The sequence below is a fragment of the Paraburkholderia sp. FW306-2-2C-D06C genome (assembly GCF_058781505.1).
Map to the genome: position 1 here is coordinate 1 of NZ_JBYSWU010000033.1, position 55764 is coordinate 55764.

The window sequence follows — 55764 nt, forward strand, 5'->3', positions numbered from 1 at the left end:
CCCCATCACATCTGATGGGAATCAGATTGCCCCAGTCCCGCCATTACGAACAGACGGTACAGATCGAGTGCTTACGTGCATCCGGCGATGGTCTATTTTTTCATTGCAGCGAGTGGCGCGAGCCTTGTCTTTTTCCTATGGCTGCTGAGACATCTGCGTGGCACAACGGAGATGACGATAAAGGAAAGCAAGTCAATCCCGAACGACCTGATCAACTATGCATTCCCGTATATTGTGTCATTCATGGGGGTCGAGCTCGGCAGCACAGGCAAGGTGGTTGGCTTTGGCCTATTTATGGTTTGGTTGTTTGTCATCACATACCGGTCGGGTCAGATCCTCATGAATCCGTTATTGCTGGCGGCCGGATGGCAGCTTTACGAGATCAATGCAAACATCGAGGGCAATCCTAGAACGCTGCGAGCGCTTTCGCGGGACAACGTCGTGCCCGACCAGAAACTAAAGTCCTGTCTCGTCCAGGGAATCTATGTTCTGAAGGCAAATAAAAATGACTAAAGAGCAAGCCCTCACCGGGTGCAAAGAATATGACGTAGCAGGCGCGAACTTATCGCTGTGGACTTTCAAGAAGCGCCAAGCGGGAGGCTTCAGCGCGAAATCTATTGAGGTAACCGATGCGCTCGCTGAGGAGCTGAAGCGCATCGTCAGCGCATCCCTTCTGGTCCATACGGAAGTAGAGGACTATACACTTACGGCTCAGCGCAACGAAGTGAGCTGCTTGCACGTTGGAACAGACGAAACATGTTTTGCAGATCTCGCGGCCCTCGTGGACGCGCCGGCCGAGGAACACCGAATTGCTGGCGAGAGAGATTTCCAGAATGTCACGGGATATCTGATACGCCTTCGAACTGGCTCTCAGGTTCTTTACTGTGTGAAACGCGTTACAGATGCTTGGAAAACGAAAAAAGCTCGGAGCGTTATCAACGTTGTAATGCGTGCACATCAACTGGATCTTGTCGAAGATCGTAGCTTCACAATTGCAAAATCTCTTGATTTTGTCGTTTTTGGCGACGACCTATTCATCATGGACAAGCGAGCGTTCGAGACGATACTGAGCTACAAAATTGGATATGCGAATTCATTCGGCGAATTGCAGCAAGACGCTGCTTTCACGGCACGGTTTGCCGAGATGGGGCCGTTGGTTGAACACGTAGGGACCAACACTATGCATCTGCGACGAATGGCGGTCATTCAGCAGAAGGGGCACTACGCAGACGACGCCTATATGGCCCGCCTAAGGCAAGTCAACTTGCAACAGGGCTGGAACATCCAATTCGACGGTGCTGGTCGCATCATCCCGACAGACGATTCGATGCGGGCAATCATGCAAGTATTGCTGAATCACCGTTTGTATTCGCAATTGTCGCTCGACACCTTTGATGTTCCTTCGAGTTCAGCAGTCCAGTGATGTAGTCCGTGGGCGGAGGCCATTTTGACCATAGGGCGAAAGCTGCTTATTCTGCCGGAGTGATCGAACTTTTCGAGATCAGACGTTCGCGGTAGCCCTCGAACGCGCTTTCGTGGACGACCGCTTCGGCCTAAAACGTGCCGGCGGTTTCATGACCACGGACGACCGTTGGACCTCGGAAGCCGCCGTTCGCCTTTCCAAACGACTATTGCGAGTTCAACTTCGCTCTGCGGGCACCATATCCCAGTGTAGTGAAGCTCCCAATTGAGAGATTGCCGGGAAAGATCGCGAGAAATACTCGTTTGACGCAACGAAGCGGTAACGCTGTTCAGGACGCTAAATTCCGGTTGGCCGAAGCCGATAACAGTATTAGATGAGACCCGGGGACTGTTGGGGTGTTGTAAATAAATGGGTGCCAGAATGAAAATGATAGCCTTTGGTTTGATTCTTGGACTTGCGTCTCTCTCTGCATACAGTCAGACCGCGCCCGCCCAAGATGAATGCACTCGACGCGCAGATGCGGATGAAAGATTGGCTCTCCTTCGAGACAAGCTTCCAAAGGTAATCACCTCTCCAACCATGCAGCAGTTGGCCGACCACACCAAGCCAACGAAGCTCCAAAAGAAGGCCCTTATTGCCTACGATGAAGATCGAACGTTCTGCGAGGGGCAATTTGGAGCGCATTTCACGGGTGAGGCCGCTAATGCGTTCTCCATATTTGTCTCCAACTCGAAAAAGCTGAGAGCGAGCCTATACGACAGCCAGATCGACTTCGCGACCTATGTTTCGACTGACGAAGACAACATGCAGGTGTTTCTCAACTACATGAATTCGTTGAAAGCCCGGGAAACGGCACAGGCTGCGGCCGACCAACGCGCCAAGGAGCAACGTGAGACACCAGAGCGGCTAGCCAATGAACAATTGGAGCAACAACAAGAACAGTTTGAGGCCGACCAAAAGCGGCAAAAGATGCAGGCTTTGTCAGAGGCACTTCAGAGATTTTCTGATAGCTTGAGACGTCCCGCTCCAGTCGTGACCAACTGCAGCTCGTCCTTCAACAACACTACTTGCACCACTTACTAGCTTGGCAGACATCGGCAAACCGGACGCGAACGCCCGCTCTGCTCGACGGTGACTATGTCAGGTGACTTGGCGACCGCCCACGATCGGATGAATGACCGCACCCTGACATCTGCCCATGAAGTGACGTGTGTTTCAGCGTCAGCAACGGGTCGAACTGGGACACCCAAAGTCGCTTTGCCGGCGCGAAGGTCAGGTTGGGTTCAGCCGGCCTAAACGGCTTTGCAGGCCGTCATTTTTTTAGGTAATTCAATGGCTTGAATGATTTGACCACGCCATCTAACCACTCGACAAACTCCGACCGGGCAATGTTCGCCAACATCCAGGGTCCTCTCACGATCCGCAAGGCACCCTCTCTTTATCGCCCCAGAGTCACGTTTCGACCGACATTGAACTCTGTGAAGCGACCAGCTTCGGCGGCGGGTTGCACTGGCAGATGCACAGATCATCGCTCAATGCGACCCGTCGGCCGTCCGGGCCGGTCATCGGCACGCGGGGGCCATCGCACTGGATCTTGCCGGTCGAATGGCAGGCGGGACACGACACGTCGTCGCCTTCATGCGCGATCTGCCGGTCGTTCAGCCCGAGCGTGGTCGACCGGGCAAGCACCGTACCGTTTGCCGTGGTCTTGTCGTTGGTCTGGATCATGTAGCGTTTCATGGCGGTGACTGGTTCCGTTCGGTTCGGCAAATCAGGCCTGATCGATGTATCCGACCAGTTCCCACTCCACCTTCGCCGTGTGCTCGCGCCGTCCCATTACCTGATCCAGCAAAGCAACTTTGCGCGACGCATGGACGACGAGCGAGGGTAGCACGTCGCCCTTCAAGAAGCGCCGCTGCGCGTCGCCAGTCTGGCCTTTGCTGAGCTTTGCGCACCAGACGCCATCTTCAGGACATTGTTCGCCTGTGGTGGCAACCGTCCCAATTGGCAGACGCGTCGCAACGGTCGCGGGTTGATCCTCTGCCGATGTCTTGCTAGACGTACCAGCCAGGGGCAGGCCGGTTGACGGGTCGAGGTTCTTCGCTTTCGCAAGCTCATCGATGAGTGCGTCGGACGGTTTCTGTGGCGGTACTGCCGCATCCCGCTCCTTCTGCCACTGGAAGGTGCCGTCCCAGGGCGGCAGCTTTGCGGGCGGCAACGGCACGATCTTGTCGATGTCCGGAACCTTGGGGTTGCGGCCGTCATTGCCATTGATGAACTGCCGAATGAGTCGATAGCGACGCGATCGTTCAAGGTCGGGTTGCACACGAAGGGAATCTGAAGGATCGGTTTCTGAATCCGGCTTAAACCCCACCTCCAGCGAAAAGGCAGCACCAGGGCTTCCTGCCGCAACGCCCTTCTGAAAGGCGCTCAACGCGTCGGTATATCGCTTATCGTCCTGGAAGTCGAGGCCCAGTGTATTCGCTGCCTGCGCATGTCCCTGATCGGCGGCACATAGTCGCATCTGGCGTGCGATGTCCGGTGCCATATCGGCTGGCGCTAACAGATCACCGATGTAATTTTGGGCGTCGGCATTCCCGAGATCTGCAGCCTTCCGAATGTAGCGCCTCGCCGCGTCCTCGTCCTTCTTGAGCCCATAACCGGTCAGGAGATAGTGCCCGATATCGTAGTAGCCGCTCGGCACACCGGTCTTAACCAGTTGTTCTGCCAGGTCAATACTTTCCTTTTCAGGATCGGGCGATGACGCCAATCCCCCCGAAACCAGTAGCTGCAGGTTGTGGTTAGCCTTGTAGTGTCCATACGCTGCTGCAATCCGGTAGTACCTTGCTACTTCGTTGAAGTCTTTCGGACCGTCCTTCGTTTCAAGATACCGGGCGTACTGGAAGAACTTGTCCGCTTCCGGATCAAGCGGTGGTAGATGATCCGCTTCGCGTGTACATGTGAAGGCGAGATTAGCGCGTACTTTGCTAAGGTCAGGCAACGAATTCATGGGATTCTCAGTCTTTGAACAGGCAGACACCAGGCACACAAGGGTTAAGGCAATGAAGAATCTGCGCATGGTCAGTCCACTGTAGTCCGCTTCGTTGTGTCAGTTCGGAATGCGACCAGCGACGCAAGAGGTGGCTTTTTTTTCGAACCCATCCGTATCTTGTTCTTGTCGATCAATTGTCCCCATGCGTCGAACGCGTCACTTATGTTATCGCCTGACGCCGCTGCACTTGCGCCCGCAGTGCCGCTATCCCCTGCCAGTCGTTCCGACGGGCTGGGTTTTGTGTGGATAGTCCACAGCTTTTTCCTGAGCGAATGCGAAGCCTCTCCGTGTTCATGGCAAATATTGAGTTCGCTGTCCACGTCCATACTCCGGAAATTGATGTTTGCCGACCCTAACGTCGTGAACGCGTCGTCGACGATCATGAGTTTCGCATGCACATAGACGTAGTCCCACCCCCCTGGAGGCGAGTCCGGGGCAACCAGTGTACAGACATGCACCTTCAATCCAGGAATGGTGACTGCTTGAGGGGAAGAATTTTTGTTTTCTTGAATCTTCCGCTGGACGGCCTCGAGCTCGGCCTGAGCATCTTGATGATATTGCGCGTAGCTGTAGGCTTCCTGAATACTCATCGAACCTTGCACGGGCGCTGCATTCTTCTGCGCCGTTGCCAGTTCTGAATTCAACGCATCGGCTCGCTCCGCTCGCGCCACCTCCGGAATGCTGCCAGCACTGCCCAGCGAATCGAGCATCTTGTAGGTATTGACTGTTCCCGGGCCGATACCTTCGTCGCTGGAATTGGTCACCACGAACAGATAAAGCGAGCCGTGTTCGGCGGGACTGCGACCACCGGCATACTGCTTCGCTGCGGTATCCTTGATCCGGGCGGCTAGCTCCGGATAGCGGAAATATTGATTTTCGATGTAGATGAATTGCGTCGAATTGTTCACCGCCTGCATGTACAAAGTCTTGATGTCCCGCTTGTCGTGCTGCGACTGGGTACGCAGCACCTGGGCCATCACTGGCGTATCGGAGCCGCAGTGCAGCGCCAGCTTGCCACCCGCTGCCGCCCGAGCCTGGGTAAGACTCTGTCCGGTCGCCTCGTCCCAAGCCTGGCAAAAGTTATCGTTAAGATCCTTGAGAATCGGCCCGCTTACGCGACTCGAAATGTCCTGCCGGGGATGGAGCCCGTTGCGTCCCATCTGGGGGTGCATGCGTAAATAACTATGATCGCTGGTATCCCAGTAGGTATCGAGCATGTTATGTCCCATCACGAAGCCAACGGCCACGTCTGGGTATTCATAGTCGATCAGCACCATTTTCTGGTGATGTGTTGGAAAAATTTTCATCGACGAGACGCTCACGCTGCCGCTATCCGCCCCACCTTTGGCGGTGGCGTTGTGGAGTTTCACCCGATAGGCAATTTCGTCACGGTTGTCGATACTGAAATCCCGCGTAGCGAATTCGATGCCTTTGAACGGTTGAGGTGGGCTAACTCTGTCTTTGATGTAGCTGGCCGCATCGTAAGCTTGAAGTATTAGCGGCTTTGCGGCCTCTTTGGATATCTCGACCTTCTTGTTGCGCTTGGTAACGTTGTTCAGATTCGCTCTGGCATACCACGCGAGGTCCTTCTCGCGCTCGAATCCTGCCTGATAATCTTTGGCAATGTAGTCGCGTGCGACGGGTAGCGAATAGACCCAATCCCAGATGTGAGGCTTGATCACAGTAGCGGCGTTGTTGCCAGGCGCGTTGTTCTCGCCCCATTCAGCAAAATGAAGGTCATCCTGCCAGACCAGCAGGCGAACCCGTTTCCCATCTGCACCCTTCGCCGCCAGAAGCTCACCTATCGTCGCGCCCGCGACGTTGCTTCCGCGCTTGAAATACATTGATGGTTGAAAACCCCAACAGATGATGTCGACTGTGTGTTGTGCATTGAGGATTGCGTCATATATCGCGCCGAAAGCTTCCTCGCCATTGACCAGAGGAGCGAAAGTCGCTTTGCGCGGATCGTATTCAGTCTGCTGTACGTGCCACGGCATGGGTAGCGTCGCCTGGCATGTCTGGTTCTGCGCGAGGGGCGTGGTAATCGTCGTGGTCGGTGTCGCCATGATTTACGCGTCGGAAGAAGGATTGAGCAGATCGTTATAAACCTGCCGGTGCACGGCCCGGTCGGGTGCTGCGGCATCGCCGCCGGACAGGCCTTCATGAAACTGGAACCCCTGATTTGCGAGCGCCCCGTTAGCTGCATCCCGGTACTCGCCGGGCACCGGAATTTCATGTTTGATACCGTTCGCCATCTCAAGCGTGTACTTCTGTGTGGTCACCTGATGATCGATCGGCAACTGTCCGGTCTTGTCGAACACGCCCTGCTTCACGAGTGCACCATCCGCATAGAGCTTATAGGGCATGCCCACCGGCACAACACTCGTTGCCGATGGCGATGCGGCAGTGTTCAGCATCAACCGGCGCGTCGGCATATCCTTGAACGCCGGGTTCGTGACGTCCATCCTTGTCGGCCCGCTAAACGCGTGGTCCGCGCCCTTGAAGTCGATCTTCCCCGGTGCGTGGATCTCGATGTTGCCGTCCTTGATCCGGATATAAGCGCCACCGGAGGTCAGCAGGATCTCTTGCTGTGCCGCCGCCTGGATCTTCTCGGTGACAGATGCCAGCAGCAGCGACTTCTGCGCCGTCAATTCGACGTTGTCGGCATGCGCCTGCACCTGAATCTTGCCCTGCGCCGCGAACAGCTTCATGCCTGCGTTCTGCACGAACAGGCTCAGCCGGTTCGTGACGCTCGCGACGAGCGACTTGCCGGTTGCGATGTGCGTGCTCTGGCCGCTCACCAGGTTGATGTGCTGGTCCGTCGCGACGTGTGCCGACTTCTGCGTCGACAGCGCAATGCCCGACGGTGCGGCAAACAGCATCACCGGCTGCGAAAACGCATCGGCGTTGCCCGTGCCACCGCCGGCCGTTACACCGCCCCCGCCCGTCGTCCCCGAGGTACTATGCTGTGTCGCATCGGTGAAGCTCTTCAGCGCATCGTGCCCGTCCTTCAGGCTTTCGGCCTGCGAGGTTTCGCTCGCCTGCGATGCCGCATCGAGCACGCCCTCCGAAGTGACGAGCTGATTGCTGGCGTCGCGCGCATCGAGCGGCTGGCTGGCAACAGGATGCGTCGACACATACAGTCCGCGGCCTGCGCGCAAGGCGCCATACGCGTCCGAACTCAGGTCGAACCCGCTGCCGAGGTAGTTGCCGCGCGTGTTGCCCGTGTGATTGATTAGATACCCGAGGTGTAACTGCGCATTCGTACTGGAGCTGTACAGGTGTACCCGATTCTGGGACGTCGAGTCGTCCATAACCATCTGATTAAAGCCATCGCCCGAGAACTCTTTCGACCGGTAGCCCGAGAGCAACCCGTTCGAATGCCACTGCGGTTTCGCCGCGCCGTTGTAGACGCGGTGCAGGGCGATTGGTCTGTCGATGTCATTTCCGACGTAGCCAATCAGCAGTTCTTCCCCCGCACGCGGCATGTGCACCGAGCCGTACCCATCACCGGTATCCGACTGCGTCAAGCGCACCCAGCATGACGCGCGCTCATCGCCTGGGTTGATCCGGTCCCATATGAACATGACCTTGATGCGATTCAGTTCGTCGGTATAGGCCTCGGCCCCCTTCGGTCCGACCACGATCGCCGTTTCCAGCTTCGCGTCCGGCTTGTGGTGTTCGAACGGGCTGCGGTACGGCACCGTCGTACGCTGCGCCTCGATCCCGACCCGGTAGAAACCTGTGGAGCCGTCCGCGTGGGGTACGTTGAAGGCGCCATGAGCGTCATCGGCACGTGCCTGTCTCAGCTGGTTCTGCAGGCTGTGCGGGAAGTTGACTTCATGCCCGGACAGCGGCAGGTTGTTCCCGATGGTCCACACGACCTCGATTGCCGCGAATTCCCGCTGGCCTGCCGGATCGTGATCGTGCTCCGGATGGCCGGCAATGGTGAAGCGCAGCCCTGCATCGATCGAGCGAAGGCCCCCTTCACCGTGAAAGCGTTTGGCCTGCGATTCCCATTCTTCCATGCGGATTTTTGAAAGATGGTCGCCGCGTGTCTGCTCCGGATAGGTATAGCCTCCCGTGTATTCGTACACCTCCATCTGGGACGGCAATGAACCCTGGTTCGCCATGGTCGGAACGCTCGTCGCCTTCGGATTAAATGGCGTCGACGGATTTTTATAGTCAAATGTACGGGTCGACAGTAATGCCGATTGCAGCGTGCGCGTGCCTGACCACTGCACGAGCGCATCCGTTTCGCTCTCTGTTCCCGCGCGATAGAAATTCACCTGCTCTGGCGACGGCGGCACAAGTGTTTCAAGTCGGTCGGTAATCACCAGTGTGTGCGACTTCCCGTCGTCGGCCTGCTGCCAGAATCCGTACAGGCCTTCGGACTCCATCAGCCGGTGCACGAAGTTCCAGTCGGTCTCATCCTGACGACAATACGAGCGGGACGACAGCGGCTGCGAGAGCACGAAGCGGAACATCCCCTGCGCCTGCGGGTGCTGGTTGAAGACGTCCGAGATGATCTCGTCGGCCGCCTTGTCCTGCCAGTACTTCTGGTCGCGGCGGAACCGCAGGAAATGCATCCACGAAGAGTAGCCGAGCTGGTAAGAGGTCAGTCCGCCGTCCGCACCGAGACGCCGGGCAGTATGCACATAACCGTGATGCGGGCGGTAGGAGCGGTCTGATTGCTGGATCCAGAGGGTCACCGGCTGGGCGATCAGCGTCTTCAGCGCGACATCGCCGGAAGTGGACACGACATCGATCGTCCACGTGAAGTCGCGCCCGATCCGTGACCGCCCGATAGCGCGCTGCGGAAGCAGGACATTATTCCCTGCCGGGGTGTCCAGTTTTAGAAGGCGGTCCTGCTGTGAAAGACCACCCCTTATCGCCCCGATTATGTTCTGGGTATCCATACCGCCTCTGACTTTATTCTCAGTCTGTATTCCTCAATTCTACAGACCAATTGTCGGCGGGCAAATCAATCAACTCCAAAGAAATGTCAAACGGATGAAATTCCGGATATCTATATGCGCGACGAATCAGATACCTGCACTGAAATCAGCCGCCGGGACATAGGGCGAACGTCCGCGTGCCCCATTCAAGCGATGCGCCGTAAAGTCACTTTGCCGGAGATCGGGTGCGGACGCTTTCGCCTTATGCTGCCGACCGGATAATCTGAATAATCCCACGGGTTGTGCGGCTTCGTCCCAACTAAAAATAATCACTTCCTTTCGTGCTGCCTCCCGGCCACCACCGCCGACGGTGTATTTGATGGGCGTTGTTGCATAAATCTAGGTGTCGCGCGGCGGGCTGACGTTTACACGCAACGGTCAGGCCATCGCCCCTGTTAACTCTTGGTGGAACTGCGTAGATTCTCGATTTTTGGCCGGGAAGATGCGCAAGGACGAACGCAAGGCACGCGAACCCAAGGGGGTCTATCGCGTCAGGGACTGGTCGGAATACAACGCGGGCTTGATCGCCCGAGGCAATGTAGCTATGTGGATCGACGAAAGCGTACTGACTGACCCGTCTGAACCCGGAACGCGCAAACGTGGCCGACCGCGCATCTACGCGGACGCGGTGATCCAGATGCTGCTCGGTCTCAAGCAGGTGTTCCGTCTGCCGTTGCGGGCGCTTCAAGGCTTCGCGCAAGGTCTGTATGAACTCGGGAGCATGCGCGAACATTTTCCCGGTCGCCCTGTCTTTTCCCGCGCCGCGAAGCACGGTCAAAGTAACTTTATGCTGTACACATCGGGCGGCTGATTGCCCGTGATACGCGCGTGTGGCATGCTGGGTCCCCGTTTCGTACGAGGAAAAATTGGTCATGGCACAGCCATCTACGCACCATCACCCTGCGACGCGGCACAAGCCGAAGCCTCACGTGGCGCCGGCGTACGTCCAGCAATTCATCGACACCCATCTGGCCGCAGCGCAGGAAGTCCAGCGCAAGTACCAGGTGCCAGCGGGTGTTGTCATTGCCCAATCGGCACTTGAAAGCAACTGGGGAAGGTCGGTCGTCGGCAACGCCTATTTCGGCGTCAAGGGCCGCGCCCTGAGCGGCGACAGCACCACGTTCACCACTCACGAAGTGATCAACGGCAAGGCCATCAAAATCGACGACGCTTTCCGCGCCTACGGCAGCTATGAAGATGCCGCCGACGACTATGCGCAGATGCTCTGGAACAACCCACGCTTCCGGTCGTGCTTTCTCTACACCCGCAGTTCACAGTTCGCCAATGCGCTCGCCCACAACGGCTATGCGACGGATCCGTCTTACGCAGTCAAGCTCAACGCAATCATCCGTGCGCACAAGCTCGACCAATATGATTCGCGCAGAACCGAGCCATGATGCGCCGCGCGATCATCACAGCAGCCCTCGTCGTCTGCACGCAGGCGTGCGCCGCCCAGCAACCGGTGACGAATGACGATAACGCAGCCACCCGAGCAGCCGACATCACGCGCACTTACGGTCTCTCGAAAGACAAGACCGAGTGCCTCCTCTTCGATACCGCCGACAAGGGCAAATACTTTCTGGTGCGGGTGCGGGAAAACCACACGGAAGCGTGTGGCGGTGCCGCCGGCGTCTCGCCTACTCTGTTCTTTCTGAAGATCCGCAAACGCGACGGCTACACCGTCACCACCGCGTACGACAGCGAGCACTACCTGCCGCTCAAAACACCTGCAAAGAACTGAGCGCAGGTCCGCCGGAGCAAGGTCAAAGTAACCTGGTACCGCCCACGATGGACGGCGCCAGGCGGATGGTGCAATCATCCGGTCAGGTTCACCGCCGACCGTCCTCTCGACGAGGAGCACGCCATGTGTGGTCGTTTCGCCCGCGCCCGCTACGGTATTGACTATGTCACGCCACTCGCCAACGACCGCGACACGCGCTGGCCACTGTTGAGCAGCAACGGCCCTCCAGAAGACACGCCAAGCTGGAATGCATCGCCTGGCACCCTGCAGCCTGTCATCTATCCGGATGGCGTCGTCAGGCGCGTTCATTGGGGTTACCGCCCTGCCTGGGCGCAAGCCAAGGGCCTACCGCAGATCATCAATGCCCGCGTTGAAAAGCTCCTGACATCGGCGTGGAAACCCATGCTCAAAAACGGCCGCATTCTCGTGCCGGCCGACCAGTGGTATGAGTGGATCAAGGCCGACGACGGCGGCAAGCAGCCCTATGCCATCGGTACGAAAAGCCACGCACCGCTGTGGATGGCCGCGTTGACCAACGTCGCCCCGGATGCGGAACAACAGGCCGGCGATGGTTTCGTGCTGGTTACTGCCGCGGTCGACGCGGGGCTCGTCGACGTGCACGACCGGCGGCCGGTGGTGTTCGGTGCGGACACGGCCCGCCAGTGGCTCGACCCGGCCACACCGCCCGAAGTCGCAGCCGAGCTCGCACGCACTGCCGCACTGCCCGCCGAGGCATTCGATTTCTTCAAGGTCGGCCGCGCCGTCAACAGACCCGGCACAGACGGGCCGAATCTGGTGAATCCGCTCTAGTTGCGGTTCCGCACGGGCGGCTCTGCTTCAGATGCGCGATGCCGGTAATCGGCTTCCCTGTCTGCCGGTCCATGCCGACCAGCGCCGTACTCGCGCCCATCGTCAGGATCCGTCCGCTACGCGTTCGAAATCGGGATGGCGGGCAAGCGCGGCGATCTGTTCTTCGTCGGAAGCCACTATGGTGCTCTTTTCAACGACCAGTGTGCTGCCGTTGGCAAACACCAGCGTGCGCGACTCGAATACCTCGTCGTGAAAAGCGATCCGCGCTGCGCCTGCTGTAAGCGTCGACGCAGGAAGCTGTGCCGGCGTCGAGATTTCGTTGTCTTTCGCCATGTCCAACGCCAATAAGAAAGGCCTCGCGCACAGGCGAGGCCAGGTAAACTTGTTAAACGTTTTGAACGTAGCCCTCCGTGGCAGGGCTACGTCCTAAAGCCATACCACGAAGCTATTCCCGACCAACTCAGCATCTCCGACCGCGAGCACACGTAAGATAAATTTCGCCGTCTCCTGGGTAATCAGAATGGCTAACTTGTCTTCAGTGACCTTCTGTTTATCGTCCTCGGCATGACCACTATGCACTGCGCACACGAGTGGCTGATCGCCATCCCACATGAAGATTGGCGAACCACTGGAGCCCGGGGCTGTGACAAGATTAATGGATGACAGCGCATTGACCTCCGGATTGACGCCGCTCCATTCACCTTCCGATGTTGCAAGACGATCGCCACCAGGAAAACCGGCAATGCAGATCTGATGAGGCGAGTCTGAGTCGATAACCCACAGCTTGGGATACTTGTCGAGTTTGACCGGACGTTCAAGACGAACTATGGCAATGTCCCAACTCCTGTGCCGTGGGAAAGCCTGCGGATAAAACACGCACTTAGCGCAATGCGGCTCCTCCTCAGCAGGCTCCCCGACGCGCGAGCCCAATCGTATGGTCACCGCCGCTGCGAGCCACGGATTCTCAGCGTCAGAAAACACCACATTGTGTGCAACGGTGAGTACGTGGTAACTGTCGATCAGAACCCCCGAACCTGTTCCAGATGTCACAGGTCCGCGATTTGTTACCACACTCAATCGCGCGACGGCCCGGACCGGGACTTTGGCGCTCAGAGGTTTAGGTGCGTCTGGCTGTTGCATGGTTAGCTCCTTGATTCGTGCTCGTGACGCGATCTCGACAAATGCCGACGGACGCGAATGACTGATGAAGTAACGTCAATAACTCACCGGAGTACATTTCGCACACGGTAGGCATTTCGCCTCGCTCATGTGGATACTCCTCGCGATCGCTTCCGCTGAAAATGTGCCGGAAGTCACGGTGCTAACGTACGAGTACTCCATCGATGTTTCACGCAAACATTGCGCCGATTCGTTGGCCGGTTCCTTCCCGTCGCCTTTGCAATGCGCGCACAGGTGCGGCACTTCCGTGAATGGCCGTTCTTCATAGAAGCCCTTTCCGCAACACGTCGGACAAGGCTCGCGATCATTGATCGGCCAGCGGGAGAAGCGAAGACGCGCATCGATAGCGTCGCGTACTGCCACTCGTTGTTGCCGATCTTCTGCCGGGGATGCTTGCGATCGCGCACCAGTGCCAGGTGATTCTCAGCGTCGATATCATCCCTGCGCAGGTTGAACAGTTCGCCACGGCGGAACGCACACTGTCTCGCGACGCGCAGCAGATCCGGCATGGCCTGCTGGCGCTCCGGATGCTCGGCGAACCACGCAAAGATTTTCTCGATTTCTTCGGCTGTCGGGCGGCGGTCACGCGTGCCGCCGGCATCGATCAGACGCAGATGGTGAAACGTGGGGCGAGCCGCGCCAATTGCATCGGGCAGCGTCAGGCCGAGCAATGACGCCATGTGGCGCATGACGGTGCGAGCTTCGAGATATCCATGTCGACCGTGTACCCGCCTGCGCCGGCCGCCTTGCGTTCCTGTGCAAACTTGACGATGCGTTGCGTCGTGAGCTTCGAAGCAAAGTCACTTTCGAACGCATCCTCCAGCCACCGCAGGATGTAATCCTCGTTTGATTTTTCTTTGACGGGCCGCCCGGATTCGGCGCGGGCTACGCGGTATTTCCTGACGAACTCGCCGACCTTGACGGTCGCCGCGTCGACCGTATTCTGGCCGTTATCGATCTCGACTTCCCTGGCCCACGCCCAGGCTTCGGCAGCGCCTTTCGTTCTGAACGTTTTTGCTATACTCTGCCCTCGCTTGCGTACTTGGGCACGCCAGCGACTGCCTACTGGCAGGATTGAAGCCATGGTTTTCCCCGTCTCAGAAACGGTAGCAGTGCCAGATCACTTTTCACTGGTACAGGGTCGATCTGTAGCAAAGGCGGGTATAAATTAGGGTTCACAAGCTGTCACGGTGCTTCATTTAGGACGAAGCGGAAAAGCCGGAAACGCCCACGGGACAAGGCGGAAGCCAATAGCAGCAAGGCTCCGATCCACCCCGTTAAAACTATCCTCTCCCCGTAGTTCAATGGATAGAACAAGTGCCTCCTAAGCGCTAGATACAGGTTCGATTCCTGTCGGGGGGACCAACTCGCTTCCCAGCATTTCCCAAGTTCGCCCAGAAAAGCCCCGTATAGCCTTGCGCTGCGGGGCTTTTTTGTCGCCGTCAATTTTGCCTACGGTCGCTACATACAAGCCAGACTGTTTGGGGACGCCGGCGAAGCACAAATTCCTAAGACATGCCCTAAAGCACCGTCCTGTCTGGCCACGTAAATTCTGTCGGGTCCACAACGCGCTCAGCAACTGTTGTCACGTATTTGAGACGAAAACAGGAATCTGCGCTCTTATACGCCTTATCGAGTCCTCGCACGGTACCGAGCCGAGCCGGCGATACGTTTCGGACGTTTCCGCATGGACGCGATCACTTCTTCGCCACGAAACGTTTCTCGAACACGCTTCCGAAAGAAGCACAGCCCCGCAGCGGCCTATCAACCTTGAAAAACCGCCCGGACAGAAGAAGCCGGGCGAAGCCGCCGGAACGCCGACGACGGAGGAGTCCTGATCACGACAAAACAGGCCCGCATCCCCTGCGAGAGCGAGCCTGTTTCGTGTCGATACGAGTCGAGCCGACGCTCGATGGGTCGAGCTTCGCACCCGTATCGATTAGCGACCGACGTAGACCACCGGCGCCGAATACGAACTCACCGTCGTCTCGGTACGGCTGCCCGATTGCGCCGAGCCGCTTGTAGCCGAACCATAACCGCTGGTTTGCGCGTTACCATTTTGTGCAGCGACGCGTGCTTCAGCGGCCTGGATATCCGCCGGGTAGTACGGATCTTTACCGGCAGCGGGTCGATAACCGGCCTTTTCGACCTGGACGAGTTCAGCCCGAACCTGGGCGCGCGTCACAGGCCCGTTCGATTGCGCGAACGATGCGACCGGAGCGGCGAGAACGAGTGCAACAGCAACAGCTTTGATGAGCGATTTCATGATGACTACCTCCAGAGATTGTTTTGTGTGGCGCTACAGACCTGCTTGCCTGCAACCCATGGACGTAGTCTAGGAGGAGCCCAACCTAGGGTAAATACCTAACTCATGAAATCACTGTTGCTGCAAACGCGACAATAGTACGACCTAACCTGCTCAACAAAATGGAACTCTGGATACAGCCATGCGCGCCGTGCGCGGAACTCTACGGACAGCCGTCGACGGTCGAGCCACACGAGAACCTGACACTGAACGCCGCCGGAGCAGTGAAGGACGCTCAAGCCGAGCAACACTTCACTTGCATCCGCTGCGGCGCCGCGTTTGCGCGCATCGTCGCGGGCTCCGTCCCGCAACAAGTCTGGTTGCTGCTGAACGCCGGGCAGCATTGACCGAAACGCAGCGCCGTCGCGGATTTGCCCGGGTTTATAGGAATTAATCCGCCACGAAGGCGACCATCGCCGCCCCCCGGCCTCGCCGGGAAATCAGACGCGCCGCGGAATCTCCAGCCCCTTCGCCACCGCGGGACGCGCGACGAACGCAGCCAGCGCCCGCCGCACATGCGGGAAATCCTGAATCTCGACCAGATCCCCTGCTTCATAGAAACCGATCAGGTTGCGCACCCAGGGAAAGGTCGCGATATCGGCGATCGAGTAAGCGTCGCCCATGATCCAGTTGCGTCCGTCGAGACGCTGCTCCAGCACGCCGAGCAAACGCTTCGACTCCGCGACATAGCGGTCGCGCGGCCGCTTGTCTTCATAATCCTTGCCGGCGAACTTGTGGAAGAAACCCAGCTGGCCGAACATCGGGCCGATTCCACCCATCTGGAACATCACCCATTGGATCGCTTCATAGCGGCCCGCGGCGTCTTTCGGAATCAGCCGGCCGCTCTTGTCCGCGAGATAAATCAGGATCGCGCCGGATTCGAACAGGGGCAACGGCTTGCCGTCGGGGCCGTGCGGATCGATGATCGCCGGAATCTTGTTGTTCGGATTCAGCGACATGAACTCGGGCGTCATCTGATCGTTCGTATCAAAACGCACGAGATGCGGTTCATACGGCAGACTGATCTCTTCGAGCATGATCGACACCTTCACGCCATTCGGCGTCGGCAGCGAGTAGAGCTGAAGCCGCTCCGGATGTTCAACAGGCCACTTCTTCGTGATGGGGAACGCGGATAGTTCGGTCATGGTAGTGATGTAACCCTTGTGCGAGCACTGCGGCTGGAAATCGGAAATTGGCAATGGGGCTGAACCGCGGGCTGAACAGCTGGCCCCGAAAGCGGGACCGCCAAATATAAACCGACTCAGCACAACGCGTGCGGCGCCGCTCGCAACACCCCACTGCGAGTGTGGCCACGCGACGCTCCGCTCAAAGGTTCACCACAAATCCTTGGTCGCGGTGCCGGCACGCAGGTCATATCCTTCGCGCCACAAGGCCGCACCGACGGTCACCAAGAGCGTCTTCTGCTCGCCGTCGAGCTGTTCCCACGCGGCCGCCAGCCAGGTGGCGAAGCTCGCGCAGGTGGCTTCGAGATCGACGGGCGCTTTGCCTTCCAGGTACTGTCGTTCGAACATCGAAAGCACTTTTTCGGGTGTCATGGCGCACCTCCTGTTGGATGCGCCAAGTCTAAGGGCAGAGCGCGGTGCGCGGCGCCGAACCCGGGTTACTCCCAGGCGAGCGCGGCTCGCGGCCAGCAACAACAACGAGCACTTCCAGCGCATAAAAAAGGCCGCGAACGAAGCCGCGGCCACAACACGTCGCAACGCGGGGAATTCGCGTCACGACGTAAGCCTACACGGCCAATTGTGACATTTGCCTATCCCCCAAAACTCGTCCGTCGACGTCGAATATTTTCTGCCCATCGTCCGCAAAAACAGGAAAAATGGGACGACCTTAGGTCATAATGTCCGCAAAAATTCCCAGCAAGGATGCCCGTGACCCTCGCCGCACCGCTCGAACTGCTCAAGCAGGCGCGCGCCCGCTTCACTCAACGCGAAATCGCCGCGCACGTCGGCAAAGACATCAAGACGGTGCGCCGCTGGGAGAAAGGCGAAACACCGTGTCCGGCCATGCTCGAACCGGCCTTGCGCGATCTGCTGCACACCGGCGCTCGAGCCGGGGCCGGCGCGGCCGACGGCGAAGCGAGCTTCCGCTTCATCGATCTGTTCGCCGGTATCGGCGGCATTCGCATGGGTTTCGAAGCGCACGGCGGCGCCTGCGTCTTCACGAGCGAGTGGAACGATTTTTCCACCAGGACGTATTGCGAGAACTACCCGGCCGGCGCCGATCACGCGCTGATCGGCGACATCGTCTCGTTCCCCGCCGAAGAGGTGCCGGGCCACGACGTGCTGCTCGGCGGCTTCCCGTGCCAGCCGTTTTCGATCGCGGGCGTCAGCAAGAAAAACGCGCTCGGCCGGCCGCACGGTTTCGAGTGCACGACACAAGGCACGCTGTTTTTCGACGTCGCGCGAATCATCGCGGCGAAGCGCCCCGCCGCGTTCCTGCTGGAGAACGTGAAAAATCTGCTCTCGCACGACAAGGGCCGCACCTTCGACGTGATCCTGCAAACCTTGCGCGACGAACTCGGCTACGAGGTGCACTACCGGGTGGTCGACGGCCAGCATTTCACGCCGCAGCATCGCGAGCGGATCATCATCGTCGGCTTTCGCGGCAAGACTTCCTTCTCATGGGACGATTTGCATCTGCCGGAACACGGCCCGCGTCTGAGCTCGATCCTGCACCGCACGGACGGCAGCGAACCGGACTTGCCGTGGGATCACGACCGTTTCTTCGACCACGCCAACCGGCGCGTTCAACCGAAGTACACGCTTACCCCGAACCTCTGGACCTATCTGCAAAACTACGCGGCGAAACATCGCGCGGCGGGTAACGGCTTCGGCTTCGGCATGGCCTATCCGGACAGCGTCGCGCGCACGCTGTCGGCGCGCTATCACAAGGACGGCAGCGAGATTCTGGTCTATCAAGGCGAGCAGTCGCGCCCGCGGCGTCTCACGCCACGCGAGTGCGCGCGGCTGATGGGCTTTCCCGACACGTTCCGGATTCCCGTCAGCGACACTCAGGCTTACCGCCAGTTCGGCAACAGCGTCGTGATGCCGGTGATGCGGGAAGTCGCGCGCATCATGCTGCCGCATGTGCAAACCCTGCTCGCCGAGGGGACACGCCATCACCGTGGTTCGACTCAAACCCTCTCGCTGTACGCCTAAGCTATCGAGGACAGCTACCCGAGTCTCTTACGATGGTCGATATCGTCGATAGCGCGACGCGAAGCCGGATGATGTCCGGCATCCGCGGCCGCAATACGAAACCCGAAATCCTGATCCGCAGCCTGCTGCACGGTCAGGGTTTTCGCTTCCGGCTCGACGCCCGCGATCTGCCGGGCCGCCCGGACATCGTGCTGCCGCGCTACCGCGCCGTCGTGCTGGTGCACGGCTGTTTCTGGCACGGCCACGACTGCCATCTGTTCAAGTGGCCGCAAACCCGGCCCGAGTTCTGGCGCGACAAGATCGACCGCAACCGCAGCAACGACGACAAGGTCCGGCAAGCCTTGCTCACGAGCGGCTGGCGCGTCGCGGTGGTGTGGGAGTGCGCGTTGCGCGGCGCCAATCGCGATATCGAGGGCGTGTTGCAGCGGCTCGTGGAGTGGTTGCGCAGCGACGCGCCGAGCTTCGAAGAACGCGGCTGAAAGCCGCTTGTAGCCTGACCCGTTCACGCGAATCCGAAAGCCGCTGGTGATACACTCGATTGGCTCACCCGGGGCATTTTTTGCGGGTCGATCCGGCACTACGTCGGCAGCATGAAACCGCGCCCCGGCCATCTCCAGAACCATCCTTGAAGGGAGGCATACGATGGCTGATTTCCGTCTCTGGTCCGACGAGTTCCCCACCAATGGCTTCATGCCGAAAGACCACGAATTCGACGACAAGGCATTCGGTGTCGACGGCGAAGGCGGGAACATCTCGCCCGCGCTGCAGTGGGAGGCGCCGCCGGCCGACACTCAAAGCTTCGCACTCACGGTCCACGATCCCGACGCGCCAACCGGCAGCGGCTTCTGGCACTGGGTCGTCGTCAACATTCCGGCCGACGCCCGCTCGCTGTCGCGCAACGCCGGCAAGGCAGACGGCTCGTTGCTGCCGCAGGGCGCGCTGCAAGTGCGCAACGACTACGGCACGGTCGGCTTCGGCGGCGCCGCACCGCCGCGCGGCGACAGAACGCATCGCTACATCTTCCGCCTGCACGCACTGAAAGTGCCGCATCTGCCGATCACCGCGGAGACCACTAACGCGGTCGCGCGCTTCATGACGCATCTGAACGAAATCGACTCGACCACGCATACCGGTCTGTACGAACTCAAATAACGCGTGAGACGCGATGCCGGTATGCCTTTTCAGTACCGGCATCATCGCTGCCGCCGTTGTCCATTCCGACGCGGCAAGCGGCGCGCGTGGCTCATCCCGTGACCGAAGAGCCGCCCCCGACAATTCAAAAGAACGATGCACGCACAACCATCCCGCACGGACGGTTCACTTCCGGCCGCCGCCGCAGAGACTCCCGCCGCCGACGCATTGCCAACGGAGCCCGCCGAGCAGGGCTTGCCGGTTCCGCAACGCTACTGGGCGATGCTGGTTATCGCGCTCGCTCTCACGCTGGCGGTGCTCGACAGCGCGATCGCCAACGTGGCCCTCCCCACCATCGCGCGCAATCTGCATGCGAGCGCGGCCGGCTCGATCTGGGTCATCAATGCGTACCAGCTCGCGATCACGATCTCGCTGCTGCCGCTCGCGTCGCTCGGCGACCGCATCGGCTACCGGCGCGTCTATCTGTCCGGGCTGATCCTGTTCACCGTCTCCTCGCTCGGTTGCGCGCTGTCCACGTCGCTGCCGACGCTCGCGCTCGCGCGCGTGGTCCAGGGCTTCGGCGCGGCGGGCATCATGAGCGTCAACACGGCACTCGTGCGCATGATCTATCCGCCCACGCAGCTCGGGCGCGGCGTCGCGATCAACGCGATGGTGGTCGCCATATCGTCCGCGGTCGGGCCGACGGTCGCCTCCGGCGTGCTCGCCGTCGCCTCGTGGCCGTGGCTGTTCGCGATCAATGTGCCAATCGGCATCGCGGCGATCGTCGGCGGATTCAAGGCGCTGCCGCTGAACCCCGGCCACGATTCGCCATACGACTACCTGAGCGCGGTGATGAACGCGTTCGTGTTCGGCCTGCTGATCTTCGCCGTCGACGGCCTGGGTCACGGCGAGCGGCTCGGCTACGTCGCGTTCGAAGCGCTCGGCGCGCTCGTGATCGGCTACTTCTTCGTGCGCCGACAGTTGACGCAGGCCGCCCCGCTGCTGCCGATCGATTTGCTGAGGATTCCGGTGTTTGCGCTGTCGATCGGCACGTCGGTCTGTTCGTTCTGCGCGCAGATGCTGGCGTTCGTCTCGCTGCCGTTTCTGTTGCAGGACACGCTGGGTTTGTCGCAAGTGCAAACCGGTTTGCTGATGACGCCGTGGCCGCTCGTGATCGTGGTTGCGGCGCCGTTGTCGGGCGTGCTGTCGGACAAGGTGTCGGCGGGCTGGCTCGGCGGCATCGGACTCGTTGCACTGACCGCGGGCCTGCTGCTGCTCGCCACGCTCGGCGCGCACCCCGAGCCGATGCAGATCGCGTGGCGCATGGCGCTGTGCGGCGCGGGCTTCGGCATTTTCCAGTCGCCAAACAACCGGACCATACTGTCGGCCGCGCCGCGTGAACGCAGCGGCGGCGCGAGCGGCATGCTCGGCACCGCGCGGCTGACAGGACAGACGCTCGGCGCGGCGCTGGTCGCGCTGATCTTCGGCGTCGCGCCGCAGCATGGGCCGATCGTCGCCTTGTATGTCGCCGCGTGCTTCTCGGCCGTCGCCGCCGTGGTCAGCACGTTGCGGGTCGTGCAGCGCGCGTGAGTGACGTGACAGGCATGCGTGCTTTAGAAAACCCGCGCGGCCGCCCTCGATCCGGCTACGTCGCCGTCACGTCAGCGAGCTTTACCGCCTTGGCCGTCACGGAAGAAGCCGTCGCGACATTGCGCAAGTCGGCGAGGAAGGTATCGCGCCAGACCGACAGATTGTTCTCGCGCATTGGCGCCATCATGTCGGCGTGACGCGCCTGCCGCTCGGCGAGCGGCATCGACAGCGCGCGCTCCAGCGCCTCGGCCATCTGCGACAGGTCGAACGGATTGACGACCAGCGCGCCCGGCAATTGCTCGGCCGCACCCGCGAATTGCGACAGCACCAGCACGCCCGGATCGGCCGGATCCTGCGAGGCGACGTATTCCTTGGCGACCAGATTCATCCCGTCGCGCAGTGGCGTCACATAGCCGACCTGCGATTGACGGAACAGCGCCATCAACAGATTGCGCTCGTACTTGCGGTTCAGGTACTGGATCGGCGTCCAGTCGAGTTGCGCGAAACGGCCGTTGATGCGCCCCGCCTCGCCCTCGAGCGTCTGACGAATCCGCTGATAGGTCTGCACGTCGGCGCGAGTCGGCGGCGCGATCTGCACCAGCGACACGCGCCCGTGCCAACCAGGCGCATTCAGCAGCAAGCGCTCGAATGCCTGGAAGCGCTCCACCAGCCCCTTCGAATAATCGAGCCGATCGACGCTCATGATCAGCTTGCGCCCGCGCATGCCGTCGCGCAGGCTGCGCACCGGCTTGCGGTCGGTGAACTGCTCCGCGGCCTTGGCGATCGCATCGGGATAAATGCCGATCGGGTAAGCGCCGACTTTGAGGAAGCGGTTATAGGCGTGCACCATGCCGTCTTCGCTCGAACTCCCATGCTGGCCGCGCTCGATATAGTCGACGAACGACTGGCGGTCCGCCTCGGTCTGGAAACCGACCACGTCGTAGCTGCACATGGCCTTGAGCAACTCTTCGTGCGGCGGAATCGTCCGCAGCACTTCGGCCACTGGAAACGGAATATGCAGGAAGAAGCCGATTGGATTCTTCACGCCGAGATCGCGCAGGCAGCGCGCGAACGGCAGCAGGTGATAATCGTGCACCCAGATGATGTCGTCAGGCTTCAGCAGCTCCTTGAGCTGCCTTGCGAGCGTCGCGTTGACGCGCTGATAGCCCGCGTATTCCTGCCGGTCGTAACGCGACAGGTCATTGCGATAGTGGAACGTCGGCCACAGTGTCGCGTTCGAAAAGCCGCGGTAGTACTGGTCATAATCGCGCTTGGTGAGACCCACCGTCGCGTAGGTGACATTGCGCTGCTTTTCGATCACCGGATCGGACGGTTCAGCTACCGTCTCGCCGCTCCAGCCGAACCAGACTCCGCCGGTTTCCTTCAGCGCGTCCAGCACGCCGATCGCGAGCCCGCCCGCTGCGGGACGCCCTTCCTGGGTCGGCGCGACACGATTCGATACCACGATCAGTCTGCTCATTGGTGCTCCACCTCAGTCAGTTGTTTCGTTGCATATGGATATGTGCCATGCAGGTGCATGCAAGTCGCGTGCCGTTTTATGGGACAGCAGAAATAAAAATGTATGTAAATGTGAAGGGCGAGCAGAAACGCGCGACGCTGCAGCACCGCGAAGAAATTTTTTCTGCTTTGTATGACGACCCCAGAAGCCTGCAACTGCCCACGTCAGGCGTGGTTCAAGCGTCCTGTTCCGAGCCTAGATCGCGCTGATATTCCAGCCCTTCCGGACGCACGCCGCCCTGATTGTGCTCGCCGTCCGGCGGGGCGTTCGGCGCGACGCGGTTCTGCGCGGCCGGATCCGGCGACGCCGGCGGAACACTATTGCTGCTGGACGGCCGGGAATCGCGCTTCGAGTGGCGCGCGGAACGTCGCAGTGCGGGATGTCTCATGATCGCTGCCTCCAGCGGAAGGCCGCCGCCGAAACAAGGCGGCATCAATATAGTCTAGGGGTCACGAAGGTAAATTGCCGGTAAAAGATGCGCCGGCTTTGTAACAAGTACATAAAATCGCTGCGCCGGTATGTGGCGTCGCGCACAAAGCCTGTCAGAGTTGCACGCGTTGCTGCCGCAGCCCGCCGGCTTGCGGCGTTTGAGTCGGTTGCGGCGGCGGATCGCCGATCGGCGGAGCAACCGGTTCGAGCGGATCTGGAGTCGGCGTGGGGGGCGTGTCGGGCTCGTCAGGAGTAAACGGCGGTTCGACCGGCTCGGGACGGTGAGCGTGCTTCGCAAGAGCAAGCGCGGGAAGCACAGGAGCGGCAGCATATTCCGGCATGTCGGTGATCCTCGTTTTCGCGTTCGATTGAATCGCAGCAAGGCCTGTGCCGAAATCGACGCGCTCCTCGCGAGATGGCGCGCACGTCGCTCGCGAGCGTGACGCGTCGGGCGTGACGCGTCGGGTGTGGTGCTTTACGCGTCGGCGCCGCCCAAGGCGCGCGATTCGTCCGCGGCGGCGTCGCCTTCTTCACGCGCGTCGTTGCCGTACTCGACCAGACGGTTGTACAGCGTCTTCAGACTGATGCCGAGAATCTCAGCCGCGCGCGTTTTCACGCCGCCGCATTGTTCGAGGGTCGCGAGAATCAGCTGACGATCCGCTTCGGCGAGCGACGTGCCGAACGGAATCATGATCGACGTGCCGGCCGCGGGCTTGGACAACGTAATCTGCAACGGCACGGTTGCCGTGCTGTCCGAATCGGCACCCGACATGATGTGCGCGCGCTGCACGTAGTTCTTCAGCTCGCGCACGTTGCCCGGCCAAGGGTAAGACAACAACATCTCCTTCACCGCGGCGGGGAAATGCTTCTTCGTGCTGTGATGCTCATTGAGTTCGTCGAGGAAGGACTGGGCAAGCAGCTCCACGTCCTTGCCCCGGTCGCGCAACGGCGGCAGGCTGATCGGGAACACGTTCAGGCGATGGTACAGGTCCAGACGCAGCTTGCCCTCCAGCACGGCCTGCTCCGGATCGCGATTGGTCGCGGCGATCAGGCGCACGTCGGTTTCGATTTCCCTGGTCGTGCCGACCCGCATGAACATGCCGGTTTCCAGCACGCGCAGCAGCTTGACCTGCAACTCGATCGGCATTTCGGTGATTTCGTCGAGAAACAGCGTGCCGCCGTTCGCGCGTTCGAAATAACCCTTGTGCTGCCGGTCCGCGCCGGTGAACGAGCCACGCTCGTGGCCGAACATTTCCGACTCGATCAGGTTCGGCGAAATCGCGCCGCAGTTCACTGCGAGGAACGCATGCTTACGGCGCAGGCTGAGCTGGTGCAGTGTCTGCGCGGCGACCTCCTTGCCCGTGCCCGACTCGCCCACGAGCATCACCGAGGCCGCCGTCGGCGCGACGCGGCCGATCTGGTCGTACACCTCCTGCATGGCCGGCGAATTACCGAGCATCAGACCGAAGCGGCCCATGCGGCGCAACTCGCCGCGCAGCGTGCCGATTTCCGCCTTGAGGTCGCCGGGGCGCGGCAGGCGCGACAGGATCGCCTTCACGCGCTGCATGTTGATCGGCTTCACCAGGTAGTCGGTCGCGCCCATCTTCAGCGCGTTCACCGCCGACTCCACCGTAGCGTGGCCGGTAATCACGATCACCTCGACGCCCGAACGCGGATCGAGGTCTTCGAACAGATCGACGCCGCTGCCATCGGGCAGCTTCAGGTCGGTAAACACGACGTCCGGCATCTGCCGGACCAGTTGAATACGCGCTTCGCGCAAATCACCCGCGGTGGCGGTGGTGAGGCCGTCTTCCCCGATGATGGTGGAAAGCGCCTCGCGGGTACCGGCATCGTCATCGACAATCAGTACGTGTGGCATCGCGTCTCGAAAGCCCGAAAGCGTGAATGGGTAAACATGCTGACCCGCATGCTAAAAAAGCCGGCCGGCAACCTTTCGCCTAGCTGCGATGCGCCCGAATGTGAGCACACGCAAACTTTATGGCAAAAGCGCCGGGCCTTCGACTTAATGCAATATCGCAACAATATCTGGAGAAACCGGTGGGTTTAACACGTCATTGTTGTGTATTTGCCTATTATACGGCGTTATCGAGACAAAATAGCAACGCATCCGGCCATCGCACGGCAAACTGCGGTGCCCCGGCGATGCGGTTAAAGCAGCGGCGTTCAGCTGCGCGGAAACGGCCATGCGCTGCCGTTGCCGCCCGGATGCTCCGAGCCATTCGCGCCATGGGTGGCCGGGTTGACGCTCTCCATTTCGACACTGCCGGCCGGGGTAGGCGGGGTGGCCACCATGCCGCCCTCACCCTCCCAGCGGCTCAATTCGCGCGCCGCCGGAACCTGCGAAGCACGGTTTTTCTGCACATAGCGCAGGGCCAGCCAACCGCCGACAACCATCAGCGCGCCAAAAATGCCAATTTTAGGTCGTGCCATCGTGAACTCCTTTTCGTCGTGAAGCTCATTGTGAAGCGGGTCGGCACGGAGTGGCTGCGCCTCAGCGCGCGGCCAGAACGCCGATCAGGAAACCCACCCCCGCTGCGATGCCGACCGACTGCCAAGGGTTGTGCCGCACGTATCGCTCGGCGTTGACGGTCGCGGCCCGATAGCGCCGCTGCGCGCTCTGTTGCGCGTCGCCGAGCGCCGACTGCAAACTCTCGACGTGCGTTCCGAGACGATCGCGCAGCGCGCTGACGCCTTCGCCCGGTACGTTGGCGGCGAGCCGCAGCATTTCCTCCGAGTCATTCAGCAGCACTTGCAGATCCTGGACGATCTTCTGTCCGCCGAGTGCAAGCTGTTGCGTGGTGTCAGCCATCATTCACTCCCATGTCTGAGTTCTGCGTTCGCGAATTGTTTCCGGCGAGTCGTCAGACGGCGTCCATAGCCGGCGCAATAGGTCGGAAACAGATGCGTGTCGGGTGCCAAGCGCAAATATCGTTCCCGGTAAATTTGCCGTTCGCGAGCCGCGGTTTCGCCCCTTCCGGCACTTTCGACCGACCGTTCACCGATGTATTTCGCGAGCCGCGACGCCGATTGCCGCAAACGCCGTCGAAGTGGTTAAATCGTCTTTTGTGAGATATTGATCTTGCGGGTCACCTTCTCGTTATAGGCCTGCGCGCCGCAACAACGAACTACATTTGCCCAGGACTCCCCGTTTATGGCGTCAACCGATCTGGACTCGCCCACCGTCTCCGCCGGCGGCCATGCTTCGGAACAGGCGAAGCAGCGCGTCGCGGACGGCATCGCGGGACTGAAATCGTATGGGCTGCTGTACGGCTCGTCGCCGGTGATGCAGGAGCTGTATGAGCAGATCGCGCGCGTCGCCAGCACCGACGCGACCGCGCTGATCATCGGCGAATCGGGCACCGGCAAGGAGTTGATCGCCCGCACGATTCACGATCAAAGCAGCCGCAAGGAAGCACCGTTCGTCGCGGTCAACTGCGGCGCGATTCCCGATGAGCTAATCGAAGCCGAATTATTCGGCCACGAGAAAGGCAGTTTCACGGGCGCGGTCCAGGGCCGCGTCGGCTACTTCGAACATGCGAACGGCGGCACGCTGTTCCTCGACGAAATCACCGAGATGGCGCCGGTCCGCCAGGTCAAGCTGCTGCGCGCGCTCGAGACCGGCACGTTCTACCGGGTCGGCGGCAGCGAACCGATTCACGGCGACGTGCGCGTGATCGCCGCAACCAATCGCGACCCCGCGGTGGCCGTCAAGGAAAACGGCCTGCGCGAAGATCTCATGTACCGTCTCGCCGTTTTTCCGTTGCGCGCGCCGCCGCTGCGCGAGCGCGAAGGCGATCGCGAACTGCTCGCGCAACACTTCCTCGCCTTGCTGAACCAGCAGGAAAGCACGCACAAGAGCTTCAGCAAACGGTCGATCGAAACGCTGCGCACGTGGTCGTGGCCGGGCAACGTGCGTGAGTTGAAGAACGCCGTCTATCGCGCATTCATTCTCGCGGAGAAGACGGTCGAGCTGCCGCATCCGCATCTCGCGTCGCGTGTAAAGAAGCCGGTCACACAGGGCAATGCAATGAGCGTGTGGATCGGCACGCCGCTCGCCGATGCGCAAAGGCAGATCATTCTCGGCACGCTGAAATATTGCGGCGGCGACAAACGGCGTGCGGCCAAGGCGCTCGGCGTCAGCCTGAAAACGCTGTACAACCGCTTGAGCGCCTACGGCGGCGACGAAGCCGCGGAAGAAGAAATCGAACAATAAGCTGTGCCATCCCGCTCGCGCGCCAGGTTCGCGTGAGCACGTGTCCGCAGTCCACATCCGCGCGCATTTCCACGCGCTTGCAATCCCGCCTGCAATCCCTTCGCATCACCAGGCAAATCGGCATCCGTTCAACAGAAACCGATTTGACCCGCATCATCTTTTGCAATTGCTTGCACTTTCCCTCTGCCAATTACAAATAGCATCCTGCAAAATGCGGCAGCGCGTGTCGCAACGATGAAATCGGCGTGCTGTTCGTTCACCAACTCGCTTTGAGCGTAAATGAAGGGCGCCGGCAGAAGCAGAGACAGGGAAATGCAAAAAAATATAGTGTGGGCCGACCGGGCAAAACCGACGGCCAAACGCGGATACTCAAATGCAACGGCGCTTGTCGCGCTGGCGATTGCGATCTCGTCGGCGTTGAGCGGCTGTGGTTCGCTCTACTCGGAAGGCGCCACTGCCGGCGCCGGTATCGCGGGCGCCGCGCTCGCGGCGAAGGTCACCAACAATGCGGCGGTCGCCACCGGCATCGGTCTCGGCGCAGTGGCCGCAGCCCGTGCCGGCGTGCAGTACTCGGAGCGCGTGGTCCACAAGAATACCCAGGACGGCATCGCGAAAATCGCCGGGCCGCTCGAAGTCGGCGCCGTCGCGCCGTGGAGCGTGACCCACTCCATGCCGATCGAAGACGACGAACATGGCCGCGTCACCGTCAGCCGCACGATCAGCAGCGGCGCGCTCGACTGCAAGGAAATCGTCTTCTCGGTCGACCAGACCGCCACCAAAAATGTGCCCGCGAGCAGCGCGTTCTATGTCGCATCGATCTGCCGCGACGGCGACAACTGGAAATGGGCATCGGCCGAACCCGCGACCGAACGCTGGGGCGCGCTGCAATGAAGGCGCTTTCGCGTTCGGTCCCGCGCTTGATTCTCCATTTGATTCCGCGTTTGATTCCTCGCTCGGTCCCTCCTGTGCTTTCCGGCGACCGCCTGCGGCTCGCGCTGGCCGGTGCGCTGTGCATCGGCGCCGGTCTGCTGACGAGCGGCTGCTCGTCGGTAGGTGCAGCGAGCGGCGCGGCGGCCGGCGTCGCCTCGGGTCTCGTGACCACCAATCCGGCCGTGGGCATCGGCGTCGGCATCGCCGTGCAGGCCGCCACCGACGAAGCCATCGGCCGCTATATGCGCACCCTGCACACCGATCAGCAGAACATGATCGCCGCCCTGGCGGGCGCGATGCCGGTCGGCGAGACGCGGCCCTGGGCGGTCAAGCACACGCTGCCGATCGAGAACGGCCACGGCAAGGTGCGTGTGACCCGCGCATTCGGTTCGGCGCTCGCGCTATGCAAGGAATTCGTGTTTTCGGTCCAGGACGGCGACGGCCCGAACGCGCACGAAGCCTGGTACACCGGCAGCGCGTGCCAGCAGGACAAAGGCTGGAAGTGGGCGTCCGCGGAACCGGCGGTCGAACGCTGGGGCAATCTGCAATAAAAAAACGGCAGGGTCTCCCCTGCCGCTTTTTGCTTGAAGCGTCGTAATCGTCTCCAACGAACTTAAGACTCCACGTCTTCCAGGCTGAAAATTTCCGTCTGGTCGTTGTACGAGAATATCTCGCCATAACGGCCCCAGTTGATCACCGCGTCGAGCGTCTCTTCCGCGGCGCTGTCCGACAGAAAATCCTCCAGTTCCTGCTCGAAGCGCACACGCGGCGCCCGATGCCCCGGCCGTTCGTTCAGCACCTTCTTGATTCGCGCGGCAAGCGGCACGTGCCGCAGCAGATGCTCGGCGAACATCATCTTGCGCTCCTGCGTACCGAACTCGGCGAACACGCGCGCCGGCGGCGTCAAGAAAATGTCGCCTTCGCGCACGTCGGCGAAACCCAGGTGCTGCAGCACTTCCGCGACCGGGAACAGATCGTCCACCTCCAGATGCAGCGAGCGGGCGATTTCCGGCATGTCGGCGCGACCGTGGTACGGCGCGGCAGCGAGCGTTTCGATCAGACCGGCCATCAGGTTGGTCGACACATGCGGCAGCCAGCTGCCGAGTTCGAGCCCCTTCTTGGTCGCTTCGTCGGTCTGGCGCGCGGTCATCTTTGCGTAGATCTCGTCGACCAGACGGCGGAACGCCGGATCCAGCCGGTTGCGCGGATGCTTGAACGGCACCTTGATCTCGGCGATCACGCGGCCCGGATTCGACGACAGCACCAGAATGCGGTCGCACATGAACACCGCTTCCTCGATGTTGTGCGTGACGATCAGCACCGATTTGATCGGCATGCGGCCTTGCGTCCACAGGTCGAGCAAGTCGGTACGCAGCGTTTCGGCGGTCAGCACGTCGAGGGCGGAAAACGGCTCGTCCATCAGCAGCAGCGTGGGGTCGACCACCAGCGCGCGCGCAAAGCCAACGCGCTGGCGCATGCCGCCCGACAACTCGCGCGGATACGCGTTTTCAAAACCGTCGAGACCGATCAGGTCGATCGCGGCCAGCGCGCGTTCGCGGCGCTCGCGCGCGGCGACGCCTTGCGCTTCGAGGCCCGCTTCCACGTTCTGCAGCACGGTCAGCCACGGGAACAGCGCGAAGGTCTGGAACACCATCGCGACGCCCTTGGCCGGGCCGTCGAGCGGCTTGCTCATATAGGTCACATCGCCGTCGGTCGGCTCGATCAGGCCGGCGATGATACGCAACAGCGTCGACTTGCCGGATCCCGAACGGCCCAGCATGCCGACGATCTCACCTTCGCGCAGCGACAGGTTCACATCGTCGAGGACGAGCAACTCACCTTGAGTCTTGTTGAACCCCCGGCACACGTCCTTGACGCACAGAATCTCTTCGCCCAGGCGCGGAGGCATCGGCGGCGTCTGGAGCGGCGCGGCGGTTACGGCAGCTTTAGGATTTTGCATCGCGTTTTGCCTTAAATTTACTGTCAATCGAGCCGCAGCCTGGACTCGGCATAGGCGTACATCGGACGCCACAGCAGGCGGTTGAACAAGGTCACGAACAGGGACATCACGGCGATGCCCAGAATGATCTTCGGATAGTCGCCCGCCGCGGTGGTTTGTGCGATATACGCGCCCAAGCCATGCGCGGCCACTTTCGTGTCGCCCCACTGCACGAACTCCGCGACGATGCTCGCGTTCCACGCGCCGCCCGACGCGGTGATCGCGCCGGTCACGTAATAAGGGAAGATGCCCGGCAGCATCGCCTGACGCCACCATTGCCAGCCGCGGATATGGAAATTCTTGGCCGCCTCGCGGTAGTCGTTCGGATACGAGCTGGCGCCGGCAATCACGTTGAACAGGATATACCACTGGGTGCCGAGCACGATCAGCGGCGACAGCCAGATGTCCGGGTTCAGATGAAAGCGCACGATCACGATCACGAACACCGGGAACAGCAGGTTGGCCGGGAACGCGGCAAGGAACTGCGCGAGCGGCTGGATCTTCTCCGCGAGCGCCGGACGCAGCCCGATCAGCACGCCGATCGGCACCCAGACCACCGAGGCGATCGCGATCAGCAGCACCACGCGCAGCAGCGTGACGAGCCCAAGCACGAACACGTGGCCGACTTCGTCGAGCGTGACGCCGGTACGCACATAGATGAACACGCGGTACACCACATAGACGGTGGCGACCAGCACCAGCGCCGCCCACACGATGTCGCCGATACGCGAGGTTTTCTCGCGCTGCGGAATCTGGAAGCGCGGCCCGTGAATCGCCGGCAGCCGGAACGGCATGCGCGCGGCCTTCGCGAACATCCAGCCGAGCGGCACCAGCAAACGGTGAATCAGGCGCGTGCGGCGAATCAGGTCGAGCAGCCACGATTCCGGCGCATTGCCCGAACTGGTGGTTTCCATGCGGAATTTGTCGGCCCATGCGACCAGCGGGCGAAACAGGAACTGGTCGTAGGCGAGAATCACGACCGTCATCGCGAGAATCACCCAGCCGATCGCGTGCAGATTCTTCTCGGAGATCGCCTGCGCCAGAAACGCGCCGATCCCCGGCAGCGTGATCGTATTGTTGCCCACCGTGATGGCTTCGGAAGCCACCACGAAGAACCAGCCGCCCGACATCGACATCATCATGTTCCAGATGAGGCCGGGCATCGAGAACGGCACTTCGAGCTTCCAGAAGCGCTGCCATGAAGTCAGATGAAAGCCGCGCGAGACTTCGTCCAGATCGCGCGGCACCGTGCGCAGCGACTGATAGAAGCTGAACGTCATGTTCCACGCCTGGCTCGTGAAGATCGCGAAGATCGCCGCCAGTTCGGCGCCGAGCACGCGGCCCGGGAACAGCGCGAGAAAGAACGTGACCGTAAACGAAATGTAGCCGAGCACCGGCACCGATTGCAGGATGTCGAGAATCGGCACCAGCACCATGCCGGCGCGGCGGCTCTTGGCGGCGAGCGTGCCGTACACCAGCGTGAAGGTCAGCGACGCGACCATGGCCGCGAGCATGCGCAGCGTGGTGCGCATCGCATATTCAGGCAGGTTCGACGGGTCGAGCGAGATCGCCTGAGTCTTCAGCGTCGACATCGGCGCCAGCGTCTCGTGAAAACCGATCGCCGCCATCGCAATGATGCAGATGATCAGCGGAAAGGCGACGAAGTCCCAGCGATTGGGCAGGACCCGCCAAGCGGAAGCATTGGCGGTACGCTTCAGGTCGAAGCTGAAATCCATCAGGCGCCCTCCCCGTTGTGACAGGCATTCGAGTGCATGAAGGAGGCCGAGGCTTCGGCGCGGCGGTCTGAAGATCGGTCCGGAAAGCGGAAATCAGGCATGGCAAAACGCGTGTGCGCGGTAAATCGTTAGCGTTGGAGACACGTAGACCGGTGGCGGACGTGTCTTCGGGCAAGCTGCCCGGGACCGGTACCGCGAAGCCGGACTCCTCTGTCGCCGCAGGCGCCGCCCGTAGGCTGGCGAGCTCTCCTTGTTTTGGACGGCACGACACTACACCATCCTATGTTTCAGGCACAACCTTTCGCAGTAAAAAGCGGCAAACTCCCGGCAACGAGTCTCGGCCCGCCACCGGCAAGCCATACCGCAGTCGTTTATCGTCGCGCGCCAGCTACACTCGAGGGCCCGCCGAGGATCCATCAGGCATCGCCCCGCGCCACCCGAAAAACCCGCGCAACCATTCAGAATCCCGACACGCTGCCGTTAAGAACCTGATGGGCTATACGGGTGTACTTCGCATTCCCGCAATAACGGTGGCGTCTGGTCCCACGACGGTTAAAATCGGGAAACGACGCACATGTTCGTGGCGCATGTTCGTGGTTCATCCCGGGCCGCTACGGCACCCCGCCACCCGTTTCCACAAGGACGAATCAGCGCCGGCGCGCTGCCACGAACGAGCTTGTTGCATGTCACAGCCAGACGGATCAGAGGGTCGATGAACAGGACAACCTTGCGCCAGGCAACCGGACCGGTCAGCTTTGTGCTGATCGTGCTCGTTTGCTGGTTCGTGGCCGGCATGGTCGCGGACCGGATGGTACAGCAAGAGCTGGACGCGGCCTTGCACGTGCAGCGGCAAATGTCCGCGTCGATCGTCGACAACATGGCCGAGGTGATCGCCAGCGACCTCGCGATGTCGCGGGCCATTCCGGCAACCATGGCCGAGATGGATGTGGTCCAGCACGCGCTGTCACAATCCCAGAATTATGCCGCGAACGACGAAGCGGCGGAACCCGCCCAGCGCGCCGCGTTACTGAAAGACCCGCAGATGGCCGCTGTCAGCGACTTTCTGCACGACGCGCAAGGCTTCTCCGGACTCGACCAGATCTGGCTGGTCAACGCCAGCGGCATCTGCGTCGCGTCGAGCAACTCCATCCACAACCCGCTCGCCGCAGAGCGATCCTTCGTCGGCTCCGACATGCGCACGCGCGGCTACCTGACCAACGCGCTGCTCGGCGCGTTCTCGGAAGCCTACGGCGTCGGCCGCGTGAGCGGCGAGCCAGGCATCTTCATCGCGGCGCCGGTCTACGCCGATGGCCTGCTGGTCGGGGTGGTGGTCGCCAAGGTGGGGATCGCGAGGTTGCGCCACTGGGTCGCGCATGCCGGCACCTTCGTTGCCGACGAGAACGGCGTCATCATCATGGCGCACAACAGCGCGCTCGAAGGCCACGCGCTGCCGGACTCGCGGGTCCAGCACATGAGCGCGGCCGAACGCCAGACCACCTATCACCGCGAGTCGTTCCCCGATGTACGGATTCAGGTCGCCCCACAGGTGCGCGAGCAGGCACCGTGGGTGCCCACCGCGATCGCCGCGCAACTGTTCGGCATGACCGAGCGGCCCGCGCCGTCGCTTTACCAGGCGCGCGGCGGATTGAATTCGGGACTGTCGGCCCATCTGGTCGACCCGCTCGCGGCCTGGCCTGAATTGCTGCGCAATCACAAGCGCGATCATCTGCTGGTGTTTCTGACGCTGGCCGGCACGGTCGCGCTGGCGTGGGTGATCACTGTGTCGTATGTGCGCGAGCGGCGCCACCATCGCGCCACGCGCGACCTGGCCGAGCAATTGCAATCGGCCAATACGCTGCTGTCGGCCGAGGCGCGCCACGACGCGCTGACCGGCGCGCTGTCGCGGCGCTATTTTCTCGATCTGCTGAGCCACGAGATCGGACGCGCGCAGGCGAACAACGAGCCGCTGTGCATGGCGATCGCCGACCTCGACCACTTCAAGCAGATCAACGACCGCTTCGGCCACGCCGCCGGCGACCGTGCGCTCGAACATTTCGTCGACACCTGCCGCGCCGAATTGCGCGGCGCCGATGCGGTCGGCCGGCTCGGCGGTGAAGAATTCGGCCTGCTGCTGCCGGCCACCGGCCTCGCCGGCGGCCGCGAAGTGGTGGAACGGCTGCGCCTGCGCCTGAAGGCGGTTCCTTCGCCGAAGCTGCCTGCCTCGGTGGGCCTGAGCGTCAGCATCGGCATCACTGAACTCTCGCCCGACGATCTGCCCGAGCGGATCATGAGCCGCGCGGACCTCGCGCTGTACGCGGCAAAGACCGGCGGTCGCGACCGCACCGAAGCGCTCCCGCCCGACGACACCGCGCCGCCGGCTCGCACTGCCGCCAACGTCTGGTAACAACAAATCGATGCGCAGCGGGACGCATCGGCGCGCGCATCCAGAATCCAGATGACGTAACGTAAGACCCGGCGCAAGACCCGGCCTTCGGCATGCCATGACGAAGCAGGTATCATCAACCCTGATATTGAGGTTGCCGCTACCGCTCTAACGGGAGATTCGCATGAAGGGAAATCTGGTCATCGTGTGCCGCGATCACGATGCTGACGCGTTCGACCACTTGCTGGCCGAATACGGCGCATTTCAGACGCGCCTGTCGTCGACCGCGTGGTATCTGAAACTGGACGTCGCGCCGGAGCTGATTCAGGAAGAGATACTCGCCCGTCTCGGCAAATACACCACGCACTACATCTTCGAAGCCGAAACGGTGACGTGGAATACCGTGGATAACGAGGCGGCGAATGCGCTGAACACGCTGTTTTCAGACTAGCACGCCGCTGCGCGTCCCGAGATACTCAGGCGCGCGCTCCGACTATACGCAGGGGGCCGGGCGCGGGCGCCCTCACCCCTGACCTACCACGCACTTTCCGATGCCGCCACGACACGCGGCACCGACTCGAACGGAAAGCTCATCAAAACCCGCAAGCCACGTCCCTCGTGGTTGCCGATCTCCCACTCTCCGCCCGCACGCCGCACCAGCCGTTCGACGATCGCCAGCCCCAGACCGCTATGGCCGTTGCCGCCGCGCGCCGGATCGAGCCGCACGAACGGACGGCTCGCATTGATCAGATCCTGCGCGGCGATGCCGCTGCCGTTGTCGCGCACCGACAGCGTGAAGCCCTGAGGCGTGCGCGCCGTGGCGACGACGATCGGCGGCGCGCCGTACGCGTACGCGTTGTCGAGCAGGTTCGAGAGAATCCGGTCGAGCGTGGCGGCAGGCAGCAGGAAACCGCGCCCGGCATTGAGTTCGGTCTGCACGGCCGGCGCACCGGACGCCACCGCGCGATAGCTGCGCACCACGCGCTCGCACTGCGTATCCACCTCGACCGCCTCGCTGCGATCGGCGCCGTCGTGAGCGAACACCAGAAATTGCTCGACGATATGCGTCATCGAATCGACGTCGCGCACCACGCCGTCGCGCATCTTCACTTCGTCCATCATCTCGGCGCGCAGCCGCAGACGCGCAAGCGGCGTTTTCAGGTCGTGCGCGACGCCGGCCAGCATCACGGCGCGGTCGTTCTCGGTACGGGCCACTTCCTGAACCATCTGGTTGAAGCCATGCGTGAGTTGACGCAATTCGCGCGGGCCGCGCTCGGGCACCGGCGGCACCGGCAGGCCGCGGCCGAACCGCGCCACCGCCTGGGCGAGCGAGCGCAACGGCTGCTGCAACGCCCATGCGGCAAACAGCGCCGCCATCACCGCGAACGAAAAGATGATCGCGAGCCACAGCACCGTACGGTCGAGCGAACGCGGCGTGCGCAACGGCTGCACCGGCACGACGATCCAGTTGCGATCCGAGACGGCGCGCACCCACAGCGTGGGCGGATGGCCCGGCTGGCCGATCCGCACAAGGGTGCCTGACGGCATGCGGTCACGCACGTCGTCGATGAAACGTTCGAGCGGCGCCGGCAGGTTCGCGGCATCCGGCGGCACGTCCGGGCTGGCCGGATCGACCAGCCTCACGCGCGAGGGCAACGGCTGGTCCGGCGTACGCGCGACGTGCTGGCGCACCGCGTCGACGAGGAAGGTGGCTTCCTCGACCGCGTAGCGCGTTTGCAGATGACTGCGCTCGAGGCGCATCAGCGCGTACCACGCGAAATGCGACAGCAGCAGCACCGCGACAACTAGCAGCGCCAGCCGTCCGAACAGCGAATCAATGGGTCGGCGCATGCTGTTCGCCGTCCGGCACGAACACGTAGCCGCGCCCGCGCACCGTCTGAATGAAGCGCGGCGTGGACGGATCGGTTTCGAGAATGCGGCGCAAGCGCCACACCTGCACGTCGATGCCGCGGTCGGTGCCGTCGTATTCCGGGCCGTGCAGCAGTTCGAGCAGGCGCTCGCGCGTGAGCGTGCGCATGGGGTGATTGACGAAAATCTTCAGCAGCGCGAATTCGCTGCCCGACAGCGTGAGCGGCTTGTCTTCGAGATGCAGCGTGCGCGACTGGAAATCCAGCGTGAAGCGGCCGAAGCTGAACGGCTCGCGCTGCTCCGGCGCCGCCGCCGACGGCAGCGTGCGGCGCCGCCGCAATACCGCCTGCACGCGCGCCAGCAGCTCGCGCGGGTTGAACGGCTTGCCGAGGTAGTCGTCCGCGCCGAGCTCCAGACCGACGATACGGTCGACGTCGTCCGCGCGCGCGGTGAGCATGATCACGGGAATATCGTCGCCCGACGCGCGCAGCTTGCGCAGCGCGGTCAGCCCGTCGACACCCGGCATCATCAGGTCGAGCACGATCAGGTCCGGGCGCTCACGTTCGAGCCGCCGCTCGAGCGAGCCGGCGTCGTGCAGCACCGAGACCTCGATGCCCTGACGGGCCAGGTAGTCGCGCAGCAGATCGCGCAATTCGACGTCGTCGTCGACAACAAGTATTTGAGTAGCCATGGCTGAAGTTTAACGCGCAGGAGGGTGGGTTTCCGACCCCGGCCGCCCCTCAAAGGGTTACCGGGTGTTACGGTGAAAGGCGCACGTAATGTCCCGTAATAGCCGCATCCAGCCACGTAACACAGCGCCGGGCGCACATCTCTACGCTGTGTCTTACCGAATGCAGGCCGTCTTCTGTTGCCGGTTGCATCGTCGGCTATTCCATTACAAGGAGCCTTACATGTCCACCAAAAAAATGTCGCGCATTCTCGTCGTCGCCGCTACTGCTCTCGCCATCGGCGCGGGCGCCGCCTATGCCGTGCAACCTGCTGATCACGGCGAACACGGCGGCCCCGGCGGCTGGCATGGCCACTTCATGAAGGAACTGACCCAGCTGCATAACCAGTTGAACCTGAACGCGGATCAGGAAAAGCAGTGGCAAGCCGCGCTCGACACCATGAAGCAGAACCACGAAGCGGAGCGCGCCAACCACGAGCAGATCAGGAGCCAGTTCAAGGCCGCGCAGCAGCAGCCGATTCTGGACCTGAACGCGATGGCCGCGGCGCACCAGCAAGTCGAGCAGAAGGACGCACAACTGCGTCAGCAGACTTCTGATGCATGGCTCAAGTTCTATAACGGCCTGAACGACCAGCAGAAGACCACCGTCAGCACGGCGCTGAAACAACGCTTCGCCAAGATGGAAGCACGTCACGAAAAGATGCGCGAGCGCTGGGAAAATCGCAAGGGCGCAGCGTCCGCGCCGGCTGCCAATCAGTAAGCGGCACGCGCTGCGGACAGCGGCTTTGGCCGGCCGCCGCCTGAAAGCAAAAACGCCACGGAAAGTTTTCCGTGGCGTTTTTGTTCGAGCGCGCGGCGTGCAAGCCGATACCGATACGCTAGTTGCGTCTTCAACTATCGGCCATGAGCGCTCAGCCGTTCAGCCGCGCATCCACTCGCGCGCTCTTCAGGTTAACCGCTCAGCCGCTTAAGCGCCTAGCCGTTGAGCGGACCCAGGTCGAACAACAGCACTTCGGCGTTATCGCCCTTTTCGAGCGTCACCTTGCCGGTCTCGACAAGCTTGGCCGCGTCGCCGGCACTGAGCGCTTCGCCGTTCACGGTAAGCGCGCCCCGTGCCACATGCACGTAAGCAAGACGACCTTTCGGCAATGCAAACTCAGCCTGCTCCGCACCATCGATCAGCGCCGCGTAGATCGACGCATCCGCGTGAATCGTCACTGAACCGTCGCGGCCGTCGGGCGAAGCGACCACACGCAGACGGCCGCGCTTGTCGGCGTCGTCGAAACGTTTTTCTTCGTAGCCGGGCTGGTCGCCCGCGCGTTGCGGGATCACCCAGATCTGCAGCAGGTGCACCGGTTCGTCCGGCGATGCATTGAACTCGCTGTGCATCACGCCCGTGCCGGCGCTCATCCGCTGCACGTCGCCGTGACGGATCGTCGAACCATTGCCCATGCTGTCGCGGTGCGCGAGCGCGCCGTCGAGCACGTAGGTGACGATCTCCATGTCGCGATGGCCGTGCGTGCCGAATCCCTGGCCGCCGGCGATGCGGTCCTCATTGATGACCCGCAGCGGTCCGAAATGCACGTGTTGCGGATCGCGGTAGTCCGCAAACGAGAAGCTGTGATACGAGTCGAGCCAGCCGTGATTGGCATGGCCACGCTCGTCGGAACGTCGAATCTCGATCATGGGGGGTACTCCTGGTCGGTAAATAACGATGGCCAGAATGTATGGGCACGACGCGCGCCAGACAATCCGCGTGGGTGCACCGGATCGTTCCACAAATCCACGCAATCGGGTGCGGGTGTGGCGCACGGCCTGGCCGGCTTTTGAGCGACCCGGCTGCGGGCGGCCTGATTCCGGGAGCCGCCCCCCGATGACCGCCCCTAGGATGGCCGGCTCCCGGATGGCCGCCCCCCGGATACAGACGCCAGCCCATTGCCAGCCACGGCGGATCATCATGGACCAGGCCACGCACAACGCCGTCGCGCATGCACAACGCATTTGCGCCAGTTGCCCGCTGCCCTGGGGGTTCCACACTGGCGCGCGGCCCCTGTTCGGGTAAAATACCGCCCTTTTTGAGAGAACGTCGGTGCGCGGGCTCGCCGGCGGGCCTGGCATACGGGCATACGGGCATATGCGGGCAAACGGGGGCGCGAAGAGACAGCCGTGGATAGCGGGGACAACTGCGCGGGGACAACTGCGCGGGAACCACTGCGGACTCCGCCCTTGCGCACCGGCCGCTCGATGCGCCGCTCCGGCGCGGCATCCACACGCGGCGCAACAATTTTGACCGCCTAGAATAGCGACGGCCAGCCACCAGCCGGCGGTCGTCGAGATCGAGCCACACGACGATCAGTTTGATCCAGGAGAAACATGAAGAAGTTCGCACTGTGCGTGGCGCTCGGCGTCATGACCACGGGCGCCATGGCGAAAGAATGGAAAACCGTGCGCATCGGGGTGGACGCCAGCTACCCGCCGTTCGAATCGAAGGCGGCCAGCGGACAAGTCGTCGGCTTCGACGTCGATCTGACCCGCGCGCTGTGCGCGAAGATGAACGTCAAGTGCGTGTGGGTCGAGCAGGACCTCGACGGCATCATCCCGGCGTTGAAGGCCAGGAAATACGACGCGATCGTGTCGTCGCTGACCATCACGGACAAGCGCCGCGAACAGATCGACTTCTCCGACAAGCTGTTCGACGCGCCGGCCCGCATGATCGCCAAGACCGGCTCGCCGCTCCTGCCGACGGCTGACTCGCTGAAGGGCAAACACGTCGGCGTCGAGCAGGGCTCGACTCAGGAAGCCTACGCAAAGGCCTACTGGGAGCCCAAAGGCGTGACCGTGGTGCCCTACCAGAATCAGGATCAGGTGTACGCCGACCTCGCATCGGGCCGTCTCGACGCCGCCCTGCAAGACGAAGTGCAAGCCGACGCCGGCTTTCTGAAGACGCCGCGCGGCAAAGGCTTCGCCTGGGCCGGCCCGGAAGTGAAGGACCCGAAGACGATCGGTGAAGGCACGGCAATCGGCCTGCGCAAGGACGACGCCGAACTGAAGGCGATGTTCAATCAGGCATTGGCGCAAGTTCACCAGGACGGAACGTTCAGGAAGCTCGCGAAGCAGTACTTCGACTTCGACATCTATCCGGGACGTTGAGCCAGTCACTGAGCAGTCGATCCGCCATACGCAACACGCAGTACCCATGAAACTCGGGGCTCGCCCGCATGGGCTTTCCCCTGGCTTCGCAATACAGTCGTAAAGACTCAAACGAGAGTCGAACTCAGGCTCGCGGCACAACGCGGCGCATAGCTGGCCGCGTCTTTCGCGGTGCGTCGCAAACGCATCGTCAAGGACCCCATATGTTCCTTCAAGGCTACGGCCCGCTGCTTCTCAACGGCACCTGGCAAACCGTCAAACTGGCGGTGTTGTCATTGGCGTTCGCTTTCGTGCTGGGCCTGCTCGGCGCGGCGGCGAAACTGTCGAAGAACCGCTTTTCCTATGGTGTCGGCACCGTCTACACGACGCTGATTCGCGGCGTGCCCGATCTGGTGCTGATGCTGCTGCTCTTCTACAGCATTCAGATCTGGCTGAACAACCTGACCGACATGCTCGGCTGGGACCAGATCGACATCAACCCGTTCGTGGCCGGCGTCGCGGTGCTCGGCTTCATCTACGGCGCGTACTTCACCGAGACCTTCCGCGGCGCGTTTCTCGCGGTGCCGCGCGGCCAGCTCGAAGCGGGCGCGGCCTATGGCATGACCGGCTGGCAGGTGTTCTCGCGGATCATGTTCCCGCAGATGATGCGCTTCGCGCTGCCGGGCATCGGCAATAACTGGCAGGTGATGGTGAAAGCCACGGCGCTGGTGTCGATCATCGGTCTCGCGGATGTCGTCAAGGCCTCGCAGGATGCCGGCAAAGGCACGCTGCGGTTCTTCTTCTTCACCCTGTTCGCAGGGGCGATCTATCTCGTCATCACCACAGTGTCCAACTTCGTACTGATGTACCTCGAAAAGCGTTACTCGACCGGCGTGCGAAAGGCGGATCTATGATCGAGATCATTCAGGAATACTGGCGCAATTATGTCTATACCGACGGCTACCGCTTCACCGGCCTCGCTATTACGCTGTGGCTGCTGGTGGTGTCGATCGGGCTCGGTTTCTGCCTGTCGATTCCGCTCGCGGTCGCGCGAGTCTCGAAGAAGAAGTGGCTTGCCAGTCTGGTGTGGCTGTACACGTATATATTCCGCGGCACGCCGCTCTACGTGCAGTTGCTGCTCTGCTACACCGGCTTGTATAGCCTCGAGATCATCCGCAATCACGAGCTGACCAATGCGTTCTTCCGCGACGGCATGCATTGCACGCTGCTCGCGTTCACGCTGAACACCTGCGCGTACACCACTGAAATTTTCGCGGGCGCGATCAAGGCGACACCTTACGGTGAAATCGAAGCGGCTCGTGCGTACGGCATGTCGTCGTTCACGCTGTATCGCCGTGTGATTCTGCCGTCGGCGCTGCGCCGCGCGCTGCCGTACTACAGCAACGAAGTGATTCTGATGCTGCACGCCACCACCGTCGCATTCACCGCGACCGTGCCGGACATCCTCAAGATCGCCCGCGACGTGAACTCGGCCACGTACCAGTCGTTCAATGCGTTCGGCCTCGCCGCCCTGCTCTATCTGTTGATTTCTTTCGCGCTCGTGTGGCTGTTCCGCCGCGCCGAGCGCCGCTGGCTCGCTTACCTGCGGCCGCAAGGCAAGTAACCCAGGGCACCGCGCCCCAAGCAAGCCCGCCAAGGATCCTGATGAACACCAAGAAGCAAAAGCTCTTCGTCGACGAGCTTCACAAACAGTACGGCGACAACGAAGTCCTCAAGGGCGTATCGCTGAGGGCCAACGCCGGTGACGTGATCAGCGTGATCGGCTCGTCCGGTTCAGGCAAGAGCACGATGCTTCGCTGCATCAACTTTCTCGAGCAGCCGAACTCGGGGCGCATCTTCGTCGACGGCGAAGAAGTCCGCACGCAGATCGGCAAGGCCGGCGCGCTGCGCGTGTCCGATCCGAAGCAGTTGCAGCGCGTGCGCACCAAATTGTCGATGGTGTTCCAGCACTTCAACCTGTGGGCGCATATGAACGTGCTCGAGAACATCGTCGAGGCGCCGATCAATGTGCTGGGTCTGAAGCGCAAGGAAGCCGAAGAGCGCGCGCGCCAGTATCTGGAGAAAGTGGGCCTGGCTCCGCGCCTGGAGAAACAGTACCCGTCGCATCTGTCGGGCGGCCAGCAGCAGCGCGTGGCGATTGCGCGAGCCTTGGCCATGCATCCGGACGTGATGCTGTTCGACGAGCCCACTTCCGCACTCGACCCCGAACTGGTCGGCGAAGTGCTCAAGGTGATGCAGACGCTCGCCGAAGAAGGCCGCACGATGATCGTCGTCACGCACGAGATGGCATTCGCGCGCAACGTGTCGAATCACGTGATGTTCCTGCATCAGGGCCGCGTCGAGGAAGAAGGCCATCCCGACGAAGTCTTCAGGAACACGAAGAGCGAACGGCTCAAACAGTTTCTTTCCGGCAGCCTCAAATAGAGAGGCGTTTGTACGGCCCAATATTTGGGCTGTAGTCGAAGTAGAATTACAAGGCGCTTACAAGCGCCTTTTTTGTTTCGCTCACCTGTGCATTCCGGCCTTTTGCACCGCGAAAATGGCTGCCGGCGCGCCCAGATACACGCCGCCCCGCCCTACTCCGCTGCATTTAAAGCGTCAATAGTGGCAATCCTTAACGTTGCTCGCTCCGAACCGTGATTCCCTTGTCGCATAAGGGTTTCGGGCCGTTTTTCGGACGTGGCGGCAATTCTTTGCGCACATTCGTATTGCAATTTGGAGACACCTGCCAGGACAGGTACTAATTTCTTCTCCCAGACAAGGGTATTTTTGATAAATTAGTAACCAAAGTAGCAAAACAAAGTTCATTAAAAGTAGTTTCACTTCAAAACACAGAGGAGAACCGGTCGGCGAGGGATCGGCATGACGCTCAGAATAGCCGCCAAGGCTACCCGTCACGGCAGGAGACCCGATCCACCCGCTAATCTCCCTGGTACCGATTTCTGTTCGGCGCTGCTCGCGTCCGAACACCATTCGCAGTACTGGGTTTTACTTTTTGACAGGGTATGGAGGAGAAGATGAAGAAAGCTTTGCTCGCCGCGGCGCTGATGACAGCCGGTGTAGTTGCGCACGCCCAAAGCAGCGTAACGCTGTACGGCCGCCTTGATGCTGGCCTGGAATACATCAGTGGCCTTCCGAACGCTAATTACACGGGTTCCACGTCGCGCGTCCGTGCGGAAAGCGGTGACTGGGGCACGAGCCTGTGGGGCATGAAGGGTGTCGAAGACATCGGTGGCGGCAACAAGGTTCTGTTCCAGTTGGAAGGCTCGTTCAACACCATGAACGGTCAAGGCCCTGGTGGCGGCGGTCTCTTCAATCGCTGGGCAACGGTCGGTATGTCGAACGACGCGTACGGCACGCTGACGTTGGGCCGCATGCTCTTCATCTCGAACGGCGTGTGGGACTTCGACCCGTTCGGTCAGACGAGCTGGTCGTCGGCATCGCTGGTGCGTGGCCGCAACTGGCCGCAATCGAGCAACAACATTGCCTACCAGTCGCCGAAGTTCTACGGCTTTGACGTGTACGGTCAGTACGCACTGTCGAACGCAACGAGCTGGAACGGTAACGGCACGACGCCGCAAGGCCGCGAAGCCGGTCTGCAACTCACGTACAGCTCGTCGCTGTTCCAGGTGCGCGGCCTGTACGACGAAATCCGCAACAACAAGAACGGCCAGTTCACCGACCCGTTCAACTTCTCGCGTGAATACACGGGCGCTGTCAACGTGTTCCTCGGTCAGTTCAAGATCCAGGGCGCGTACCAGGCGATCCGCACGTCGGCAGCAGCAAGCGCAGCGGGCACGGCGCCGACCTCGCTCGATCACGAATGGGGTGGTGTGACGTGGCAAGCCACGCCGGCTGCCGCGCTGATCGCAGCGGTGTATCACGTGAATGCGAACAAGGGCGCGGGTAACGCAACGATCTACACGATCGGCGGCACGTACAACCTGTCCAAGCGCACGCTGCTGGACATCCAGGTGGCCACCGTGCGCAACAGCAAGACGGCTAACTTCGGTCTGGACGCGAACGGCGCAGGCAATGGCGGCAACATCACCGCTTCGGACGGCACGGTCTCGTACAACGAGAACCCGCTGCATGGCCACAGCCAGAGCGGCGTGTACGCAGGTATTCAACACTCGTTCTAAGCGAACGGTGCCCCCCGAGGAGACTTCCTTCGGGGCGCCCCGCAAGGGGACTTCCTTCGGGGCGTAGTCACAAGATCTTCGAGAGAATCTTTTTCACGCTGCTGCGAGAGGCGCGTATCGGTGCGATGTCCGAAAGGGTATCGCACCGTTTTTTATTTCTGCGCGCGGTTTTACCACCGTGTTTTGCGGCCTCCGCGCACCGTCGCGGTGCGTGCGATACGTGCGCTGCGCGCGTTGCAATTCCGGCAGCGCTTTAGACCGGCGTTTCAATGCTGCAGGACGCGCCGCTCAAACCGCCGCTTCGTTTTCCTCGCCCGTGCGGATACGGATCACGCGCTCGACGTCCGCGACGAAAATCTTGCCGTCGCCGATCTTGCCGGTGCGTGCCGCGCCGATAATCGCGTCGATCACCTGATCGCACTGATTGTCGGCGACCACCACTTCGATCTTCACCTTCGGCAGAAAGTCGACCACATACTCTGCACCACGATAGAGCTCGGTGTGGCCTTTTTGCCGGCCGAAGCCTTTGACTTCGGTAACGGTCAGCCCGGTAAGGCCGACTTCCGCGAGCGCCTCGCGCACTTCGTCGAGTTTGAACGGTTTGATGACTGCAGTGATGCGCTTCATGGCGAACCTCGTCTCGTGATTGGCAGAGTGAAAGGGAAACGGATGATTTTTATTCTACGCCGCGCCGGATGCGTTGCGGCAATCCGGCGCGCGCTTTTGGATACGCTTAGGGATGTCCATAAGCGTTGGTTCTAACGCGCGGCCCTGCTCACTCGACCGGTTCGGTATAGCGCGACGTGATCGGATAACGCCAGTCGCGGCCGAACGCGCGGTGCGTGACGCGAATGCCGATCGGCGCCTGGCGGCGCTTGTACTCGTTTATCTTGATGAGGCGCGTGACGCGTTTCACGTCTTCGACCGCATAGCCCGCTGCGATGATTTCGGCGAGCGAGCGATCCTCTTCCATGTACATGCGCATAATCGCGTCGAGTACTTCGTACGGCGGCAAGCTGTCCTGATCGGTCTGATTCTCGCGCAGCTCGGCCGACGGCGCGCGCGTCAGAATCCGCTCGGGGATCACGTTCTGCTTGCCGAACGTGGTGGTCTGGTTGCGGTAGTGGCACAGCTTGTAGACCAGCGTCTTGGCAATGTCCTTGATAACCGCGAAGCCGCCGGCCATGTCGCCGTACAGCGTGCAGTAGCCGACCGCCATTTCGCTCTTGTTGCCGGTGGTCAGCACGATCGAGCCGAACTTGTTCGACAGCGCCATCAGCAAGGTGCCGCGGATGCGGGCCTGGATGTTTTCTTCCGTGGCGTCTTCGGCGCGGCCGGCGAACTCCTCGGCAAGCGAACTGCGGAACGCGTCGAACATCGGCGCGATCGCGATCTCGTCGTAACGCACGCCGACGCGGCGGGCCATGTCGGCAGCGTCGGTCGTGGAGATGTCCGCGGTGTAGCGCGACGGCATCATCACCGCGCGCACCCGGTCGGCGCCGAGCGCGTCGCACGCCACGGCCAGCACCAGCGCCGAATCCACGCCGCCCGACAGGCCGATCAGCGCGCCCGGGAAGCCGTTCTTGTCGATGTAGTCGCGCACGCCCATCACGAGCGCCGCGTACACCTGCGCTTCGAGCGAGAGTTCCGGCGCAATGGCGGACGGAACCGGCCGCGCGCCGTCGAACTCGACGATCGCGTGGCCTTCGTCGAACTGCGCCATCTTCGCGACCAGTTCGCCTTCGCTGTCGAGCACGAACGAGCCGCCGTCGAACACCAGTTCGTCCTGCGCGCCGACCATGTTCACGTAGACCATGGGCAAGCCGGTTTCGCGGATTCGCGCGCGCAGAATGTCGACCCGCACCGCTTCCTTGTTCAGGTGATACGGCGAGCCGTTCGGGACCAGCAGCACTTGCGCGCCCGCCGACTTCGCCATTTGCGCAGCCGACGCATGCCACACGTCTTCGCAGATCACCACGCCGTACTTCACGCCGTCCAGTTCGAACACGAACGGCTTCGGGTCGGATGCGAAGTAGCGCTTCTCGTCGAACACCTCGGTATTCGGCAGATCCTGCTTGCGATACGTGCCGGCCACTTCCCCGTCGACGATCAGCGACGCCGCGTTGAACGTGTCCACCGGCGGCACGCCGCGCTCGATCGGCGCGTTTGCATTACCATGGCCGTGCGCCGCGTCACGCAGCGGGTGGCCGACGATCACATGCAGGCCGGCGAACGGCTTGAGTTGCGCGGCGAGATCGGCCAGCGCCGCCGCGCTCGCCGTGTAGAACGCGGGACGCAGCAACAGGTCTTCGGGCGGATAGCCGGAGAGCGCGAGTTCCGGTGCGATCAGCAGCTTCGCACCATCGTTGTGCGCGGCGCGCGCGGCAGCGACAATCTTCGCGACATTGCCGGCGAAATCGCCGACGGTGACATTGATTTGAGCAAGAGCGATTCGGGTCTTCATGGCAGGATCGACAGGCAAGCCACGCGGCTTGCGAGTACCGCGGCTGGATAGCTCGACGGAACGGACAAATCGGATAAACGAACGACGCACCGCTCAACGCTGCGCGTCGCTCATTGGAAACAGTCACACAGATTGAACCAGGAACGCTTTGATTATCGCACGGGCATTCTGGCGTTGCCCTCCGAGGTGGACGCCGCTGAGTGGAATGCCCTGCTTGCGCAGCAGCCGCAGCCCACACCGTTTCTGCGGCACGAGTTTTTGAGCGCGCTCTGCGCGACCCGATGCGCGGTCGCCGACACCGGCTGGGCGCCGCAATTCGTCACGCTGACCGATCCGCGTTCAGGCAGGCTCGCGGCGGCCGCGCCCGTCTATCTGAAGGGGCATTCGTACGGCGAGTACGTGTTCGATTGGGCCTGGGCCGATGCGTACAAGCGCAACGGCTTGCCGTATTACCCGAAGCTGCTGTGCGCGGTGCCGTTCACACCGGTGCAGGGCAACCGGCTGCTGGCGGCGGATACGCACGCGTTGCGGCATCTGGCCGCGACGCTGATGGCGTTCGCCGAGCAGACCGACGTGTCGTCGCTGCACGTGCTGTTTCCGACCGAAACGGAAGCGAACGCGCTGACCGATCTCGGCATGATGCAGCGCGAAGGCGTGCAATTTCACTGGCTGAACGACGGCTATCGCGACTTCGACGATTTCCTGTCGACGCTCGAACAGAAGAAGCGCAAGAACATCCGCGCCGAGCGCCGCAAGGTGCGCGAGGCCGGCGTGACGATGCGCCGGATCCGCGGCGAAGACATTCAGGACGCGGACTGGCGTTTCTTCAGCAAGTGCTATCGGCAAACCTACCGCGAGCACTTTTCGAGTCCGTATCTGAACCTCGATTTTTTCCGCATGATCGGCGCGTCGATGCCGGAGAACCTGCTGCTGGTGATGGCCGAATACGAAGGCAAGCCGATCGCCAGCTCGCTCGTGGTCTATCAGCGCGACGCGAACACCGGCGGCACGCTGTACGGCCGCTACTGGGGCGCGCTCGAGCACGTGCCCTGCCTGCACTTCGAGACCGCGTACTACCAGCCGCTCGAATTCTGCATCGAAGAGAAACTCGGCGCGTTCGAAGGCGGTGCGCAGGGCGAGCACAAGATGGCGCGCGGTTTTCTGCCTACCGTGACGCGCTCGGCGCATTGGCTCGCGCATCCGGCCTTCGCCGATGCGGTCGGCCACTTTCTCGACAACGAGAAGAACAGCATCCACACATATGTGGACGAGCTGCGCGAACACAATCCGTTCAGGAGCTGAAGCACACTCATGCCGTGGTTTCTGTATCTGCTCGAATGCTCGGACGGCAGCGTCTATACCGGCATTGCCACCGACGTGCAGGCGCGCTTCGACAAACACGTGAGCGGTGCGGGCGCACGTTATACGCGTTCGCGCAAGCCGGTGCAGGTGCTGGCGTCGTTTGAGCTGACGGACCGCTCGAGCGCGTCGCGCGCCGAATATTGGGTCAAGCGTCTGTCGCCGACAAAAAAGCGGGCGCTGGCCGCGGGGTTGCGGACCCTGGATTCGGTGCTGCCCTTGCCCGCGCCCGAAGAAGCGGCGGCGGAAGACGAAGTCGGCGCTTCCTAGCGAAGCAGCGCGCACTGCGACCACGACCTCTGCTCTGCGTGGCTTTATGCATGCGCATTCGCTCCGCCTAACCTCTCGCCTCGCGCATCCGCTCGGTGAGCAGCCGATGCATGAGGGCGATCTCTCCTACCGCATCGGCCTCCAGCGACGACAACCTGTCCCGCGCGGGAAGGTCGCGCCGTATCGGCCTTAGTGTTCGATTCAGCGCGGCCTCGATGTCGGCGCTCGCCGCCTCGATCCACGCGCCGAGTTCATCGTGCATGCCGCGCCGGTTCGCACTCAGGCGCAGTTGTGCCGCGGTGCCCGCCATCTTTCGCAGCAGGCTCAGCACCGTCAAGGTGACGGTGTCGGCCATCGAGTCTTCCAGTTTTTCGAGGCGAATCCGGCCGATGGCCTCCTCGGCGTTATTGCTGCTCAATCCGGCGGCTCTGCGCAACCGTTCCATGTCCTTGTCGCTGCGGCCGGGGTACGCCAGTGCGGCCCTGAGATACTCGAGATTGGCCAGCACCGCTGTGGCGAGAAAGGTCCGGTGATTCACCTTTTCCCGGGTTGGCCAGAGATAGAACGTCGCGAGCAGCGCCAATACGCAGCCGAGCACGTTATTGCCGAGCCGCGTGAGCGCGAAAGAAAATTCGTTGGCGCCTGGCGTCGCAAAGTCGGCCACCAGCACGAAGGTGGGCGTCAGGAATAGAACAAAGAGGCTGTAGCTGACGGGACGCAGCGCCATCGTCGCCACCACCAGCGGAAAGACGGCGAATGAAATACCGAGCGGCGAATGAATCGCATAGCCAATGCCAGCCGCCAGTACGCCGCCGACGATGCTTCCCGCCGCCCGCTCGATACTCCTCGGCCACGTCGCGGCAATGGACGGCTGCAGTATCAGCAGCGTCGCCATCGTCGCCCAGTAGCCGAAGGGCAGGCCCAGCGCCCGTATGACCAGAAATCCCGCCGTCGTCGTGACGCCCACGCGAGCAGCGTGGCGCAGACCGACAGACTGACTCGACAGGTTCGCCTTGAGCGTCGACCATGTCTGAGCCGCGACTCTGGCGGCGCTGTCCAACCATCCTTCGGTCTGCGCATAGGCCGGCGCGAAATCGACCAGTTCGAAGCCGGATTTCAGCTTCACGGGTTCCGTCAGCGCGGATTCGAGCCGCAGGGCGAGGCGTTGCAAGCGCGGTTGCAGGCTGGCCACGCGCCCCCATTGCCCATCGTTGGCGGCGAGACCGATGCTTCGCAGCACGTCGCCGATCCCGGCCAGCAGCCGAGCCGCCCGGCTCGAGCGCCGCAGGTCGTTCGGGGCCTTTTCGCAGGCGCCGGAGACCGCAATCAGATAGGCAAACAGCGATTCACTTTCGGTCAGCAAGGCAAGGAAATTGTCATAGGTTTCCCGGCCGCCGGTCCTCGATATCGGCACCTGCGCGAGTGCCCGGCGCGAGCGCTCCAGCGCGGCTCGCGCATCGGCGCGGAATTTCGCGGCATGCGTGGCCCATTGCCCGGGCGCCGCGCGCTGCTTGAGCAGGCGAGCGTTGTCGAAGGCAATGTCCGCCAGACGCAGATACACGGCACGCAGCGAAGACCGGCTCGCGCCAAACGGATGAATGCGCCAGACGGTCAGACTCAGAACGACGGCAAACAGGCATCCGGCGAGGTAGACGCCCAGAAACGCCATGCCCTCCCGAAGGTCGCGCATCGGCCGGTCGACCATGACCACGCAGGCGGTCGCGGCCAGAATCGTCACTTGCGACGTGGCCGCGCCCCATATTCTTCCGAAGGCGCCGAGCGTCGTGAAGACCAGAATGGCGAGCGCCGCGAGCGAAGTCCCGACACCGGAGGCGAACGCGGTCACGCCGCCGCCCAGCGTCGACAGAAGCGCAAAGCCCATCATCGAAGCGAAACGGGCCCGGTTGGAGCCGGCTGCGTCGGCGAGACACGTCCAGAACGCGCCGATCGCCGCCCATGCAAAGGTCGGATCGTGCAGCAGGTTGCCCACCGCCAGCATGGCCGTGGACGCGCAGGCGGCTCTCAGCCCTTCCGACAGACTCGCCTCGCTCGTCGAAAACGACACCATCCATACCGGCCGTTTGCGGTAGATAGCATTGACGATTGCGTATAGCCGGTTCGACCAGCGTGGCGACGATGGATTGGACTTGCGATTCAGCATCCGGACGGTGTGCTCCCAAAAACGCGCATTGGCGCTGCGTCAGCGCATTCATACGCCGACGACAGGAAACCTGCGACAGGCGGCGAATGATAAGGGTTTACACCTAGCCATAAAAATGCCTTCGGTTCATTCAGCCGATGCATTTTGTCTATGTGGCGGACAGGCCAGACGCCCGGGCCAAGCGGGAATTCAAGCGGGAATTCAACCGGCATTCGGCCATGCACATCGAACGCTATATGAGGCTCATGAAAAACCGACCCATAAAAAACCGCGCGGCCCTTGCAGGCTCGCGCGGTTTTTTCCAACCGGTTAACGCAGCTTACTTCGTGTAGTTCGCCACGCCTTCGCTGATTTCCTTGTGCGCGGCTTCGATGCCCGCCCAGCCCTCGACCTTCACCCACTTGCCCTTTTCGAGCGCCTTGTATTGCTCGAAGAAGTGCTTGATCTGGTCTTTCAGATACGCCGGCACATCGTCGATCGACTTCAGGTCGGCCGTCATCGGACAGATCTTGTCGTGCGGGACGGCGATCAGCTTCGCGTCCACGCCCGATTCGTCAGTCATTTGCAGCATGCCGAGCGCGCGTGCGCGCACCACGGAGCCTGCCAGCAGCGGGAACGGCGTAATCACCAGCACGTCGACGGGATCGCCGTCGCCCGACAGCGTTTGCGGAATGAAGCCGTAGTTGGCCGGATAGCGCATGCCGGTGCTGATGAAACGGTCGACGACGAGCAGGCCCAAATCCTTGTCGGCTTCGTACTTCACCGGATCGCTCTGCGCCGGGATTTCGATGATGACGTTGAAATCTTGCGGAAGGTCTTTGCCTGCGGGGACGTGATTGAAGCTCATGAGCGCTCTCTGATCAGGATGGAATTCGGAACACGGGGTGCGGCGTGAGCCGCGTGTACGTTCAACAGACGTGAACCTGTCGAACAACGCGCAGCGGCCGGACAGTGCGGGGTACGCCATTATAGCCAATCGGCCGATGGCACCCTTTGCCGGATCGGCGCGATAATCGTCAGGCGTCTCTCGATTGTGCCTCTCGTTTGTGAACATCAGGTATGTGAACCTCGGATTTGTGCCTCGGATTTGTGCCTCGGGTTTGTGCCTCGGGTTCGCGCCTCACAGGAGCATGCATGGAAGAAGCCAAACACTTCATCGGCGGCGAATGGGTTGCCGCATCAGGCGGCGAGACGATCGCCGTGCTCGATCCCTCGGACGGCCAGCCGTTCACCCAGCTTGCGCGCGGCACCGCGGCGGATATCGACGCCGCCGTCCACGCCGCCCGCCGCGCCTTCGAGGGCGCGTGGTGTGAAGCGAGCGCTGCCGAACGCGGCCGCGTGCTTTACCGGCTGTCGATGCTGGTCGCCGCCCGCCAGGAAGAACTGGCGCAACTCGAAGCCCGCGACACCGGCAAGCCGCTCAAACAGGCGCGTGCCGATTCCGCCGCCCTCGCCCGCTACTTCGAGTTCTATGCCGGCGCCGCCGACAAACTGCACGGCGAAACGCTGCCTTACCAAGCCGGCTACACGGTGCTGACGATCCGCGAGCCGCACGGCGTGACCGGCCATATCGTGCCGTGGAATTACCCGATGCAGATTTTCGGCCGCAGCGTCGGCGCAGCGCTCGCCGCCGGCAATGCGTGCGTCGTCAAACCGGCCGAAGATGCGTGCCTGTCGGTCTTGCGCGTCGCCGAACTGGCCGCCGAGGCGGGTTTGCCGCCGGGCGCGCTGAATATCGTCACCGGCTACGGCCATGAAGCCGGCGCGGCGCTCGCGCGCCATCCCGGTATCGATCACATCTCGTTCACCGGATCGCCGGAAACCGGCAAACTCGTCACGCAGATGGCCGCCGAGAATCACGTGCCGGTCACGCTGGAACTGGGCGGCAAGTCGCCGCAAATCGTGTTCGCGGACGCCGATCTCGATGCGGCGCTCCCCGTGCTGATCTCGGCAATCGTGCAAAACGCCGGGCAAACCTGCTCGGCGGGCAGCCGCGTGCTGATCGACCGGGCTATCTACGAGCCATTACTCGACCGGCTGAGCAGCGCCTTCCACGCGTTACGAGTCGGTCCGTCGCATGCCGATCTCGACTGCGGACCGCTGATCAACGCGAAACAGCAGCAACGCGTATGGGATTTTCTCTCCGACGCGCAACACGACGGCATCCCGATGGCGGCACACGGCGAAGTGATTCCGCAAGCGCCGGAAAGCGGTTTCTATCAGGCGCCCACGCTGCTGCGCGACGTGCCCGCCACGCACCGCCTGGCGCGCGACGAAGTATTCGGCCCGGTGCTCGCCGCCATGTCCTTCGCCGACGAGGATGAAGCGCTCGCGCTCGCCAACGGTACGCAGTACGGCCTCGTCGCTGGCATCTGGACGCGCGACGGCGCGCGGCAAATGCGCCTTGCGCGGCGCCTGCGCTCGGGCCAGGTGTTCATCAACAACTACGGCGCGGGCGGCGGCGTCGAATTGCCGTTTGGCGGCGTCAAGCATTCGGGCCACGGCCGCGAGAAGGGTTTTGAAGCGCTGTACGGCTTCACGGTGCTGAAGACCATCGCGATCCGGCACGGTTAGGTTGCGCTTAGGTTGCGCTTAGGTCACGCTTAGGTCGCCGTCAGACACTTCGCGTCACGCATCACCATTCACAACAAACAACGGAGACATCATGCGATTGACAGGTAAAACAGCCATCGTCACGGGTGGCGGCTCAGGTTTCGGCGAAGGCATCGCGAAGACCTACGCGCGCGAAGGCGCGAACGTGGTCGTCAACGATCTGAACGGCGCGGCGGCCGAGCGCGTGGCGAGCGAAATCGCGCTGGCCGGCGGCAGAGCGATCGCGGTGGCGGGCAACGTCGCGCAGCGCGCAGACTGGCAGCAACTGCGCGAGGCCGCGCTCGAAGACTTCGGCAGCGTGCAGATCGTCGTCAACAATGCCGGCACCACGCATCGCAACAAGCCGGTGCTGGATGTCACCGAAGCCGAGTTCGACCGCGTCTACGCGGTCAACGTCAAAAGCATCTACTGGAGCGTGCAGGAATTCGTGCCGTATTTTCGCGAGCAGGGCGGCGGCGCCTTCATCAATATCGCGTCGACGGCGGGCGTGCGGCCACGGCCGGGCCTCGTCTGGTACAACGGCAGCAAGGGCGCGGTGATCATTGCGAGCAAGTCGCTCGCCGTCGAACTGGGTCCCGACCGCATTCGCGTGAACTGCGTGAATCCGGTGATCGGCGAGACGGCGCTGCTCTCGGAATTCATGGGCGTCGAAGATACGCCTGAGAATCGCAAACGCTTCCTCGCCGGCATTCCGCTCGGGCGCTTTTCCACGCCGCAGGACGTTGCCAACGCTGCCCTCTATCTGGCCTCGGACGAGGCGGAGTTCATCACCGGCGTGTGCCTCGAAGTCGACGGCGGGCGCTGCGTTTAACCGGCATGGCGGCCGCGCATGAGAGCCGCCGCCTGCTTCGAAATCAGTGTTTTCCCCCGGTATCGGATCACCGTGCAGACAACCCGTCGCAGATAGAATCGATTGACGGCGGTACTTCATTTACACAAGAAAAGAGGAGACACCATGGCTAGTCCCGCAAATCCGCTCCACCACCCCGGCGCGGGAGCGCCGCCTTCCACGTTCGAGGAGGCGACCTACCGCAAGGTCACCTGGCGGCTCGCGCCGTTCCTGATGCTCTGCTACGTGGTCGCGTATCTCGACCGCGTCAACGTCGGCTTCGCGAAGCTGCAAATGAGCGCCGATCTGAATCTCAGCGACGCGGTGTATGGCTTCGGCGCGGGGATTTTCTTCCTCGGTTATTTCATCTTCGAGATTCCCAGCAACGTGATCCTGCACAAGGTCGGCGCGCGCGTGTGGATCGCGCGGATCATGGTGTCGTGGGGCGTGATCTCGATGCTGACCATGTTCATCACCACGCCGACGATGTTCTACGTGATGCGCTTCCTGCTCGGCCTGGCAGAAGCGGGGTTCTTCCCCGGCATCATCCTGTATCTCACCTACTGGTATCCGGCGCACCGGCGCGGCCGCATGACCACCTTGTTCATGACGGCGATCGCGTTGTCCGGCGTGATCGGCGGGCCGGTATCCGGCTATATCCTGAAGAGCTTCAACGGCGCGCACGGCTGGCACGGCTGGCAGTGGCTGTTTCTGCTCGAAGGGCTGCCGTCGGTGATCGTCGGCATCATGGTGTTCCTGCTGCTGGACGACCGCATCTCGAAGGCAAAGTGGCTGAGCGATGAGGAAAAGCAATTGCTCGAACGCCACGTCGCGGCCGAAGAAGCCACCAAGCACGACATGCCGATCCGCCAGGTGCTGACGAGCGCTCGCGTGCTGATGCTGAGCCTCACGTACTTCTCGTTCGTGATGGGCCTCTATGGCGTGAGCTTCTGGCTGCCGACCATCATCAAGACGACCGGCGTCACCGATGCCTTCATGATCGGCCTGTTGTCCGCGATTCCATTCGCGGCGGCAGTGGTCGCCATGGTATTCGTATCGCGCAGCGCGGACCGTACGCGCGAGCGCCGCTGGCATATCGCGTTGCCGGCGTTTGCCGGCGCGATCGGGCTGATCCTGTCGGTGGTGTGGACACACAACACGGTGCTCGCCATGGCCTCGCTCACGCTCGCGACGATGGGCATCCTGACCACCCTGCCGCTGTTCTGGAGCCTGCCGACGGCGATCCTCGCGGGCACCGGCGCCGCGGCCGGCATCGCGATGATCAACTCGATCGGCAACCTCGCGGGTTTCCTGAGTCCGTATGCGGTCGGCTGGCTCAAACAGGTGACCGCCGCGAACGATTCCGGCATGTATATGCTGGCGGCGTTCCTGATTCTCGGCGGGTTGCTGGCGATCAGCGTGCCGGCGAAGATGGTCGACAAGTAAGCCGGTTGATGACGTAGAGCAGGTAGCGCCGTTCCGAGCGTGCGGCGCAACCCTCAGACCACATTCATCGCCAGCGCACTCTCGCGATAATGCTGGCTCGCCTTGTCCGCATCGCCGAGCTGCTCATGCAAACGCGCCAGCGCGCGATGCGAGCGGATCTTCAAGGTCTCGT

54 protein-coding genes, 1 tRNA gene and 2 pseudogenes (1 of these 57 only partly in view) are annotated in these 55764 nt (G+C 61.9%); 30 read left to right on the top strand and 27 right to left on the bottom strand.

What is annotated here, in order from left to right:
* Nucleotides 1–75 precede the first annotated feature (75 nt).
* The 3 genes from AC3WLT_RS23170 (at nt 76) to AC3WLT_RS23180 (ending at nt 2506) form a co-directional block, all read left to right on the top strand.
* Nucleotides 76–513, top strand: a complete 438-nt coding sequence (locus AC3WLT_RS23170) for a KwaA family protein (protein ID WP_492594019.1) — start codon at nt 76–78, stop codon at nt 511–513.
* The gene (locus tag AC3WLT_RS23175; protein ID WP_492594020.1) at nt 506–1423 is read left to right on the top strand and encodes a Kiwa anti-phage protein KwaB-like domain-containing protein; all 918 of its coding nucleotides are present in this window, start codon (nt 506–508) and stop codon (nt 1421–1423) included. The genes AC3WLT_RS23170 and AC3WLT_RS23175 overlap by 8 nt, the downstream gene beginning before the upstream one ends.
* A gap of 420 nt (nt 1424–1843) precedes the next feature.
* Complete coding sequence (locus tag AC3WLT_RS23180; protein WP_492594021.1) at nt 1844–2506, top strand: hypothetical protein; 663 nt, start codon at nt 1844–1846, stop codon at nt 2504–2506.
* 369 nt (nt 2507–2875) lie between these two features.
* Here the strand turns inward: AC3WLT_RS23180 and AC3WLT_RS23185 are convergent, their stop codons facing one another.
* The 5 genes and pseudogenes from AC3WLT_RS23185 to AC3WLT_RS23205 all read right to left on the bottom strand — a co-directional run.
* A complete protein-coding gene (locus tag AC3WLT_RS23185) occupies nt 2876–3163 on the bottom strand; it encodes a PAAR domain-containing protein (RefSeq protein WP_492594022.1) in 288 nt (95 codons plus the stop codon).
* 31 nt (nt 3164–3194) lie between these two features.
* On the bottom strand, nt 3195–4502 hold the full coding sequence (locus AC3WLT_RS23190) for an SEL1-like repeat protein (protein WP_492594023.1): 1308 nt from the start codon (nt 4500–4502) through the stop codon (nt 3195–3197).
* Between the two features lie 2 nt (nt 4503–4504).
* A complete protein-coding gene (locus AC3WLT_RS23195; protein WP_492594024.1) occupies nt 4505–6541 on the bottom strand; it encodes a phospholipase D-like domain-containing protein in 2037 nt (678 codons plus the stop codon).
* A gap of 3 nt (nt 6542–6544) precedes the next feature.
* Nucleotides 6545–9394 (bottom strand): type VI secretion system Vgr family protein, encoded by a 2850-nt coding sequence (locus AC3WLT_RS23200; protein WP_492594025.1) that lies wholly within the window; start codon nt 9392–9394, stop codon nt 6545–6547.
* 264 nt (nt 9395–9658) lie between these two features.
* Nucleotides 9659–9763, bottom strand: a pseudogene (locus AC3WLT_RS23205) (DNA adenine methylase); the annotation flags it as partial.
* A gap of 112 nt (nt 9764–9875) precedes the next feature.
* Between AC3WLT_RS23205 and AC3WLT_RS23210 the strand changes: the two are divergent.
* The 4 genes and pseudogenes from AC3WLT_RS23210 to AC3WLT_RS23225 form a co-directional block, all read left to right on the top strand.
* A pseudogene (locus AC3WLT_RS23210) lies at nt 9876–10202 on the top strand (transposase); the annotation flags it as partial.
* A 160-nt stretch (nt 10203–10362) separates the two neighbouring features.
* The gene (locus tag AC3WLT_RS23215) at nt 10363–10830 is read left to right on the top strand and encodes a glycoside hydrolase family 73 protein (protein ID WP_492594026.1); all 468 of its coding nucleotides are present in this window, start codon (nt 10363–10365) and stop codon (nt 10828–10830) included.
* Nucleotides 10827–11174: a hypothetical protein gene (locus AC3WLT_RS23220; RefSeq protein ID WP_492594027.1), complete on the top strand. Its 348-nt coding sequence runs from the start codon at nt 10827–10829 to the stop codon at nt 11172–11174. Before AC3WLT_RS23215 ends, AC3WLT_RS23220 begins: the two co-directional genes overlap by 4 nt.
* A 123-nt stretch (nt 11175–11297) precedes the next feature.
* Entirely contained in the window at nt 11298–11984 is a 687-nt protein-coding gene (locus AC3WLT_RS23225; protein WP_492594028.1) for an SOS response-associated peptidase, read from the top strand.
* 102 nt (nt 11985–12086) lie between these two features.
* On the opposite strand, the gene AC3WLT_RS23230 is transcribed toward AC3WLT_RS23225, so the two are convergent.
* Nucleotides 12087–12317 (bottom strand): hypothetical protein, encoded by a 231-nt coding sequence (locus AC3WLT_RS23230; RefSeq protein ID WP_492594029.1) that lies wholly within the window; start codon nt 12315–12317, stop codon nt 12087–12089.
* Nucleotides 12318–12410: 93 nt separating this feature from the next.
* Nucleotides 12411–13124, bottom strand: coding sequence for a trypsin-like serine peptidase (locus tag AC3WLT_RS23235; RefSeq protein ID WP_492594030.1), 714 nt, complete (start codon nt 13122–13124; stop codon nt 12411–12413).
* A 428-nt stretch (nt 13125–13552) separates the two neighbouring features.
* Between AC3WLT_RS23235 and AC3WLT_RS23240 the strand changes: the two genes are divergently transcribed.
* A complete protein-coding gene (locus tag AC3WLT_RS23240; protein WP_492594031.1) occupies nt 13553–13837 on the top strand; it encodes a hypothetical protein in 285 nt (94 codons plus the stop codon).
* Here AC3WLT_RS23240 and AC3WLT_RS23245 read toward each other — a convergent pair.
* Nucleotides 13822–14247: a hypothetical protein gene (locus tag AC3WLT_RS23245; protein WP_492594032.1), complete on the bottom strand. Its 426-nt coding sequence runs from the start codon at nt 14245–14247 to the stop codon at nt 13822–13824. The genes AC3WLT_RS23240 and AC3WLT_RS23245 overlap by 16 nt on opposite strands.
* A 206-nt stretch (nt 14248–14453) precedes the next feature.
* On the opposite strand from AC3WLT_RS23245, the gene AC3WLT_RS23250 reads away from it, so the two are divergent.
* A tRNA-Arg gene (locus AC3WLT_RS23250) sits at nt 14454–14528 on the top strand.
* A gap of 574 nt (nt 14529–15102) precedes the next feature.
* On the opposite strand, the gene AC3WLT_RS23255 is transcribed toward AC3WLT_RS23250, so the two are convergent.
* A complete protein-coding gene (locus AC3WLT_RS23255; RefSeq protein ID WP_492594033.1) occupies nt 15103–15429 on the bottom strand; it encodes a DUF4148 domain-containing protein in 327 nt (108 codons plus the stop codon).
* 161 nt (nt 15430–15590) lie between these two features.
* On the opposite strand from AC3WLT_RS23255, the gene AC3WLT_RS23260 reads away from it, so the two are divergent.
* A complete protein-coding gene (locus AC3WLT_RS23260; protein ID WP_492594034.1) occupies nt 15591–15815 on the top strand; it encodes a hypothetical protein in 225 nt (74 codons plus the stop codon).
* Nucleotides 15816–15908: 93 nt separating this feature from the next.
* Here AC3WLT_RS23260 and AC3WLT_RS23265 read toward each other — a convergent pair whose 3' ends face one another.
* Together AC3WLT_RS23265 and AC3WLT_RS23270 are read right to left on the bottom strand one after the other, a co-directional pair.
* Nucleotides 15909–16613 carry a glutathione S-transferase C-terminal domain-containing protein gene (locus AC3WLT_RS23265; RefSeq protein ID WP_492594035.1) on the bottom strand — a complete coding sequence of 235 codons (705 nt, stop codon included), beginning with the start codon at nt 16611–16613 and terminating at the stop codon, nt 15909–15911.
* 189 nt (nt 16614–16802) lie between these two features.
* Nucleotides 16803–17024, bottom strand: a complete 222-nt coding sequence (locus AC3WLT_RS23270; RefSeq protein ID WP_492594036.1) for a hypothetical protein — start codon at nt 17022–17024, stop codon at nt 16803–16805.
* A gap of 336 nt (nt 17025–17360) precedes the next feature.
* Here AC3WLT_RS23270 and dcm point away from each other — a divergent pair, with 336 nt between their 5' ends.
* The 4 genes from dcm (at nt 17361) to AC3WLT_RS23290 (ending at nt 21371) form a co-directional block, all read left to right on the top strand.
* Nucleotides 17361–18650, top strand: coding sequence for a DNA (cytosine-5-)-methyltransferase (gene dcm / locus AC3WLT_RS23275; protein WP_492594037.1), 1290 nt, complete (start codon nt 17361–17363; stop codon nt 18648–18650).
* A 32-nt stretch (nt 18651–18682) separates the two neighbouring features.
* Nucleotides 18683–19129, top strand: a complete 447-nt coding sequence (locus AC3WLT_RS23280) for a very short patch repair endonuclease (RefSeq protein WP_492594038.1) — start codon at nt 18683–18685, stop codon at nt 19127–19129.
* Nucleotides 19130–19292: 163 nt separating this feature from the next.
* Nucleotides 19293–19802, top strand: a complete 510-nt coding sequence (locus AC3WLT_RS23285; RefSeq protein WP_492594039.1) for a YbhB/YbcL family Raf kinase inhibitor-like protein — start codon at nt 19293–19295, stop codon at nt 19800–19802.
* 135 nt (nt 19803–19937) lie between these two features.
* Nucleotides 19938–21371 (top strand): MFS transporter, encoded by a 1434-nt coding sequence (locus AC3WLT_RS23290; protein WP_492594040.1) that lies wholly within the window; start codon nt 19938–19940, stop codon nt 21369–21371.
* 55 nt (nt 21372–21426) lie between these two features.
* Here the strand turns inward: AC3WLT_RS23290 and otsA are convergent, their stop codons facing one another.
* From otsA to AC3WLT_RS23320, 6 genes are all read right to left on the bottom strand, one after another.
* Entirely contained in the window at nt 21427–22851 is a 1425-nt protein-coding gene (otsA, locus tag AC3WLT_RS23295) for an alpha,alpha-trehalose-phosphate synthase (UDP-forming) (protein ID WP_492594041.1), read from the bottom strand.
* Nucleotides 22852–23065: 214 nt separating this feature from the next.
* Nucleotides 23066–23278 carry a hypothetical protein gene (locus AC3WLT_RS23300; protein ID WP_492594042.1) on the bottom strand — a complete coding sequence of 71 codons (213 nt, stop codon included), beginning with the start codon at nt 23276–23278 and terminating at the stop codon, nt 23066–23068.
* Nucleotides 23279–23432: 154 nt separating this feature from the next.
* Complete coding sequence (locus AC3WLT_RS23305) at nt 23433–23660, bottom strand: hypothetical protein (protein WP_492594043.1); 228 nt, start codon at nt 23658–23660, stop codon at nt 23433–23435.
* A 134-nt stretch (nt 23661–23794) separates the two neighbouring features.
* Nucleotides 23795–25198, bottom strand: a complete 1404-nt coding sequence (locus tag AC3WLT_RS23310; protein ID WP_492594044.1) for a sigma-54-dependent transcriptional regulator — start codon at nt 25196–25198, stop codon at nt 23795–23797.
* Nucleotides 25199–25503: 305 nt separating this feature from the next.
* Nucleotides 25504–25770 carry a hypothetical protein gene (locus tag AC3WLT_RS23315; protein ID WP_492594045.1) on the bottom strand — a complete coding sequence of 89 codons (267 nt, stop codon included), beginning with the start codon at nt 25768–25770 and terminating at the stop codon, nt 25504–25506.
* Nucleotides 25771–25831: 61 nt separating this feature from the next.
* The gene (locus tag AC3WLT_RS23320; RefSeq protein WP_492594046.1) at nt 25832–26149 is read right to left on the bottom strand and encodes an ElaB/YgaM/YqjD family protein; all 318 of its coding nucleotides are present in this window, start codon (nt 26147–26149) and stop codon (nt 25832–25834) included.
* Between the two features lie 342 nt (nt 26150–26491).
* Here AC3WLT_RS23320 and AC3WLT_RS23325 point away from each other — a divergent pair, with 342 nt between their 5' ends.
* The 3 genes from AC3WLT_RS23325 (at nt 26492) to AC3WLT_RS23335 (ending at nt 29034) form a co-directional block, all read left to right on the top strand.
* Nucleotides 26492–27553: a sigma-54 interaction domain-containing protein gene (locus tag AC3WLT_RS23325; RefSeq protein WP_492594047.1), complete on the top strand. Its 1062-nt coding sequence runs from the start codon at nt 26492–26494 to the stop codon at nt 27551–27553.
* A gap of 312 nt (nt 27554–27865) precedes the next feature.
* On the top strand, nt 27866–28444 hold the full coding sequence (locus tag AC3WLT_RS23330; protein WP_492594048.1) for a hypothetical protein: 579 nt from the start codon (nt 27866–27868) through the stop codon (nt 28442–28444).
* A gap of 74 nt (nt 28445–28518) precedes the next feature.
* Nucleotides 28519–29034: a hypothetical protein gene (locus AC3WLT_RS23335; RefSeq protein WP_492594049.1), complete on the top strand. Its 516-nt coding sequence runs from the start codon at nt 28519–28521 to the stop codon at nt 29032–29034.
* Between the two features lie 62 nt (nt 29035–29096).
* On the opposite strand, the gene AC3WLT_RS23340 is transcribed toward AC3WLT_RS23335, so the two are convergent.
* Both AC3WLT_RS23340 and AC3WLT_RS23345 read right to left on the bottom strand, forming a co-directional pair.
* Nucleotides 29097–30443, bottom strand: a complete 1347-nt coding sequence (locus tag AC3WLT_RS23340) for an ABC transporter ATP-binding protein (RefSeq protein ID WP_492594050.1) — start codon at nt 30441–30443, stop codon at nt 29097–29099.
* A 23-nt stretch (nt 30444–30466) separates the two neighbouring features.
* Nucleotides 30467–32218, bottom strand: coding sequence for an ABC transporter permease (locus AC3WLT_RS23345; RefSeq protein ID WP_492594051.1), 1752 nt, complete (start codon nt 32216–32218; stop codon nt 30467–30469).
* A gap of 712 nt (nt 32219–32930) precedes the next feature.
* Between AC3WLT_RS23345 and AC3WLT_RS23350 the strand changes: the two genes are divergently transcribed.
* Together AC3WLT_RS23350 and AC3WLT_RS23355 are read left to right on the top strand one after the other, a co-directional pair.
* Nucleotides 32931–34622 carry a sensor domain-containing diguanylate cyclase gene (locus tag AC3WLT_RS23350; RefSeq protein WP_492594052.1) on the top strand — a complete coding sequence of 564 codons (1692 nt, stop codon included), beginning with the start codon at nt 32931–32933 and terminating at the stop codon, nt 34620–34622.
* A gap of 163 nt (nt 34623–34785) precedes the next feature.
* A complete protein-coding gene (locus AC3WLT_RS23355; RefSeq protein WP_115104224.1) occupies nt 34786–35052 on the top strand; it encodes a hypothetical protein in 267 nt (88 codons plus the stop codon).
* Nucleotides 35053–35135: 83 nt separating this feature from the next.
* On the opposite strand, the gene AC3WLT_RS23360 is transcribed toward AC3WLT_RS23355, so the two are convergent.
* Together AC3WLT_RS23360 and AC3WLT_RS23365 are read right to left on the bottom strand one after the other, a co-directional pair.
* A complete protein-coding gene (locus tag AC3WLT_RS23360) occupies nt 35136–36452 on the bottom strand; it encodes an ATP-binding protein (RefSeq protein WP_492594053.1) in 1317 nt (438 codons plus the stop codon).
* Nucleotides 36436–37161, bottom strand: coding sequence for a response regulator (locus AC3WLT_RS23365; protein ID WP_492594054.1), 726 nt, complete (start codon nt 37159–37161; stop codon nt 36436–36438). The genes AC3WLT_RS23360 and AC3WLT_RS23365 overlap by 17 nt, the downstream gene beginning before the upstream one ends.
* Nucleotides 37162–37381: 220 nt before the next feature.
* On the opposite strand from AC3WLT_RS23365, the gene AC3WLT_RS23370 reads away from it, so the two are divergent.
* On the top strand, nt 37382–37918 hold the full coding sequence (locus AC3WLT_RS23370; protein WP_492594055.1) for a periplasmic heavy metal sensor: 537 nt from the start codon (nt 37382–37384) through the stop codon (nt 37916–37918).
* A gap of 215 nt (nt 37919–38133) precedes the next feature.
* Here AC3WLT_RS23370 and AC3WLT_RS23375 read toward each other — a convergent pair whose 3' ends face one another.
* On the bottom strand, nt 38134–38844 hold the full coding sequence (locus tag AC3WLT_RS23375; protein ID WP_492594056.1) for a pirin family protein: 711 nt from the start codon (nt 38842–38844) through the stop codon (nt 38134–38136).
* Nucleotides 38845–39531: 687 nt separating this feature from the next.
* Here AC3WLT_RS23375 and AC3WLT_RS23380 point away from each other — a divergent pair.
* From AC3WLT_RS23380 to AC3WLT_RS23400, 5 genes are all read left to right on the top strand, one after another.
* Nucleotides 39532–40308: an ABC transporter substrate-binding protein gene (locus AC3WLT_RS23380; protein ID WP_492594057.1), complete on the top strand. Its 777-nt coding sequence runs from the start codon at nt 39532–39534 to the stop codon at nt 40306–40308.
* A 203-nt stretch (nt 40309–40511) separates the two neighbouring features.
* Nucleotides 40512–41201, top strand: a complete 690-nt coding sequence (locus tag AC3WLT_RS23385; RefSeq protein WP_492594058.1) for an ABC transporter permease — start codon at nt 40512–40514, stop codon at nt 41199–41201.
* Entirely contained in the window at nt 41198–41911 is a 714-nt protein-coding gene (locus AC3WLT_RS23390) for an ABC transporter permease (RefSeq protein WP_492594059.1), read from the top strand. The genes AC3WLT_RS23385 and AC3WLT_RS23390 overlap by 4 nt, the downstream gene beginning before the upstream one ends.
* Nucleotides 41912–41952: 41 nt before the next feature.
* Nucleotides 41953–42732 (top strand): ABC transporter ATP-binding protein, encoded by a 780-nt coding sequence (locus tag AC3WLT_RS23395; protein WP_492594060.1) that lies wholly within the window; start codon nt 41953–41955, stop codon nt 42730–42732.
* A gap of 593 nt (nt 42733–43325) precedes the next feature.
* The gene (locus AC3WLT_RS23400; protein ID WP_492594061.1) at nt 43326–44450 is read left to right on the top strand and encodes a porin; all 1125 of its coding nucleotides are present in this window, start codon (nt 43326–43328) and stop codon (nt 44448–44450) included.
* A gap of 288 nt (nt 44451–44738) precedes the next feature.
* Here AC3WLT_RS23400 and glnK read toward each other — a convergent pair whose 3' ends face one another.
* Together glnK and AC3WLT_RS23410 are read right to left on the bottom strand one after the other, a co-directional pair.
* Entirely contained in the window at nt 44739–45077 is a 339-nt protein-coding gene (gene glnK, locus AC3WLT_RS23405; RefSeq protein WP_006048444.1) for a P-II family nitrogen regulator, read from the bottom strand.
* Nucleotides 45078–45225: 148 nt separating this feature from the next.
* Nucleotides 45226–46914: an NAD+ synthase gene (locus AC3WLT_RS23410; protein WP_492594062.1), complete on the bottom strand. Its 1689-nt coding sequence runs from the start codon at nt 46912–46914 to the stop codon at nt 45226–45228.
* Nucleotides 46915–47046: 132 nt separating this feature from the next.
* Here AC3WLT_RS23410 and AC3WLT_RS23415 point away from each other — a divergent pair, with 132 nt between their 5' ends.
* Complete coding sequence (locus AC3WLT_RS23415; RefSeq protein ID WP_492594063.1) at nt 47047–48216, top strand: GNAT family N-acetyltransferase; 1170 nt, start codon at nt 47047–47049, stop codon at nt 48214–48216.
* Between the two features lie 9 nt (nt 48217–48225).
* Nucleotides 48226–48543 carry a GIY-YIG nuclease family protein gene (locus tag AC3WLT_RS23420; protein WP_492594064.1) on the top strand — a complete coding sequence of 106 codons (318 nt, stop codon included), beginning with the start codon at nt 48226–48228 and terminating at the stop codon, nt 48541–48543.
* A gap of 67 nt (nt 48544–48610) precedes the next feature.
* Here AC3WLT_RS23420 and AC3WLT_RS23425 read toward each other — a convergent pair whose 3' ends face one another.
* Both AC3WLT_RS23425 and ppa read right to left on the bottom strand, forming a co-directional pair.
* Nucleotides 48611–50704 (bottom strand): FUSC family protein, encoded by a 2094-nt coding sequence (locus tag AC3WLT_RS23425; RefSeq protein WP_492594065.1) that lies wholly within the window; start codon nt 50702–50704, stop codon nt 48611–48613.
* Between the two features lie 319 nt (nt 50705–51023).
* Nucleotides 51024–51551 (bottom strand): inorganic diphosphatase, encoded by a 528-nt coding sequence (ppa, locus tag AC3WLT_RS23430; protein WP_492594066.1) that lies wholly within the window; start codon nt 51549–51551, stop codon nt 51024–51026.
* Between the two features lie 287 nt (nt 51552–51838).
* Here ppa and AC3WLT_RS23435 point away from each other — a divergent pair, with 287 nt between their 5' ends.
* From AC3WLT_RS23435 to AC3WLT_RS23445, 3 genes are all read left to right on the top strand, one after another.
* On the top strand, nt 51839–53278 hold the full coding sequence (locus tag AC3WLT_RS23435; RefSeq protein WP_492594067.1) for an aldehyde dehydrogenase family protein: 1440 nt from the start codon (nt 51839–51841) through the stop codon (nt 53276–53278).
* Between the two features lie 91 nt (nt 53279–53369).
* Nucleotides 53370–54128, top strand: a complete 759-nt coding sequence (locus AC3WLT_RS23440; protein ID WP_492594068.1) for an SDR family oxidoreductase — start codon at nt 53370–53372, stop codon at nt 54126–54128.
* 144 nt (nt 54129–54272) lie between these two features.
* A complete protein-coding gene (locus AC3WLT_RS23445; protein WP_492594069.1) occupies nt 54273–55592 on the top strand; it encodes an MFS transporter in 1320 nt (439 codons plus the stop codon).
* A gap of 53 nt (nt 55593–55645) precedes the next feature.
* Here AC3WLT_RS23445 and AC3WLT_RS23450 read toward each other — a convergent pair whose 3' ends face one another.
* Nucleotides 55646–55764, bottom strand: the 3' end of a protein-coding gene (locus AC3WLT_RS23450; protein WP_492594070.1) for a heme biosynthesis protein HemY. 1072 nt of this gene lie beyond the right edge of the window; only the last 119 of its 1191 coding nucleotides appear in the window; the start codon falls outside the window, past its right edge; the stop codon is at nt 55646–55648.

What these genes read in the sequence shown, in the direction of transcription:
- AC3WLT_RS23350 (WP_492594052.1), top strand. Translation starts at nt 32,931, where the DNA reads ATGAACAGGACAACCTTGCGCCAGGCAACCGGACCGGTCAGCTTTGTG.
- AC3WLT_RS23330 (WP_492594048.1), top strand. Translation starts at nt 27,866, where the DNA reads ATGCAAAAAAATATAGTGTGGGCCGACCGGGCAAAACCGACGGCCAAA.
- AC3WLT_RS23195 (WP_492594024.1), bottom strand. Translation starts at nt 6,541, where the DNA reads ATGGCGACACCGACCACGACGATTACCACGCCCCTCGCGCAGAACCAG.
- AC3WLT_RS23190 (WP_492594023.1), bottom strand. Translation starts at nt 4,502, where the DNA reads ATGCGCAGATTCTTCATTGCCTTAACCCTTGTGTGCCTGGTGTCTGCC.
- AC3WLT_RS23245 (WP_492594032.1), bottom strand. Translation starts at nt 14,247, where the DNA reads ATGGCTTCAATCCTGCCAGTAGGCAGTCGCTGGCGTGCCCAAGTACGC.
- AC3WLT_RS23260 (WP_492594034.1), top strand. Translation starts at nt 15,591, where the DNA reads ATGGAACTCTGGATACAGCCATGCGCGCCGTGCGCGGAACTCTACGGA.
- AC3WLT_RS23185 (WP_492594022.1), bottom strand. Translation starts at nt 3,163, where the DNA reads ATGAAACGCTACATGATCCAGACCAACGACAAGACCACGGCAAACGGT.
- AC3WLT_RS23365 (WP_492594054.1), bottom strand. Translation starts at nt 37,161, where the DNA reads ATGGCTACTCAAATACTTGTTGTCGACGACGACGTCGAATTGCGCGAT.
- otsA (WP_492594041.1), bottom strand. Translation starts at nt 22,851, where the DNA reads ATGAGCAGACTGATCGTGGTATCGAATCGTGTCGCGCCGACCCAGGAA.
- AC3WLT_RS23410 (WP_492594062.1), bottom strand. Translation starts at nt 46,914, where the DNA reads ATGAAGACCCGAATCGCTCTTGCTCAAATCAATGTCACCGTCGGCGAT.
- AC3WLT_RS23395 (WP_492594060.1), top strand. Translation starts at nt 41,953, where the DNA reads ATGAACACCAAGAAGCAAAAGCTCTTCGTCGACGAGCTTCACAAACAG.
- AC3WLT_RS23240 (WP_492594031.1), top strand. Translation starts at nt 13,553, where the DNA reads ATGCTTGCGATCGCGCACCAGTGCCAGGTGATTCTCAGCGTCGATATC.
- AC3WLT_RS23390 (WP_492594059.1), top strand. Translation starts at nt 41,198, where the DNA reads ATGATCGAGATCATTCAGGAATACTGGCGCAATTATGTCTATACCGAC.
- AC3WLT_RS23320 (WP_492594046.1), bottom strand. Translation starts at nt 26,149, where the DNA reads ATGGCTGACACCACGCAACAGCTTGCACTCGGCGGACAGAAGATCGTC.
- AC3WLT_RS23285 (WP_492594039.1), top strand. Translation starts at nt 19,293, where the DNA reads ATGGCTGATTTCCGTCTCTGGTCCGACGAGTTCCCCACCAATGGCTTC.
- AC3WLT_RS23370 (WP_492594055.1), top strand. Translation starts at nt 37,382, where the DNA reads ATGTCCACCAAAAAAATGTCGCGCATTCTCGTCGTCGCCGCTACTGCT.
- AC3WLT_RS23345 (WP_492594051.1), bottom strand. Translation starts at nt 32,218, where the DNA reads ATGGATTTCAGCTTCGACCTGAAGCGTACCGCCAATGCTTCCGCTTGG.
- AC3WLT_RS23230 (WP_492594029.1), bottom strand. Translation starts at nt 12,317, where the DNA reads ATGGCGAAAGACAACGAAATCTCGACGCCGGCACAGCTTCCTGCGTCG.
- AC3WLT_RS23380 (WP_492594057.1), top strand. Translation starts at nt 39,532, where the DNA reads ATGAAGAAGTTCGCACTGTGCGTGGCGCTCGGCGTCATGACCACGGGC.
- AC3WLT_RS23235 (WP_492594030.1), bottom strand. Translation starts at nt 13,124, where the DNA reads ATGCAACAGCCAGACGCACCTAAACCTCTGAGCGCCAAAGTCCCGGTC.
- AC3WLT_RS23400 (WP_492594061.1), top strand. Translation starts at nt 43,326, where the DNA reads ATGAAGAAAGCTTTGCTCGCCGCGGCGCTGATGACAGCCGGTGTAGTT.
- AC3WLT_RS23420 (WP_492594064.1), top strand. Translation starts at nt 48,226, where the DNA reads ATGCCGTGGTTTCTGTATCTGCTCGAATGCTCGGACGGCAGCGTCTAT.
- AC3WLT_RS23305 (WP_492594043.1), bottom strand. Translation starts at nt 23,660, where the DNA reads ATGCCGGAATATGCTGCCGCTCCTGTGCTTCCCGCGCTTGCTCTTGCG.
- AC3WLT_RS23225 (WP_492594028.1), top strand. Translation starts at nt 11,298, where the DNA reads ATGTGTGGTCGTTTCGCCCGCGCCCGCTACGGTATTGACTATGTCACG.
- AC3WLT_RS23325 (WP_492594047.1), top strand. Translation starts at nt 26,492, where the DNA reads ATGGCGTCAACCGATCTGGACTCGCCCACCGTCTCCGCCGGCGGCCAT.
- AC3WLT_RS23445 (WP_492594069.1), top strand. Translation starts at nt 54,273, where the DNA reads ATGGCTAGTCCCGCAAATCCGCTCCACCACCCCGGCGCGGGAGCGCCG.
- AC3WLT_RS23270 (WP_492594036.1), bottom strand. Translation starts at nt 17,024, where the DNA reads ATGACACCCGAAAAAGTGCTTTCGATGTTCGAACGACAGTACCTGGAA.
- glnK (WP_006048444.1), bottom strand. Translation starts at nt 45,077, where the DNA reads ATGAAGCGCATCACTGCAGTCATCAAACCGTTCAAACTCGACGAAGTG.
- AC3WLT_RS23220 (WP_492594027.1), top strand. Translation starts at nt 10,827, where the DNA reads ATGATGCGCCGCGCGATCATCACAGCAGCCCTCGTCGTCTGCACGCAG.
- AC3WLT_RS23290 (WP_492594040.1), top strand. Translation starts at nt 19,938, where the DNA reads ATGCACGCACAACCATCCCGCACGGACGGTTCACTTCCGGCCGCCGCC.
- ppa (WP_492594066.1), bottom strand. Translation starts at nt 51,551, where the DNA reads ATGAGCTTCAATCACGTCCCCGCAGGCAAAGACCTTCCGCAAGATTTC.
- AC3WLT_RS23300 (WP_492594042.1), bottom strand. Translation starts at nt 23,278, where the DNA reads ATGAGACATCCCGCACTGCGACGTTCCGCGCGCCACTCGAAGCGCGAT.
- AC3WLT_RS23340 (WP_492594050.1), bottom strand. Translation starts at nt 30,443, where the DNA reads ATGCAAAATCCTAAAGCTGCCGTAACCGCCGCGCCGCTCCAGACGCCG.
- AC3WLT_RS23360 (WP_492594053.1), bottom strand. Translation starts at nt 36,452, where the DNA reads ATGCGCCGACCCATTGATTCGCTGTTCGGACGGCTGGCGCTGCTAGTT.
- AC3WLT_RS23200 (WP_492594025.1), bottom strand. Translation starts at nt 9,394, where the DNA reads ATGGATACCCAGAACATAATCGGGGCGATAAGGGGTGGTCTTTCACAG.
- AC3WLT_RS23265 (WP_492594035.1), bottom strand. Translation starts at nt 16,613, where the DNA reads ATGACCGAACTATCCGCGTTCCCCATCACGAAGAAGTGGCCTGTTGAA.
- AC3WLT_RS23315 (WP_492594045.1), bottom strand. Translation starts at nt 25,770, where the DNA reads ATGGCACGACCTAAAATTGGCATTTTTGGCGCGCTGATGGTTGTCGGC.
- AC3WLT_RS23180 (WP_492594021.1), top strand. Translation starts at nt 1,844, where the DNA reads ATGAAAATGATAGCCTTTGGTTTGATTCTTGGACTTGCGTCTCTCTCT.
- AC3WLT_RS23310 (WP_492594044.1), bottom strand. Translation starts at nt 25,198, where the DNA reads ATGCCACACGTACTGATTGTCGATGACGATGCCGGTACCCGCGAGGCG.
- AC3WLT_RS23440 (WP_492594068.1), top strand. Translation starts at nt 53,370, where the DNA reads ATGCGATTGACAGGTAAAACAGCCATCGTCACGGGTGGCGGCTCAGGT.
- AC3WLT_RS23280 (WP_492594038.1), top strand. Translation starts at nt 18,683, where the DNA reads ATGGTCGATATCGTCGATAGCGCGACGCGAAGCCGGATGATGTCCGGC.
- AC3WLT_RS23435 (WP_492594067.1), top strand. Translation starts at nt 51,839, where the DNA reads ATGGAAGAAGCCAAACACTTCATCGGCGGCGAATGGGTTGCCGCATCA.
- AC3WLT_RS23425 (WP_492594065.1), bottom strand. Translation starts at nt 50,704, where the DNA reads ATGCTGAATCGCAAGTCCAATCCATCGTCGCCACGCTGGTCGAACCGG.
- AC3WLT_RS23385 (WP_492594058.1), top strand. Translation starts at nt 40,512, where the DNA reads ATGTTCCTTCAAGGCTACGGCCCGCTGCTTCTCAACGGCACCTGGCAA.
- AC3WLT_RS23175 (WP_492594020.1), top strand. Translation starts at nt 506, where the DNA reads ATGACTAAAGAGCAAGCCCTCACCGGGTGCAAAGAATATGACGTAGCA.
- AC3WLT_RS23255 (WP_492594033.1), bottom strand. Translation starts at nt 15,429, where the DNA reads ATGAAATCGCTCATCAAAGCTGTTGCTGTTGCACTCGTTCTCGCCGCT.
- AC3WLT_RS23355 (WP_115104224.1), top strand. Translation starts at nt 34,786, where the DNA reads ATGAAGGGAAATCTGGTCATCGTGTGCCGCGATCACGATGCTGACGCG.
- AC3WLT_RS23375 (WP_492594056.1), bottom strand. Translation starts at nt 38,844, where the DNA reads ATGATCGAGATTCGACGTTCCGACGAGCGTGGCCATGCCAATCACGGC.